General features: G+C 62.4%; 45 protein-coding genes and 4 tRNA genes (2 of these 49 cut by a window edge). 25 read left to right on the top strand and 24 right to left on the bottom strand.

Annotated features, from left to right (window positions below; all coding sequences use genetic code 11):
- A protein-coding gene (locus BM193_RS23145) for a hypothetical protein (RefSeq protein WP_092801340.1) crosses the window boundary here: on the bottom strand, positions 1 to 129 show its 5' portion. The gene continues 300 nt to the left of window position 1, outside the view; only the first 129 of its 429 coding nucleotides appear in the window; it begins with the start codon at positions 127 to 129; the stop codon falls past the left edge of the window.
- Between the two features lie 170 nt (positions 130 to 299).
- Here BM193_RS23145 and BM193_RS23150 point away from each other — a divergent pair, with 170 nt between their 5' ends.
- Entirely contained in the window at positions 300 to 1,142 is an 843-nt protein-coding gene (locus BM193_RS23150; RefSeq protein ID WP_254786385.1) for an AraC family transcriptional regulator, read from the top strand.
- A gap of 56 nt (positions 1,143 to 1,198) precedes the next feature.
- Here the strand turns inward: BM193_RS23150 and folE are convergent, their stop codons facing one another.
- Together folE and nudC are read right to left on the bottom strand one after the other, a co-directional pair.
- On the bottom strand, positions 1,199 to 1,765 hold the full coding sequence (folE, locus tag BM193_RS23155; RefSeq protein ID WP_034754386.1) for a GTP cyclohydrolase I FolE: 567 nt from the start codon (positions 1,763 to 1,765) through the stop codon (positions 1,199 to 1,201).
- Between the two features lie 75 nt (positions 1,766 to 1,840).
- Positions 1,841 to 2,680, bottom strand: a complete 840-nt coding sequence (gene nudC, locus BM193_RS23160; RefSeq protein WP_092801658.1) for an NAD(+) diphosphatase — start codon at positions 2,678 to 2,680, stop codon at positions 1,841 to 1,843.
- 294 nt (positions 2,681 to 2,974) lie between these two features.
- Between nudC and BM193_RS23165 the strand changes: the two genes are divergently transcribed.
- The 6 genes from BM193_RS23165 to BM193_RS23190 all read left to right on the top strand — a co-directional run bounded on the left by BM193_RS23165 (position 2,975) and on the right by BM193_RS23190 (position 11,755).
- Positions 2,975 to 5,305: a catecholate siderophore receptor Fiu gene (locus BM193_RS23165; protein ID WP_092801343.1), complete on the top strand. Its 2,331-nt coding sequence runs from the start codon at positions 2,975 to 2,977 to the stop codon at positions 5,303 to 5,305.
- Positions 5,306 to 5,690: 385 nt separating this feature from the next.
- Positions 5,691 to 7,004 (top strand): dicarboxylate/amino acid:cation symporter, encoded by a 1,314-nt coding sequence (locus BM193_RS23170; RefSeq protein ID WP_092801346.1) that lies wholly within the window; start codon positions 5,691 to 5,693, stop codon positions 7,002 to 7,004.
- A 108-nt stretch (positions 7,005 to 7,112) separates the two neighbouring features.
- Positions 7,113 to 8,105, top strand: coding sequence for a porin (locus BM193_RS23175; RefSeq protein WP_092801349.1), 993 nt, complete (start codon positions 7,113 to 7,115; stop codon positions 8,103 to 8,105).
- A 109-nt stretch (positions 8,106 to 8,214) separates the two neighbouring features.
- Positions 8,215 to 10,122: a sensor histidine kinase gene (locus tag BM193_RS23180; RefSeq protein WP_092801351.1), complete on the top strand. Its 1,908-nt coding sequence runs from the start codon at positions 8,215 to 8,217 to the stop codon at positions 10,120 to 10,122.
- Positions 10,115 to 11,458 (top strand): sigma-54-dependent transcriptional regulator, encoded by a 1,344-nt coding sequence (locus BM193_RS23185; RefSeq protein WP_092801354.1) that lies wholly within the window; start codon positions 10,115 to 10,117, stop codon positions 11,456 to 11,458. The genes BM193_RS23180 and BM193_RS23185 overlap by 8 nt, the downstream gene beginning before the upstream one ends.
- Positions 11,459 to 11,533: 75 nt before the next feature.
- Entirely contained in the window at positions 11,534 to 11,755 is a 222-nt protein-coding gene (locus tag BM193_RS23190) for a hypothetical protein (RefSeq protein WP_092801357.1), read from the top strand.
- Between the two features lie 45 nt (positions 11,756 to 11,800).
- Here BM193_RS23190 and BM193_RS23195 read toward each other — a convergent pair whose 3' ends face one another.
- Both BM193_RS23195 and BM193_RS23200 read right to left on the bottom strand, forming a co-directional pair.
- Entirely contained in the window at positions 11,801 to 12,544 is a 744-nt protein-coding gene (locus tag BM193_RS23195; protein ID WP_092801360.1) for a metallophosphoesterase family protein, read from the bottom strand.
- Positions 12,541 to 12,756, bottom strand: a complete 216-nt coding sequence (locus BM193_RS23200; RefSeq protein ID WP_092801363.1) for a hypothetical protein — start codon at positions 12,754 to 12,756, stop codon at positions 12,541 to 12,543. The genes BM193_RS23195 and BM193_RS23200 overlap by 4 nt, the downstream gene beginning before the upstream one ends.
- Positions 12,757 to 12,942: 186 nt before the next feature.
- On the opposite strand from BM193_RS23200, the gene BM193_RS23205 reads away from it, so the two are divergent.
- Positions 12,943 to 13,791 (top strand): hypothetical protein, encoded by an 849-nt coding sequence (locus tag BM193_RS23205; protein ID WP_092801366.1) that lies wholly within the window; start codon positions 12,943 to 12,945, stop codon positions 13,789 to 13,791.
- A 6-nt stretch (positions 13,792 to 13,797) separates the two neighbouring features.
- Here BM193_RS23205 and BM193_RS23210 read toward each other — a convergent pair whose 3' ends face one another.
- Positions 13,798 to 14,316: a hypothetical protein gene (locus BM193_RS23210; RefSeq protein WP_139176299.1), complete on the bottom strand. Its 519-nt coding sequence runs from the start codon at positions 14,314 to 14,316 to the stop codon at positions 13,798 to 13,800.
- Between the two features lie 260 nt (positions 14,317 to 14,576).
- On the opposite strand from BM193_RS23210, the gene BM193_RS23215 reads away from it, so the two are divergent.
- Positions 14,577 to 15,494 (top strand): ABC transporter ATP-binding protein, encoded by a 918-nt coding sequence (locus BM193_RS23215; protein WP_092801661.1) that lies wholly within the window; start codon positions 14,577 to 14,579, stop codon positions 15,492 to 15,494.
- A 9-nt stretch (positions 15,495 to 15,503) separates the two neighbouring features.
- Complete coding sequence (locus BM193_RS23220; protein WP_092801372.1) at positions 15,504 to 19,085, top strand: ABC transporter permease/M1 family aminopeptidase; 3,582 nt, start codon at positions 15,504 to 15,506, stop codon at positions 19,083 to 19,085.
- A gap of 70 nt (positions 19,086 to 19,155) precedes the next feature.
- Here BM193_RS23220 and BM193_RS23225 read toward each other — a convergent pair whose 3' ends face one another.
- Positions 19,156 to 19,935: an acetoin reductase gene (locus BM193_RS23225; RefSeq protein WP_092801375.1), complete on the bottom strand. Its 780-nt coding sequence runs from the start codon at positions 19,933 to 19,935 to the stop codon at positions 19,156 to 19,158.
- A 287-nt stretch (positions 19,936 to 20,222) separates the two neighbouring features.
- Between BM193_RS23225 and BM193_RS23230 the strand changes: the two genes are divergently transcribed.
- Positions 20,223 to 20,639 (top strand): hypothetical protein, encoded by a 417-nt coding sequence (locus tag BM193_RS23230; RefSeq protein WP_092801378.1) that lies wholly within the window; start codon positions 20,223 to 20,225, stop codon positions 20,637 to 20,639.
- A gap of 195 nt (positions 20,640 to 20,834) precedes the next feature.
- Here BM193_RS23230 and ssb read toward each other — a convergent pair whose 3' ends face one another.
- On the bottom strand, positions 20,835 to 21,344 hold the full coding sequence (ssb, locus tag BM193_RS23235; protein ID WP_034781209.1) for a single-stranded DNA-binding protein: 510 nt from the start codon (positions 21,342 to 21,344) through the stop codon (positions 20,835 to 20,837).
- Between the two features lie 381 nt (positions 21,345 to 21,725).
- Here ssb and uvrA point away from each other — a divergent pair, with 381 nt between their 5' ends.
- Together uvrA and BM193_RS23245 are read left to right on the top strand one after the other, a co-directional pair.
- On the top strand, positions 21,726 to 24,575 hold the full coding sequence (gene uvrA, locus BM193_RS23240) for an excinuclease ABC subunit UvrA (RefSeq protein ID WP_092801382.1): 2,850 nt from the start codon (positions 21,726 to 21,728) through the stop codon (positions 24,573 to 24,575).
- A gap of 105 nt (positions 24,576 to 24,680) precedes the next feature.
- Positions 24,681 to 25,859, top strand: a complete 1,179-nt coding sequence (locus BM193_RS23245) for a hypothetical protein (RefSeq protein ID WP_139176301.1) — start codon at positions 24,681 to 24,683, stop codon at positions 25,857 to 25,859.
- Between the two features lie 206 nt (positions 25,860 to 26,065).
- On the opposite strand, the gene BM193_RS23250 is transcribed toward BM193_RS23245, so the two are convergent.
- Positions 26,066 to 27,937 (bottom strand): phosphoenolpyruvate carboxykinase (GTP), encoded by a 1,872-nt coding sequence (locus BM193_RS23250; protein ID WP_092801388.1) that lies wholly within the window; start codon positions 27,935 to 27,937, stop codon positions 26,066 to 26,068.
- 366 nt (positions 27,938 to 28,303) lie between these two features.
- Between BM193_RS23250 and BM193_RS23255 the strand changes: the two genes are divergently transcribed.
- A complete protein-coding gene (locus BM193_RS23255) occupies positions 28,304 to 29,317 on the top strand; it encodes a D-2-hydroxyacid dehydrogenase family protein (RefSeq protein WP_092801390.1) in 1,014 nt (337 codons plus the stop codon).
- Here BM193_RS23255 and BM193_RS23260 read toward each other — a convergent pair.
- The gene (locus tag BM193_RS23260; protein ID WP_092801393.1) at positions 29,305 to 30,078 is read right to left on the bottom strand and encodes an L-asparaginase; all 774 of its coding nucleotides are present in this window, start codon (positions 30,076 to 30,078) and stop codon (positions 29,305 to 29,307) included. The genes BM193_RS23255 and BM193_RS23260 overlap by 13 nt on opposite strands.
- A gap of 172 nt (positions 30,079 to 30,250) precedes the next feature.
- Between BM193_RS23260 and BM193_RS23265 the strand changes: the two genes are divergently transcribed.
- The 3 genes from BM193_RS23265 (at position 30,251) to BM193_RS23275 (ending at position 34,829) form a co-directional block, all read left to right on the top strand.
- Positions 30,251 to 30,736: an asparaginase domain-containing protein gene (locus BM193_RS23265; RefSeq protein ID WP_034781194.1), complete on the top strand. Its 486-nt coding sequence runs from the start codon at positions 30,251 to 30,253 to the stop codon at positions 30,734 to 30,736.
- A gap of 201 nt (positions 30,737 to 30,937) precedes the next feature.
- Entirely contained in the window at positions 30,938 to 31,615 is a 678-nt protein-coding gene (locus tag BM193_RS29180) for a PEPxxWA-CTERM sorting domain-containing protein (RefSeq protein ID WP_254786386.1), read from the top strand.
- Between the two features lie 475 nt (positions 31,616 to 32,090).
- Positions 32,091 to 34,829, top strand: coding sequence for a TonB-dependent receptor (locus BM193_RS23275; protein ID WP_092801396.1), 2,739 nt, complete (start codon positions 32,091 to 32,093; stop codon positions 34,827 to 34,829).
- 141 nt (positions 34,830 to 34,970) lie between these two features.
- Here the strand turns inward: BM193_RS23275 and BM193_RS23280 are convergent, their stop codons facing one another.
- The gene (locus BM193_RS23280; protein WP_034754435.1) at positions 34,971 to 35,867 is read right to left on the bottom strand and encodes a recombination-associated protein RdgC; all 897 of its coding nucleotides are present in this window, start codon (positions 35,865 to 35,867) and stop codon (positions 34,971 to 34,973) included.
- Between the two features lie 116 nt (positions 35,868 to 35,983).
- Complete coding sequence (dinB, locus tag BM193_RS23285) at positions 35,984 to 37,156, bottom strand: DNA polymerase IV (RefSeq protein WP_092801664.1); 1,173 nt, start codon at positions 37,154 to 37,156, stop codon at positions 35,984 to 35,986.
- Positions 37,157 to 37,338: 182 nt separating this feature from the next.
- Here dinB and BM193_RS23290 point away from each other — a divergent pair, with 182 nt between their 5' ends.
- From BM193_RS23290 to BM193_RS29305, 8 genes are all read left to right on the top strand, one after another.
- On the top strand, positions 37,339 to 39,504 hold the full coding sequence (locus tag BM193_RS23290) for a S9 family peptidase (protein ID WP_092801399.1): 2,166 nt from the start codon (positions 37,339 to 37,341) through the stop codon (positions 39,502 to 39,504).
- A gap of 99 nt (positions 39,505 to 39,603) precedes the next feature.
- Positions 39,604 to 39,679 (top strand) — tRNA-Val (locus BM193_RS23295).
- Positions 39,680 to 39,733: 54 nt separating this feature from the next.
- Positions 39,734 to 39,810: transfer RNA gene (locus BM193_RS23300), tRNA-Asp, on the top strand.
- A gap of 216 nt (positions 39,811 to 40,026) precedes the next feature.
- Positions 40,027 to 40,102 (top strand) — tRNA-Val (locus BM193_RS23305).
- A 57-nt stretch (positions 40,103 to 40,159) separates the two neighbouring features.
- Positions 40,160 to 40,236, top strand: a tRNA-Asp gene (locus BM193_RS23310).
- 156 nt (positions 40,237 to 40,392) lie between these two features.
- Positions 40,393 to 41,496, top strand: coding sequence for a hypothetical protein (locus BM193_RS23315; protein WP_092801402.1), 1,104 nt, complete (start codon positions 40,393 to 40,395; stop codon positions 41,494 to 41,496).
- On the top strand, positions 41,487 to 42,113 hold the full coding sequence (locus BM193_RS23320; RefSeq protein WP_092801405.1) for an ABC transporter ATP-binding protein: 627 nt from the start codon (positions 41,487 to 41,489) through the stop codon (positions 42,111 to 42,113). Before BM193_RS23315 ends, BM193_RS23320 begins: the two co-directional genes overlap by 10 nt.
- A 134-nt stretch (positions 42,114 to 42,247) precedes the next feature.
- On the top strand, positions 42,248 to 42,586 hold the full coding sequence (locus BM193_RS29305) for a CzcE family metal-binding protein (RefSeq protein WP_092801408.1): 339 nt from the start codon (positions 42,248 to 42,250) through the stop codon (positions 42,584 to 42,586).
- Positions 42,587 to 42,654: 68 nt separating this feature from the next.
- Here the strand turns inward: BM193_RS29305 and ahpF are convergent, their stop codons facing one another.
- The 12 genes from ahpF to BM193_RS23385 all read right to left on the bottom strand — a co-directional run.
- Positions 42,655 to 44,250: an alkyl hydroperoxide reductase subunit F gene (gene ahpF / locus BM193_RS23330; RefSeq protein ID WP_092801411.1), complete on the bottom strand. Its 1,596-nt coding sequence runs from the start codon at positions 44,248 to 44,250 to the stop codon at positions 42,655 to 42,657.
- Between the two features lie 107 nt (positions 44,251 to 44,357).
- On the bottom strand, positions 44,358 to 44,921 hold the full coding sequence (ahpC, locus tag BM193_RS23335; protein ID WP_092717461.1) for an alkyl hydroperoxide reductase subunit C: 564 nt from the start codon (positions 44,919 to 44,921) through the stop codon (positions 44,358 to 44,360).
- 187 nt (positions 44,922 to 45,108) lie between these two features.
- On the bottom strand, positions 45,109 to 45,513 hold the full coding sequence (locus tag BM193_RS23340; RefSeq protein ID WP_092801414.1) for a DUF3597 domain-containing protein: 405 nt from the start codon (positions 45,511 to 45,513) through the stop codon (positions 45,109 to 45,111).
- 172 nt (positions 45,514 to 45,685) lie between these two features.
- Positions 45,686 to 48,535: an EAL domain-containing protein gene (locus BM193_RS23345; RefSeq protein ID WP_254786387.1), complete on the bottom strand. Its 2,850-nt coding sequence runs from the start codon at positions 48,533 to 48,535 to the stop codon at positions 45,686 to 45,688.
- Positions 48,536 to 48,670: 135 nt separating this feature from the next.
- Entirely contained in the window at positions 48,671 to 49,063 is a 393-nt protein-coding gene (gene rbsD, locus BM193_RS23350) for a D-ribose pyranase (protein ID WP_092801433.1), read from the bottom strand.
- Positions 49,064 to 49,072: 9 nt separating this feature from the next.
- Positions 49,073 to 49,984 carry a ribokinase gene (gene rbsK / locus BM193_RS23355; protein ID WP_092801436.1) on the bottom strand — a complete coding sequence of 304 codons (912 nt, stop codon included), beginning with the start codon at positions 49,982 to 49,984 and terminating at the stop codon, positions 49,073 to 49,075.
- Positions 49,981 to 51,039 (bottom strand): LacI family DNA-binding transcriptional regulator, encoded by a 1,059-nt coding sequence (locus BM193_RS23360; protein ID WP_092801441.1) that lies wholly within the window; start codon positions 51,037 to 51,039, stop codon positions 49,981 to 49,983. Before BM193_RS23360 ends, rbsK begins: the two co-directional genes overlap by 4 nt.
- Before the next feature lie 9 nt (positions 51,040 to 51,048).
- A complete protein-coding gene (locus BM193_RS23365; protein WP_092801444.1) occupies positions 51,049 to 52,020 on the bottom strand; it encodes an ABC transporter permease in 972 nt (323 codons plus the stop codon).
- An 18-nt stretch (positions 52,021 to 52,038) separates the two neighbouring features.
- Positions 52,039 to 53,592: a sugar ABC transporter ATP-binding protein gene (locus BM193_RS23370; protein WP_092801447.1), complete on the bottom strand. Its 1,554-nt coding sequence runs from the start codon at positions 53,590 to 53,592 to the stop codon at positions 52,039 to 52,041.
- An 86-nt stretch (positions 53,593 to 53,678) separates the two neighbouring features.
- Positions 53,679 to 54,614, bottom strand: a complete 936-nt coding sequence (locus BM193_RS23375; protein ID WP_254786394.1) for a sugar ABC transporter substrate-binding protein — start codon at positions 54,612 to 54,614, stop codon at positions 53,679 to 53,681.
- A gap of 232 nt (positions 54,615 to 54,846) precedes the next feature.
- On the bottom strand, positions 54,847 to 55,728 hold the full coding sequence (locus BM193_RS23380) for an EamA family transporter (protein WP_092801453.1): 882 nt from the start codon (positions 55,726 to 55,728) through the stop codon (positions 54,847 to 54,849).
- 137 nt (positions 55,729 to 55,865) lie between these two features.
- Positions 55,866 to 57,671, bottom strand: partial view of a YgiQ family radical SAM protein gene (locus BM193_RS23385; protein ID WP_217638518.1) — the 3' portion only. 450 nt of this gene lie beyond the right edge of the window; only the last 1,806 of its 2,256 coding nucleotides appear in the window; the start codon falls outside the window, past its right edge; it ends in the stop codon at positions 55,866 to 55,868.

Below are 57,671 nucleotides of genomic sequence, written 5' to 3' on the forward strand. Positions count from 1 at the left end.
GAGAATGACAAACGCCTGCTGGCGCGCCAGCAAGGCCTCGAACTGGGCGAACAAGGCGTCGTCGGGGCTGTTTGCGGCGGGATCGCGGCGCATCCAGACACGGGGGAAATCGGTGATATCGAGTTGCATGGGGACTCCTTCAAGGGGGTTGCCGTTCCTCCTGGCCTTCATCAGAACACTGGCGGTGGCGGTTGCCGTTGAAGCGGGGCTGCGGATAGCCATACGATACCGATGGCGGCACCGCGCGTCATTGCATAAAATAGCCACAATATTATTCAATCCAGCCAAGGCACCATCCCATGCCCCATCCATTGCTGCCCAGCATGCTCACCGCCCAACTGGGCCTGGATGCTCCCGCCACCCTCGTCGATTTCGACGTCGATGGCGTGCTGCGTCCGCTGCTGGCCGTGGGCCTGGCCAGCGTGCGCGAAGATGGCGAGCAGGCGCCGCACCAGCACCGCAAGGGGCAGCTGCTGTACGCCACGCGGGGCGTGATTCATTGCGAAGTAGAAAGCGGGGTATGGATCGTGCCGCCCCAGTGCGCCGTGTGGATACCGGGCGGCCTGCTGCATGCGGCGCAGGGCGTGGGCGAGGCCGAGTGTTATTGCCTGTTTGTCGAGCCCGCCATGGCGCCCGTCTTGCCCGCCGTCTGCTGCACCGTGGCCGTTTCGCCCTTGCTGCGCGAACTGATCACCAAGGCAGCCGGCTTTCCCACGCTGGCCGCGCCGCATGGCGCGCAGGAACGCCTGGTGGCCACCCTGCTCGATGAATTGGCCGCCGCGCCCGTCGAAGACCTGCATTTGCCGATGCCGCGCGATGCGCGCCTGCGCCGCCTGGCCGCCCTGCTGCTGGCGCAGCCGGCCGATAAACGTACCCTGGCCGAATGGGCCAGCCGCATCGGCATGAGCGAGCGCAGCATGACCCGCCAGTCGCTGCAGGAAATGGGCATGAGCGTGGGCCGCTGGCGCCGGCAACTGCACGTCATCCTGGCCTTGCAACGGCTGGCGCAAGGCCATAGCGTCAAGGCCGTGGCGCTGGAACTCGGTTATGAAAACACCAGCGGCTTTGTCACCATGTTCCGCAAGGCCGTGGGCAAGCCGCCAGCGCGCTACCTGGCCGAACGGGAATCAAGGCAGATATAAAGCGCATAAAAAAAGGCGGCATCGCGCCGCCTTCGTCCTGCATTGTCGCTGAAAAATCAGCTTTCGCGTGCCAGCGCGAGAAACTCCGTGCGCAGCGCCAGGTTCGGCTGCATCTCGCCCAGCATGGCCGAGGTGATGGTTTCCTCGCCCGGCGTGCGGATGCCGCGGCTTTCCATGCACAGGTGGCGGCAACGCACGACCACGCCCACCGATTTCGGTTCCAGCACTTCCATCAGCGCATTGGCGATCTGCATCGTCATGCGTTCCTGCACTTGCAGGCGCTTGGAGAAGCAATCGACCAGGCGCGTCAGTTTCGACAGGCCGACGATCTTGCCATTTGGCACGTAGCCGATGGTGGCCTTGCCGAAGAACGGGGCCAGGTGGTGCTCGCAATGGCTGTAGACGGGAATGCCGCGTACGACGATCAGCTCGTTGTACTGTTCCGCGCCATCCTCGAAGGCTTTCAACAGGTCGACCGGGTCCTGGCCATAGCCCGAGGTCCAGTGTTTCCAGGCTTTCGCCACGCGCGCCGGCGTTTCCAGCAAGCCAGGACGCTGCGGATCTTCGCCAAAGCTGCTGATCAGCCGGCGCCAGTCGTTTTCGGAGAATTCTTCTTGAGACATGCTACACCACCCTAAAATTTGCAATTGCCGCCAGTATATAGAAAATGTGACAGGCTGCCCCGGCGGCCGCCGCTTTTAGCCTGCCGCCGGCGCACGGTGGGCGCGCACCAGCAGCGCGGAAATCGACACGCTGGAAGTCGCTTCCGGCCACGCATCGCCGGGGCCGAACCAGCGCGCCTCGGCGATCTCGTTCTCGTCCAGGCGGATCTCGCCATCGAGATAATCGGCCGTAAACGCGATCATCAGCGAATGGGGAAACGGCCACGACTGGCTCATGAAGTACTGCAGATTGTGCACGCGCAAGCCCACCTCTTCCATCACTTCCCGGTGCACGGCTTCCTCGATCGATTCGCCCGCTTCCAGGAAACCGGCCAGCGGACTGAAACGCTGCGACGGCGAATTTTTATGCATGGCCAGCAGCACCTGGTCGCCCTTGCGGATGAGCACCATCATGGCGGGCGAAATGCGCGGGTAGGCGAGCATGCCGCAGGCCACGCACTTGAAGCAGCGCTCGCCACGCGCGCGCTGCATCGGCGTGGCGCAGACGCCGCAATAGCGGTGCGTGCGCGCCCATTCCGCCAGCTGCACGGCGCGGCTGGCCAGGCCCAGGAAGCCATCGTCGACGGCGTTGAACAGCGAGCGCAAGCCATGGTACGCCAGGCCCATGTCGGCCGGCAGATGTTCCTCGTCGCGCCAGACGGTCTGGCAATAACGCCCCTGCCACCGGCCCACGGGCTGGGCCCGGCTCAGGTCGATATCGAGCGCGGCCAGCTGCACCGGCGTCGGCAAGGCCAGGTCGGCCGCCTGCAGCAGCAAACGCCCGCGGTGAAAGACAAACGTGAGGGTGTCGGCGGCGGCCGGTGCCGGTTCGGGCACGTCGATCAAGGGAGTAAAAGCGGCAGGAGTGTGGAGCATGCTTGGCGGAAATTTGTAAAGGTTGCTCATCATACTCCCGCCGTGAAACGCCTGCGCGCATAGCAGCCGCTCGCCCGCAAAGCAAGCATGCATGCGGCATGACAGTGTTTTTTTTCCAGCACGGAGAAAGCGTTGCGTAAACGAGACTGATAACGATTCTCATTTACGGAATGACGCCCAATTATTACAATGTCACCCAACCCGCCCCACCGCCAGCCACTTGCCCGCGTGCGATTGCACCGCGCCGGCAGCGCCAGCCAGGAGCCATTTCCCTGAACTTACCGAAAGAGCAAGATGGCAATCAAGAGCCGCAAACACGCCCCCACCCGTTTCAACCAGCACATCGGCGCCGCCCTGGCCGTGATGCTGCTGCCCGTCGCCGCCCAGGCGGCCGACCCAGCCGGCCAAAGCGCCGCCGCGTCGCAGCAGACGCTGAACGAAGTCAAGGTCGTGGGTTCCAAGGAAAATGATTTCAAGGCCGAAAAAGCCTCGTCGCCCAAGTACACGGAAGAACTGGTCAATACGCCGCAAACCATCGTCGTGATCAAGAAGGAATTGATCGAACAGCAAGGCGCGCTGACCCTGACGGACGCGCTGCGCAACACGCCCGGCGTCGGCACCTTCTTCCTCGGTGAAAACGGCAACACGAACACGGGCGACGCCGTCTACATGCGCGGTTTCGACTCGTCCGGCAGCATCTATGTCGATGGCGTGCGCGACGTCGGCTCCATCTCGCGCGACGTCTTCAACATCGAACAGATCGACGTGCTGAAGGGCCCGGCGGGCACGGACAGCGGCCGCGGTTCGCCGACGGGTTCGATCAACCTGGTCAGCAAGACGGCGACCATGGAAAACAAATTCAATTCCCTGCTGACGGCCGGCAGCGGCAAGCAGAAGCGCGCCACGGCCGACTGGAACCGCGTCCTCGACAGCGATTCGGGCACGGCCATGCGCCTGAACCTGATGACGCAGGACAGCGGCAATCCGGCGCGCGATGAAGTCAAGAACAAGCGCTGGGCCTTCGCCCCCACCGTCACCTTCGGCATCGGCAAGCCGACACGCATCACGGCCAGCTACCTGCACGTGGACCAGGACAACGTGCCCGACGGCGGCGTGCCGACCATCGGCTTGCCCGGCTACACGACGCCGGACACCATCACGGCAACGAACAAGGTCATCCGCACCTTCCTGAACACGGCGGCCAAGGTCGATCCCAAGAACTTCTATGGTTCCACCTCCGATTACGACAAGGTCAAGGCCGACATGGGCACCTTGCGCATCGACCATGATTTCTCGCCCAACGTGCAACTGCAAAACACCACGCGCTATGGCAAGACCAAGCAGGACTATCTGCTGACGGCGTTCATGGGCACCACCGCCAACCTGAAGACGCCAGTCGCCACCGATCCGTCGACCTGGACCCTGGCGCGCTCGACGCGCACGGTGAAGGACCAGGAAAACACGATTCTGACCAACCAGACCGTGCTCAGCGCGCAGTTCGACACGGGCGTGCTGAAGCACTCCGTGGTGGCCGGCGCCGAGTTCACCAGCGAAAAGCAGACCAACTACAGCTACGTGGCCGCCAGCATGGGCACCTTGCCGGCAGCCAACCTGTACCACCCGAATCCGCGCGATCCCGTCACCGGTTTCAATCCCGTGCGCAACGGCGCCTACAGCGAAGGCGAAGTCAACACGCAAAGCGCGTATGTCTTCGATACCATCAAGTTCGGCGACAAGTGGATCTTCAATGGCGGCGTGCGCTTCGACCATTTCAATACCAGCTACGACGCCGTCACCCTGCAAGCGGCCGTGACGCCGCCCGCGGTACAGCCATTGCCAGTGGGCACGCCGATTCCCGCGCACATCACCCTCGGCGATACTTTGACCAATGGCAAGATCTCGGCCCTGTACAAGCCGACGCCGGACAGCAGCGTGTATGCGCTGTGGGCCACGTCGAAAGCGCCGCCGGGCACCAATTTCACCCTGAGCGCCGGCGCCAGCAGCGCGCAAAATCCGATCTATGATCCACAGGAAACCACCACCAAGGAAATCGGCACCAAATGGGACTTCCTGAAACAGAAATTGTCGTTCTCGGCCGCCCTGTACCAGACGGAAGTGAAGAATGAAGTGGAGCAAGACCCCGTCGACCTGCAGTACTACCAGAATGGCAAGAAGCGCGTGCAGGGCGTGGAAATCGGCGTCGTCGGCGAAGTCATGCACAACTGGCTGGTCAGCGCCGGCTACACGCGCATGAACACCAGCGTGGAAGCGGGCAAGGTCGTCACGGCGGCCGGCATCAATAACCTCAGCTACACGCCGAAACAGGCGTTTACCAGCTGGACCTCGTACACGCTGCCGTTCGGCCTGAAGATCGGCGGCGGCGCGCGTTACGTCGGTGACATGCTGCGCGGCACCGATGGCGCCGTGGGCACGCCGGCCCGCATCGATTCCTACTGGGTCTTCGATGCCATGGCGACGTATCCGGTCAACAAGAACCTCGACCTGCAGCTGAACGCCTACAACCTGGGCGACAAGACCTACGTGGCGGCCATCAACAAATCCGGCTACCGCTACACGCCAGGCCAGCCCCGTTCGTTCAGCCTGACGGCGAATATCAAGTTCTAAGGTCAATAGAACACGTCTTGCGCACGATAGCAGCCCCTCTTCTGAGGGGCTTTTTTATTCTCCTGATAATCTTGCCTTTTTAACGCACCGCCGCCGCGCCACGCTTGCGTATGAAAAGTCATACAGCGATCCCCTCCCCCGTCCAATATTTCGCGCAGCGCGGCTATTTAGCAACTTTCTTGTCCATAAAAAGGTTCTTTAAATCAATTACTTAAGAAAGGTTCTGCCGAAAAGCCATTTCAGGCATATCCTTTGCTATGTACAGGTTTTGCTGCAAATAATCGCCAGCACGCAAGGGCTTGTTTTTGAGAAATATTGACTCCAAGCTTGAGTTGCTCGCAATCAATAATCCGCTCACAGCGGCGCTTCATTTGGAGGAGTCAAAATGAAAAAGAAACGGCCATTAACCCTGTACATCCTGATTGCCATGATTCTCGGCATCATCGTGGGGTATGGATGCAACACCGCCTTCCCTGATGCCGCAGTCAGCGCTCAGATTGCTGGCAATATTTCCATCGTTACCGACGTCTTCCTGCGCCTGATCAAGATGATCATCGCGCTGCTGGTCTTCTCGACCTTGACCGTCGGCATCGCCCACATGGGCGACGGCAAGACGGCGGGCCGCATCGGCCTGAAAGCCATGTGCTGGTTCGTCGTCGCCTCGCTGGTCTCGCTGGCGCTGGGCATGGTGCTGTCGAACCTGATGCAGCTGGGTACCAACCTGGGCTTGCCACTGCCGGACGTGCACGCCTCGACCAACCTGAAGACGGCCGCCTTCACGCTGAAAGACTTCTTCACGCACCTGGTGCCGAAATCGCCGATCGAGGCGATGGCCAATAATGAAATCCTGCAAGTGCTCGTGTTCTCGATCTTCTTTGGCGGCGCACTGGCCGGCCTGGGCGAATCGGGCAAGACCCTGACGGCCGTCGTCGATCAGCTGGCGCAAGTCATGCTGCGCATCACCGGCACCATCATGAACATGGCGCCGCTGGCCGTGTTCGCCGCCATGGCCTCCGTCATCACCACCCATGGCCTGGGCGTGCTGGTCACGTTTGCCAAGTTCATGGGCGGCTTCTACCTGGGCCTGCTGTGCCTGTGGGCACTCTTGATCGCCGCCGGCTTCGTCGTCATCGGTCCGCGCGTCTTCAAACTGGTTTCCCTGATCCGCGAACCGTTCCTGCTGGCCTTCTCGACGGCCAGTTCGGAAGCGGCCTATCCCAAATTGCTGGTGGCGCTGGACCAGTTCGGCGTGGACCGCAAGATTTCCAGCTTCGTCCTGCCGATGGGCTACTCCTTCAACCTCGATGGCTCGATGATGTATTGCACCTTTGCCGTGCTGTTCATCGCGCAAGCCTATGGCATCGACCTGTCGATCGGCACGCAGATCACCATGCTGCTGCTGCTGATGCTAACCTCGAAGGGCATGGCCGGCGTGCCGCGCGCCTCGCTGGTGGTGATCGCCGCCACCTTGAACCAGTTCAACATTCCGGAAGCGGGCTTGCTGCTGCTGATGGGCGTCGACCAGTTCCTCGACATGGGCCGCTCGGCCACCAACGCGGTCGGCAATGCCGTCGCCACGGCCGTCGTTGCCAAGTGGGAAGGTGGCCTGGCCACCGAAGAAGAAGCGGCCGCAGCCAATGCGGCCAACCAGAACACGGAAAGCCACTGGGGCGAAGCGGACCACGCTAGCAAAGCCTAAGAGCGCCATGGCCCGCCACAAGCGGGCCATTTATTTGTTTTCATTGTTGAGTAACAAGCAGTCAGGTAGTGCGATCAGTAGTTATCCCCCCTCACTAGAGAGATTCTCATGAAAAAAGTCCTGTTTACCCTGCTGGCCCTTGGCGCAGCTTCCGGCGGCGCGCTGGCCCAGTCCAGCGTCACCATCTATGGCGTGGCCGATGCCGGCCTGGTGCTCGACAAGGATGCGGCCGGCGACCGCCTCAACCGTGTCGCTTCCGGCGTCGCTTCCGGTTCGCGCATCGGCTTCAAGGGCAAGGAAGACCTGGGCGGCGGCCTGGCCGCTACCTTCGTGCTGGAAAGCGGTTTCAATATCGATACGGGCACCTCGGGCCAGGGCGGCTTGCTGTTCGGCCGCCAGGCGTATGTGGGCCTGACCGGCAGCGCCGGCGCCGTCACCCTGGGCCGCCAGTACTCGCCGTACTACCTGGCCCTGCGCGACGTGGCCGACCCGTTTGTCATCGGCCTGGCCGGCACGGCATCGAACCTGATGGTGACGAATATCCGCGTCGATAACATGGTGCAATACACGACGCCAACATACAGCCACCTGTCGGCCGACCTGGCGTATGGCTTCGGCGAAGTGGCCGGCGACAACGCGAAAAACCGCAGCATGGGCGGCGCCGTCCATTACATCGATGGTCCGCTGAACGTGACCCTGACGCACCACCGCAAGGAAAATGCGCTGGCGACCCAGCAAACGCGCAACACCCTGCTGGCCACGCGCTACGACTTTGGCGTCGTGCAAGGCAACTTCGGCTACGCCGACAACCGCGCCCTGGACGACAGCAAGAGCAACGACATCCTCGTCGGCTTCAGCGCCCCGTTCGGCGCCACCAAGCTGGTCGCGTCCTATATCCGCCACAACGACAAGAGCAACCTGAACCGTGATGCCCAGCAATGGGCCATCGGCGCGTTCTACGCCCTGTCCAAGCGCAGCGACCTGTACACCGGCTACGGCCACATCAGCAACAAGAACGGCGCCACCTTTGTCGTCGGCAATGCCACCGACAATGGCACCGGCAACAGCGGTTTCAACCTCGGTATGCGTCATACCTTCTAATCGCGGCTCACGCTAGCGCAGGCCGCCGGATGCATATCCGGCGGCTTTTTCTTTTTACGCAATATTTAAATGCGATACTGTGGGTTCTTGCAAGCTGGCAGCTGATTTTATGAATAGCAGTAACAAATCCACTCTTTCCTGGCGCCAGCGCCTGTCGCAACGGTCGGGCCGCGAGGCGCTGGCTTGGGGCGTGGTGCTGGCCGCCTGCCTGGCCACCGTCTGGCTGGTGTATTTCTGGACCGAACGCATCGCCATCGGCAAGCTGCAGGCGAGCGGCGCGCAGCGCCTGGAAGTGTATGTCAGCAGCCTGGAAAACGCGCTGGAGAAATACGATTTCCTGCCCAAGACCCTGGAGCTGAACCGCGACGTCATCCGCCTGCTGCAGCACCCGGAAGACCCCGTGCTGGTCGATACGGTCAACCATTACCTGGAACAGATGAATGCCCAGGCGAAATCGTCGACCATTTTCATCAGCAACCTCGATGGCAACACGCGCGCCGCCAGCAACTGGCAGCAACCGGACAGCTTTATTGGCGACAATATCTCGTTTCGTCCGTATGCCCAGGATGCGCTGCGCGGCACGCCGGGGCGCTTCTATGGCGTCGGCACGACGCGGCTGGAACCCGGTTACTTCTTTGCCCACGGCATCTACCAGAATGGCCGCATGCTGGGCCTGGCAACAGTCAAGGTCAACCTGGAAAACCTGGAAAAACGCTGGGTGCAGGGCGCGGACAAGGTCATGCTGGCCGACGAGCATGGCGTGATCTTTCTCAGTTCCATGCCCGACTGGAAATACCGCACCCTGGCGCCCCTGTCGCCGACCGTCGTCGAAGAACTCAACCGCACGCGCCAGTACTACTCGAAGCAGCTGGAGGCCATCCCCTTTGTTTCCGATCGCCAGCTGGGCAATGGCGCGCGCGTGATCAGCGTGCGCGAGCAGGAGAGAATGGACGCGCCGCCGAAGACCAGCTCGAGCGTCATGACGCAGATCAAGCTCAAGTCGCCGCAAGGCTGGACCTTCATTTATCTGTCCGACCTGGCGCAGGCGAAAGCCAGCGCGCGCGCGGCGGCCGCCTTCTCCTGCGTGCTGCTGGGCTTTTTCATGCTGCTGTTCTTTTACCTGCGCCAGCGGCGCGCGGCCGTGGCGCAAAAACTGCGCGCCCGCGAAGACTTGCAGCATGCGTATGACAACCTGGAAACCATGGTCGAGGAACGCACGTCGGAACTCAACGCCATGACGCAAAGCCTGAGCCAGGAAATCGAGGTGCGCAGCAAGGCCGAGCAAAAGCTGCACATCACGCAAAACGAACTCTTTCAAGCCGGCAAGATGGCCGTGCTGGGACAGATGTCGGCCAGCATCACGCATGAACTGAACCAGCCGCTGACGGCGCTGCGCACCATGTCCGACAATGCCGTCATCCTGCTCGAGCGGGGCCGGCTCGACGACGCGCGGCGCAATCTGGCGAAGATCTCGCAAATTGCGGCCAGGATGGGAACCATTACGGGACAATTGAAGATTTTTGCGCGCAAATCGACGACCAGCCTGACGTCCGTCTCGATTCCCACGGCGATCAGCAATGCCCTGTTCCTGGTCGAACGCCGCCTGCAGGTTGAAAATGTGCGTTTCAGCCTGCATCTGCCCCCCGAAGACATCTTCGCCATGTGCGAAAGCAACCGCCTGGAGCAGGTGCTGGTCAACCTGTACGCGAATGCGCTCGACGCCATGAATGGCAGCGACGTGCGCAGCTTGCGCGTTTCCGTCGAGTGCACGCCGGAACACGTGCTGATCCACGTGGCCGACACGGGGCCGGGCCTGTCGACGGAAGTCTATGAACACCTGTTCGAGCCGTTCTTCACGACCAAGCCGCAAGGGCTGGGACTGGGCCTGGGACTGGCCATTTCCGAACAGATCACGCGCCAGTTCGGCGGCGTGCTGCGCGCCGACAACGCCCCTGGCGGCGGCGCCATCTTCACCATCGAACTACAGATTGCAACGCAGGAGGAAAAACATGTTTGAGGGCTTGAAGGTCTTGCTGGTCGAAGACGACCCCACCGTACGCGAAGGCAGCGAGCAGGCACTGCAGCTGGCCGGCCTGGACGTGCTGGCCTTCCACTCGGCCGAGCTGGCCTATAAACTGCTGACGCCGGATTTTCCCGGCATCGTCGTGAGCGACGTGCGCCTGCCCGGCATGAGCGGCCTGGAACTGCTGCAAGCCGTGAAAACGCTGGATCCGCACCTGCCCGTCATCCTCGTCACGGGCCACGGCGACATCACGATGGCCGTGCACGCCATGCGCACGGGCGCCTATGATTTCATCGAAAAACCGTATTCATCCGACCAGCTGGTCGACGTCATCCTGCGCGCGCTGGAAACGCGGCGCCTCATGCTGGAAGTGCACAGCCTGCGCCGCCAGCTCGAGGACGGCGGCGGCATCGAAGCGCGCTTATTGGGCAATTCCGTGGCGATGCGCGACATACGGCGCCTGATACTCGACGTTGCCGACGAACCGGCCGACGTGCTGATCTATGGCGACACGGGCACGGGCAAGGAAATGGTGGCCCGCTGCCTGCATGACTTCAGCCACCGCCGCAAGCACAACTTCGTCGCCGTCAACTGCGGCGCGATTCCTGAAAGCATCTTCGAAAGCGAAGTCTTCGGCCACGAGCCGGGCGCGTTCACGGGCGCGGCCAAGCGGCAGGTGGGCAAGATCGAACATGCCGACCACGGCACTTTTTTCCTCGATGAAATCGAATCGCTGCCCCTGTCGCTGCAGGTGAAATTGCTGCGCGTGCTGCAGGAGCGCTATATCGAACGCCTGGGCTCGAACGTGGCCACGCCCGTCGATGTGCGCGTCATCGCGGCGGCCAAGCTGGACCTGGAAGACCTGTCGCAGCAGCAGAAATTCCGCAGCGACCTGTATTACCGCCTGAATCTGATCGTGCTGCATTTGCCGCCCCTGCGCGAACGGCGCGAGGATATTCCCATCCTGTTCGAACACTTCGTGCTGGCCGCCGCCGCCCGCTACAATCGCGCCGCGCCTGTGGTGTCCACGGCGCAGATGCGCAACCTGATGGCGCATTCCTGGCCGGGCAACGTGCGCGAGCTGCGCAATATCGCGGACCGCTTCGTGCTGGGCATCGCCGGTGGCGCGTCGAGCCTGCTGGCGGCCGGCCTGGCCAGTCCCCTGTCGCTGGCGGAACAGGTGAACGGCTTTGAACGCGCCTTGATCGAGCAGGAACTGCGCGCATATTCCGGCAACGTCAGCGAAGTCAGCGCCGTGCTGGGCCTGCCGAAACAGACCTTGTATCACAAGATGCAGAAGTACAACCTGGTGGCCGAAGAGTTCCGCTAAGGAGCACGCCGCTGGCAGCCTTATCAAAAGCGCAAGGATGGGATTTTCTCGACAGCGTCTTTCCGCGAATATGAAGTGCCCGCCGACAAGCCCAGCAGCCTGCGCATGGGCTTCCGCGACGTGTCGCCATTTTATGTGGTCAATGGCATCAGCCATGACACCGTCTCGCCCAGCTGCAGTGGCGACATCACCTTCACGCCGCGCGCCGGCGAGGATTACGAAGCGGCGTTCTGGTGGGAAGGCAAGTACCGCACCATCAGCATCAACCAGGTCGTCGTCAAGGAGGGCAAGACCTAACGGGTGCCCGTGCCCGTCAGCCGCGCCCCCAGCTGCTAGGCGAGGTCAGGCGGCGCCCACCCTGCCCGTGCGCAGCGGCGTCACCCAGTCGGGCCGGCCGTTGACCAGCGCCAGCCGGGCCGCCTGTTCCCAGTCATAGTCCACCGCGTAGAACTGCGCTGTCCAGGCGCCATCGGCGCCCTGTGCGGCGATGGCGTAGCGCGCGTGCGGCGTGCCGTTTTCCATCACGTGCGGATAACCGTGGTCATCGTCATACGCCTGCAAGCCCACGCTGCCCGGATTGACGATCAAACGCCCATCGGGCAGCGGCATGCTGCGCGGCATGTGCGTGTGGCCGCACAGGATCAGGGCCGCCTCCGCGTCGCCGGCACGCGTCGCCACCTCGTCCGGCGTGGCGGCGCGGCTGCCTTGCGGCGTGACGCTGTCGAGAAAATACACGAGGTCGCTGGTGGGCGTCCCATGCACGAGCAGTACATCCTGACGCAGGCGCAAGCTGGCCGGCAGCCCGTCTATCCACGCCAGTTGCTGCGGCAGCAGCTGGGCACGCGCATACGCATCCGACACGCCCATGCGGGCCGGGTCGCCCAGCAACTGGCGCTCATGGTTGCCGCGGATGGTGGGCAAGTCCAGCGCCATCAGGCGCGCCGCCGTGGCGCGTGGCTGCAAATGGCCCGAGACGATATCGCCCAGGTTGACGATCACGTCCACGCCACGCCGGGCGATGTCAGCCAGCACGGCATCGAGCGCGCCGAGGTTGCCGTGGATATCGGAAATGGCGGCAATTTTCATGGTGTGATTCCCTCCCTTTCCAGCCATTCTGCGCGCGTCACGCGATCCAGGCAATGTGTGCGCAAGCGGTGGCCGGGCGGCAGGGCCGGCTGCGCGAAGGCGGCGGCTTCGCGCTCGGCGTTCAGGGCCGCGAACGGCGCCAGGTCGCTGTCGTGCGCGTGCCGCAGCAGCAAACGCGGCGCTTCCAGTGGCAGCAGGACTTGCATCGTCATCTCCCTGCTAACCACTACTTACATGCAGTAGGACAAATCCGACGGCGATTTGCGCCGTGCGGCTACGTCACTCAAAAGTAACAATTGCTACCATTTCCTCATTGCACTGCCGCGTTACATCAGCCGCGCCAACGCAGCCGCCCCAACGTCGCGGCAGTTTTCACTTTATCCTGAGGAGTTTGCCCCATGTTTGCCACGTCCGTCCCCGCCCGCCTGTCGCCACCCCGCCTGCACCGTCTCGCCATGCGCGGCGCCATGATGCTGGGCGTGCTGGGCGTTGCCACGGCCACCGCCACCGCGCGGGCGGAACCGTCGCCCACCCTGGACCGCGTCAGCATTTCCGTGGGCGCCTTCGCCGCCGATCCGCGCATCAATGTCGGCGCCGACACGCAGTTTGGCCGCATCGACGCGCCCGAATCGAATCCCAGCCGCACGACCATTCCCCGCATCAAGGCCGAATTGCTGATCGGCGACCACCATGGCCTGGCATTCGACTACTACCGCTACGACAAATCCTACACGCCGACGCTGACCGGCCAGACCACCATCAATGGCCAGCCCGTGACGGGCACGGCCACGGCGGACGCCGACCTGAAACTGGACCTGGCCAAGATGTCCTACCGCTGGTGGCTGGGCAGCGGCAACGACACCTTCGGCATCGGCCTGGGCGCCGCCTACTACAATGCCAACCTGAATGGCACAGCCACGGGCGAAGTCAATGGCGAGACGGCCACGGCGCGCGACTCCATCGGCGAACACGCGTTTGCGCCGCTGCTGGAAGTGGGCTGGCGCCACGCCTTCACGCCGGACCTGCGCATGTACGCGGAAGCGTCCGGCATCAAGAAAAATGGCGGCCGCATCAATGGCCATATCTACGGCGGCAATATCGGCGTCGAATGGTTTCCATTCAAGAACGTGGGCTTTGTTGCCGACTATGGCATCTCGAAAATCAAGCTGCACCGCGACAGCGAGCGCGATGCCGACCTGAACGTCCGCCTGACGGGTCCCTCGGCCTACGTCAAGGTGCGCTTCTAAGCAGCGTCACGCCGCCGGTTTCGGCGATGCTGTCAACACATACAGCTGAAACTGCGGCAAGCTGGCGTCGTCCCACGGCGTGATCCGGGCAAACGGCAGGCGCGCAAACGCCTGCCGCCAGAAGGCGTTGGCGCGTGTGTCGGTGCGGAACATGGCGACCAGCCACGGCGTATCGCTGTCCAGCAGCACGCGCCGCACCACTTCCAGCGCCAGCCCCCGGCGCCGGTATTTCTGCAGAATAAAAAAGTCGCTGAACTCCCGCACCGGCAGCGTTCCCGCCATGCCGGGCTCCGTGAGAAAAAACCCCGCCAGCGCGCCATCAACCTCGATCCAGACGGCCGTATGTCCGGGCGCATGCACATACTCGGCCAGCCCGGCATCGCACACATCGTAGCGGCCATCGGCCAGCACGTCTTCGCCGCTCCAGGCGGTATTGTCATAGCAGTACAGCTGGAACAGCTGCGCCAGCGCCGCTTCTTCGCCGGGCGCGATGGCGCGCAATGTCAGGTTCGGTGCTGCCGGCATGTTCGCGCCCTTTCTGCCCGCGGGCATGTCTGAAGCTGGCCAGTGTAGCACCGCGTCATTCATGCCGCCGCCCCGGCATTTCATCCCTGCCTTTTCGCCCCTTGTCGCAAAAAATAAAAATTTTCATCTTATTAACGATATGATTGTTTTTAAGTAACATCCGCCGTCGCGACTGGCAAGCAATAAGGGCAATCCCCTTTCACAGACCGGCAGACAGGTATCTGCCGGCTTTCATACCCAAGCTCTGGAGAATGCTGCACATGCTATCGATCAAACAGCTGAACAAAACGTATGCCAATGGCGTCAAGGCCATCAACAATGTCAGCCTGGACATTCCCAATGGAATGTTCGGTTTGCTGGGGCCGAATGGCGCGGGCAAGTCGTCGCTGATGCGCACCATTGCGACATTGCAAGATCCCGATAGCGGCAGCATCCATTTCGAGGGCGTCGATGTGCTCAAGGACAAGGCAGGCTTGCGCCGCCAGCTGGGCTATCTGCCGCAGGATTTCGGCGTGTACCCGAAAGTGAGCGCGGAAACCCTGCTCAACCACTTTGCCGTCTTGAAGGGCCTGACGGAAAAAGGGCCGCGCAAGGAAGCCGTGGACGCCCTGCTGCAGCAAACCAATCTGTGGGAAGCGCGCAAGCGCAACCTGGGCACCTACTCGGGCGGCATGCGCCAGCGCTTCGGCATCGCCCAGGCGCTGCTGGGCGCGCCGCGCCTGGTGATCGTCGACGAGCCGACCGCCGGCCTGGACCCGGACGAACGCAACCGCTTCCTCAACCTGCTGGCGAAGATCGGCGAGCAGGTGGTGGTGATCCTGTCGACGCACATCGTCGACGACGTGACGGACCTGTGCCCGCGCATGGCCATGATCGTCAAGGGCGAAGTCCTGGTGCAGGGCGAGCCGCAGGCCGCCATCGACACCTTGCTGGGCAAAGTGTGGCGCCGCAGCGTCACTACGGACGAGCTGGCGCAATACCAGCAGACCTTGAACGTGCTGTCGACGCGCCTGGTGGGTGGCAAGCCGCAAATCAATGTGTATGCCGACAGCCAGCCCGACAGCGGCTTCGCGCAGATCGCCCCGGACCTGGAAGACGTCTACTTCCTGCACGTGCGCAACGCTGCCCGCCATGGCGCCGCCGCTCCCGCCGTGGCACCGGCGACAGTCGCAGCGTAAGGGGCCGCCATGTGGAAGGAATTTTTCAAGTTTGACCTCGGCTATCAGCTGAAACAGCCGCTGCTGTGGGTATTTGCCGTCGTCATGGCCCTGATGGCCTTTGGCGCCACCACCAGCGACTCGGTGCAAATCGGCGGCGCCATCGGCAACATCAACCGCAACGCCCCCACCGTGGTGGCGCAGATGCTGGGGATCTTCAGCCTGCTGGCGATGTTGCTCGTTACCGTCTTCATCGCCGGCGCCGTGCTGCGCGACAGCGAAGTGGGCATGGCCGACATGCTGTTCGCCACGCCCATGCGGAAATGGGACTACCTGTTCGGCCGCTTCGCCGCCGGCTTCGTCGCCTGCCTGGTGATCTTTGTCGCCATCGCCCTGGCCACCATGCTCGGTCCCGTCATGCCCTGGGTCGATGCCCAGCGCGTGGGCGCGTTTTCGCTGCACACCTACGTGTGGAGCTTTGCCGTCATCGTCATCCCGAACCTGCTCTTCATCGGCGCCCTGCTGATGCTGCTGGCGGCCACCACGCGCTCGATGATGCTCGTGTACGTGGGCGTGCTGGGCTTTTTCGTGCTGTGGGCCATGGCCGGCGTGTTTACGCGCGACATCAACAATGAATGGTTCGCCGTCCTGCTCGACCCGTTCGGCGTGCGCGCCTTTGGCCGCATGACGCGCTATTTCACGTCAGCCGAATCGAATGCCAGCCTGCCGCCGCTGTCCGGCTTCCTGCTGGCCAACCGCCTGCTGTGGCTGGGCGTCACGGCGCTGCTGTTCCTCGCCACCGTGCTCCTGTTCAAGCCGCAGCGCACGGGAACGGGCAAGCGCCTGTTCGGCAAGCACAAGGCACAGGCGGCCGCGCCCGCCGTCACGGCGCCACTGCGCCTGCCCCGCACGCCACCCCGTTTTACCCCGGCGACAGCCTGGCGCCAGTGGTGGCAGATCCTGCGCTTCGACGCCGCCGGCGTCTTCACGAGCTTGCCCTTCCTCGTCATGCTGCTGTTCGGCGTCATCAACCTGATCGCCGGCGCCAGCGTGGCCAAGAGCCTGTATGGCACGGCCGTCTATCCGATGACGCACCTGATGCTGCAAAATATCAGCAACAGCTTCAGCTTCCTCCTGATCATCATCGTCACGTTTTATGCGGGCGAACTGATCTTCAAGGAACGGCAAGTCAAAATCGCCGACGTCAGCGACGCCATGCCCGTGCCCAGCTGGGTGCCGCTGCTGGCCAAGTGCACGGCCCTGATCGGCGTCATCGCCGGCTACCTGCTGGTGGGCGTCATCACCGCCATCGGCTTCCAGCTCTACAAGGGCGGCGCGCCCGTGGAACTGGGGCTGTACCTGAAAGGCACCTTGCTGGGCGCCCTCTTCTTCGTGCTGATGGGCTTGTGCGCCCTCACCCTGCAAGTGCTGTCCAACAACAAATTCATCGGCTATCTGCTGGTGATCCTGCTGATGGTGGCGCAAGCTGTGCTGGGCATGCTGCACTTCGAACACAATCTGTACAACTTCGCCGCCACGCCCTCCATCAAGTACTCGGACATGAATGGCTATGGCCACTTCCTGACCGGCTGGGCCTGGTTCGCGCTGTACTGGAGCCTGTTTACCGTGGCGCTGGTGATGCTGGCGCGGGCCTTCTGGGTGCGCGGCTTGTCGGCCGGCTGGCGTGCGCGCGTGCGCCTGGCAAGACAGCGCCTGCATGGCCGTGCCGGTGCCGCCCTGGCCGCGGTCCTGCTGTGCTGGGCGGGCACGGGGGGCTGGATCTTCTACAACACGAATGTGCTGAACAAGTACGAGACGTCGAACATCAGCATGGACAAGCAGGCGCGCTACGAAAAATTGTACAAGCAATACAAGGGCTTGCCACAGCCGAAGATCACGGACATCCAGGCCAGCGTGGATATCTATCCGGCACAGCGCAAGGTCCTCATCACAGGCCACTATGTCCTGCAAAACAAGACGGCGCAGCCGCTCGATACCCTGCGCATCCAGCTCGACCCGGAGCTCAAGACAAGCTGGCTGAACTTGCCGGCCCACCACGTCGAACTGGACGACAAGGAACTGGGCTTCAGCATCCTCAAGCTGGCGCAGCCGCTGGCGCCGGGTGCCACGCTGCCGCTCGATTTCACGGTCGCCGTCACGCACCAGGGCTTTACCAACAGCGGCACGCCGGACCAGGTCAACCTGAACGGCAGCTTCTTCAACAACCAGGCGTATTTCCCGCACTTCGGCTATGCGAAGGAAATGGAACTGACGGACCGCAACGAGCGCCGCAAGCGGGGCCTGGGCGAGCCGCAGCGCATGGCCAAGCTGGAAGACCAATTCGCGTATGGCGACACGATCTTTGGCAGCGAGGCGGACTGGGTCCATTTCGACACGACGGTATCCACCAGCGGCGAACAGATCGCCCTGGCCCCCGGCTACCTGCAAGGCAGCTGGGAAAAGGATGGCCGCCGCTATTACCGCTACAAGATGGACCAGCCGATGATGCCGTTCTTCGCCTACCTGTCGGCCCGCTGGGACGTCAAGAAGGGCGACTGGCACGGCGTGCCGATCGAAATTTATTTCGACAGCAAGCATGGCTACAACACGGACCGCATGATCGCCTCCGTGCAAAAGTCGCTCGACTATTTCAGCACCCGGTTCACGCCCTACCAGCACAAGCAGGTGCGCATCCTGGAGTTCCCCGGCTACCAGAGCTTCGCGCAGTCGTTCGCGAATACGATCCCGTATTCGGAAGGCATCGGCTTCATCGCCGACCTGCGCGACAAGGAGGACATCGACTACGTGTTTTACGTCACCGCGCATGAAATGGCGCACCAGTGGTGGGGCCACCAGGTGATCGGCGCCAACGTGCAGGGCGCCACCATGCTGATGGAATCGCTGGCGCAATATTCGGCCTTGATGGTGATGGAGAAGGAATATGGCCGTGAAAAAATGCGCCGCTTCCTGCGCTACGAACTGGACCGCTACCTGAGCGGCCGTGGCAGCGAAGCGATCGAGGAGTTGCCGCTGGCGCGTGTGGAAGGACAGCAATACATCCACTACAACAAAGGCAGCCTGGTGTTTTACCGCCTGCGCGACGAGATCGGCGAAGACGCCCTGAACCGTGCCCTGCGACGCTACCTGCAGGACAAGGGCTACCAGCAGGCGCCATTCACCACCACCCTGGAACTGCTGGACTATATCCGCGCCGAGACACCGCAGGACAAGCAGGCGCTGATCACGGACCTGTTCGAGAAGATCGTCTTCTACGACAACCGCGTCACGCAGGCGAGCGCCGTGCGGCGCAAGGATGGCCAGTGGGATGTCACCATGCAGCTGCACCTGGCCAAGCTGGAGTCCGATGGCAAGGGCAAGGAAAGCCCGCGCGCCTACGACGAGCCGGTGGAGATCGCCATCTTCGCGCGTCCCGCGGGCGGCAAGGAAAAGGATGAAACAGTCCTGTTCCAGGACAAGCGCCGGCTGTCGGGCAGCGACCCGGTCATCACCATCACGGTGAAGGACAAGCCGTTCGAGGTGGGCGTCGATCCCTACAACAAGATGATCGACAGGGTTGCGCGCGACAACCGCAAGGAAGTGAATGTCAATTAAACCTTGATGCAACGCAAACAGGCCACGCTGTCACCGACGGCGTGGCCTGTTTTGTATGGTGCCAGCGTTGTTAACGGTACACCAGACCGCCATCGATCAGCGGCGCCTGGCCCGTCATGTAGTCAGCATCCGGTCCCGCCAGGAACGACACCAGGCCCGCCACGTCTTCCGGCGTCTCGGCGCGTCCCAGCGCGATGCCATCCACGTATTTCTTGTACGTCGCGCCCGGTTCGGCCCCCGTCACCTCGGCCATGCGCTTGTCGATCTCGACCCACATGTCCGTGCCGACGACGCCGGGACAATACGCATTGACGGTGATGCCATCGGCCGCCAGTTCCTTGGCCGCCGCCTGCGTCAGCGCGCGCACGGCAAACTTGGTGGCCGAGTACACGCCCAGCAAGGCAAAGCCGTCATGCCCGGCGATGGAACAGGCATTGATGATCTTGCCCTTGTGCTGGCGCCTCTTGAAAGTCTTGGCGGCCGCCTGGATGCCCCACAAGGTGCCCTGCACATTGATGCGCATGATGCGGTCGACTTCTTCCGGCGTCACGTCGAGCAGCGGCTGCACCTGCGCGATGCCGGCGTTGTTGACGATGATGTCGAAGCCGCCCAGTTCCTTCTCGGCAAACGCCACCGCTGCGGTGACTTGCTGCAATTGCGACACGTCGGCAATAAACGTGACGGCACGGCGTCCCAGCGCGCGCACATCGGCGGCCACCGCGTCCAGTTTCTCCTGGTTCAGATCGACCAGCGCGATATCGGCGCCATCCCTGGCCAGGCGCAAGGCGATGGCCTTGCCGATACCCTGCGCGGCCCCCGTGACCAGCGCGACTTTTCCGGAAATACCCATGCTGCGTTCCTTTCAATGGAGGGTGAAGCGCTGCGCAACCGGCCCGGCACGGCAGCGCCTGCGGCCCGTTCCGCATCGAAGAGAGGCTTCAGCCTACCTGAAATGGGCATGTCGCCGCGTCTTGAAACGTGCGCGGCGCCAAAAAAGCGCACAGGTCAAGAAAGGCAGAAAAAATCGGCTTCCTGCCTGCCATGCGCACGCTGCCGTAGATGAAAACGCGGCAACTGGCGTACCATGGAGAATATCGCCGGCGCGCGCGCTGGCACCACCGTCAAGGGGAAATCCATATGCTGCGTCCATCACTGCCCTTCCGCGCCAGCCTGCTGCTGGCCGCATTCTGTCTGACCACGCCCGCCTGGAGCGCCGATCCTGTCCACAAGGAAACAGTGGAATTGACGGCCGGCAAAACCGCACACAGCGTGAAAGGCAAGATCAAGGGCTACGCCACGGCCGAATACACGCTGACAGGCAAGGCCGGCCAGACCCTCAGCATCAAGCTGAAAACCAATCAGCCGTCGAATTACTTCAATATCCGCCAGGCCGGCCAGGACGACGCCCTGTTCATCGGCTCGACCAGCGGCAACACGTATCAGGCAAAACTGCCGGCCGATGGCGCGTACACGGTGCAGGTATATCTGATGCGCAATGCGGCGCGCCGGAATGCGGTGGCGAATTACACCCTGGAGATGGGCTTGCGCGATTGAGCAAGGCCTCACAAAACCGTAGCGAATGGCAGTCAGTTATGGCCGAGAAGCGCAGTTGCGCGCATGCGCAGTGAGCATCGCAGCCCGCAAATCGCCGCGCACAGTGGATTTTGCTCGGTGTTGTAAAACAAAAATCCCCTGCATATCAACGATATGCAGGGGATTTTTGATGCAGTCAGAACGCCTGGACAGGACTTAGAACGGAATATCGTCATCCATATCCGAGAAGTTCGGCGCTGGCTTTGGTGCCGGGCGTGGCGCCGGGGCCGGGGCTGGACGCGGGGCTGGCGCCTGGCGTGGGGCCGGGGCTTCGTAGCCGCCGCCACCGCCGTAGCTGTCATCGCCTCCGCCGGCGTCGCCGCCCATGCCGGAACGGCCGCCCAGCATTTGCATCTGTTCCGCGATGATATCGGTCGCATACTTCTCGACGCCGTCCTTGTCCGTGTATTTACGCGTTTGCAGGCGGCCTTCGACGTAGACGGAGGAACCTTTTTTCAGGTATTGGCCGACGATTTCCGCCAGGCGGCCGAAGAACGAGATACGGTGCCACTCTGTCAATTCTTTTTGTTCGCCCGTGTTGCGGTCCTTCGATTTGTACGAAGTGGCCACGGCGATGTTGGCGATCGCGTCGCCGCTAGGCATGTAGCGGATTTCCGGGTCACGGCCCAGATTGCCGACGATGATGACTTTGTTGACTGATGCCATGAATAACTCCTGATGAACTGCGGCGGGAGCCAAAACTCGCGCGCGTTAGATTTTTTGCTAAACGAGGATTATAAGCGACCAGGCGGCGCAAAGCATGCGCTTTCTGGCATCGCCGTCTACCGTGCTGCAGCACGTTTTTTTCACGGCAGGTGAAAACAAGAAACTTGAATACTGGTATTATATACAGTGTTTAAACGTCTGCACGCATCTGTATCAAACTTTCCCGGGGCACGCTCGCCTGGCGGCGCAAACCGCCCCGCGGCCACCTCGGGCATGCAGATCAAAACCCGGCTATAGTAACAGGTTGACCCGTTGTGGCTCCTCATCCGCACCCAGGCACAATGCGCCGGCCGCACCACTCACTGAAAGCAAGGCAATCACATGGAACAGATCCGCATTCGCGGCGCTCGCACGCATAACCTCAAGAATATCAATCTCGATTTGCCGCGCAATAAGCTGATCGTGATTACCGGCTTGTCCGGCTCCGGCAAGTCCTCGCTGGCTTTCGATACCCTGTACGCGGAGGGCCAGCGCCGCTACGTCGAGTCGCTGTCGGCCTACGCACGCCAGTTCCTGCAACTGATGGAAAAGCCCGACGTCGACCTGATCGAGGGCCTGTCGCCCGCCATCTCCATCGAACAGAAGGCCACCTCGCACAACCCCCGCTCGACGGTGGGCACCGTGACGGAAATCCACGATTACCTGCGCCTGCTGTATGCGCGCGTGGGCACGCCGTACTGCCCCGACCATCCGGAAAATGCGCTGGCCGCGCAATCCGTGTCGCAAATGGTCGATGCCGTGCTGGCCATGCCGGAAGACACCAAGCTGATGATCCTGGCACCCGTCGTCGCCAACCGCAAGGGCGAGCACGTGGACCTGTTCGAGCAGATGCAGGCGCAGGGCTTCGTGCGCTTTCGCGTGCAAAGCGGCACGCACGCGGCGAAAATCTATGAAGTCGATGACCTCCCGAAATTAAAGAAGACGGAAAAGCACACGATCGATGTCGTCATCGACCGGGTCAAGGTGAACCAGGACATCAAGCAGCGCCTGGCGGAAAGTTTCGAAACGGCCCTGCGCCTGGCCGACGGCCGCGCCATCGCCTACGAAATGGATACTGCCCAGGAGCACGTGTACTCCAACAAGTTCGCCTGCAATGTGTGTGGCTATTCCCTGCAGGAACTGGAACCGCGTCTGTTCTCGTTCAACAACCCCATGGGTGCGTGTCCGGAATGCGACGGCCTGGGGCACATTGAATTCTTTGACCCGAAACGCATCGTCGCGTTCCCCAACCTGTCGCTGGCCTCCGGTGCCGTCAAGGGCTGGGACCGCCGCAACCAGTTTTACTTCCAGATGCTGACGAACCTGGCCGCCTACTACGAGTTCGACCTGGATATGCCGTTCGAGCAGCTGGACCTGAATGCGCAGCAAGCCGTGCTGTACGGTTCCAGCAAGCAAGTGATTCCCTTCAGCTATGTCAACGAACGGGGCCGCACCGTCATCAAGGAACACACGTTCGAAGGCGTGGTCAACAATCTGCAGCGCCGCTACCGCGAAACGGATTCGATGGCCGTCAAGGAAGAGCTGGCCAAATTCATCAATGAGAAATGCTGCCCGTCATGCGATGGCGCGCGCCTGCGCGTGGAAGCGCGCTTCGTCAAGGTCGGCACCGGCAAGCAGCAGCGCGCCATTTATGAAGTGGCGGAAAAACCGCTGCGCGAGACGCTGGAATTCTTTGAAAAACTGAAGTTGACGGGCGCCAAGAAAGAGATCGCCGACCGCGTGGTGAAAGAGATCATTTCGCGCCTGAAATTCCTCAACAACGTGGGCCTCGACTACCTGTCGCTGGACCGCAGCGCCGATACCCTCTCCGGCGGCGAAGCGCAGCGTATCCGGCTGGCATCGCAAATCGGCTCCGGTTTGACGGGCGTCATGTATGTGCTCGATGAACCGTCGATCGGCTTGCACCAGCGCGATAATGACCGCCTGATCGAAACGCTGAAGCACTTGCGCGACATCGGCAACAGCGTGCTGGTGGTCGAGCATGACGAAGACGCCATCCGCACGGCCGACTACATCGTCGACATGGGCATCGGCGCGGGCGTGCATGGCGGCGAAATCATCGCCGAAGGCACGCTACCCGAGATTCTGAAAAATAAGAAATCGCTGACGGCGCAGTACCTGAACGGCAAGCTGAAAATCGCCGTGCCGGCCAAGCGCCACCCCAGCAATCCGGAAAAGCAGCTGGTCATTACTGGCGCGACGGGCAACAACCTGAAGAAGGTGTCACTGAGCTTGCCGGTGGGCTTGATGACGTGCGTGACGGGCGTGTCCGGCTCGGGCAAATCGTCGCTGGTCAACGATACTTTGTATCCTGCCCTGTCGCGCCATTTGTACGGTTCGCAGACGGAACCGGCGCCGCACGACTCGATCAGCGGCCTGGAGCATTTCGACAAGGTCATTTCCGTCGACCAGGCGCCGATCGGCCGCACGCCGCGTTCGAACCCGGCCACGTACACGGGTTTGTTTACGCCGATCCGCGACCTGTTCTCCACCGTGCCGACGGCCAAGGAACGGGGCTACAGCGCGGGCCGCTTCTCGTTCAACGTGAAGGGCGGACGCTGCGAGGCGTGCCAGGGCGATGGCGTGATCAAGGTCGAGATGCACTTCCTGCCCGACGTGTACGTGCCGTGCGACGTGTGCCACGGCAAGCGCTACAACCGCGAAACGCTGGAAGTGCAATACAAGGGCAAGAACATCACGGAAGTGCTGGGCATGACGGTGGAAGAGGCGCATGCCTTCTTCAAGCCCGTGCCCTTGATCGCGCGCAAGCTGCAAACCCTGCTCGACGTGGGCCTCGGCTACATCAAGCTGGGCCAGAGCGCCACCACCCTGTCGGGCGGCGAGGCGCAGCGCGTGAAACTGTCGCTGGAACTGTCCAAGCGCGACACGGGCCGCACCCTGTACATCCTCGATGAACCGACGACGGGCTTGCACTTCCACGACATCGATTTGTTGCTGAAGGTTATCCACCGCCTGCGCGACCAGGGCAACACGCTCGTCATCATCGAGCACAACCTGGACGTCATCAAGACGGCCGACTGGATCGTCGACCTGGGCCCCGAAGGCGGCGCCGGCGGCGGGCAGATCATCGCCAGCGGCACGCCCGAAGACGTGGCCGTCAACGCGGCCAGCGTGACGGGCAAGTACCTGGGGCCGCTGCTGAAGCAGTAAGTTCCAAACTCCTCCGCGATCCCCCGGCCAGCCGTCTTGCCCGGGGGATTTTTCTATGGGAAACTGTTCTCCCGGCCCCGTGGCCACTTTCATACCGAGGGCCGTTTGTCGCTTGCATCATCACTTGCAACATTGGCGCGCCGCAGCATCGCCGTGGCATTGGCTGGCGCCGCGCTGCCCGCATGGGCCTGTTTTTGCCCGCCAGACGAATCCGGGGAATTCCTGCACCTTGCGCAGGCCGAGGGCAAGCGTCCGCCGTCCGTCACCTTGCCCGCCAATGCACGCGGCATCCTGTTTCGCCCCGGGCAGTATCCCGACACCCTGGTCAGCGATGAGGACGGCTATTCGATCATCGCTCCGCCTGTCCCCCTCTCCGCAAAGCGCTTCCATATCCAGGAGCGCGGCACGGGCCGCAAGCTGACACCGGTAGTGGTACGGCTGCATGTGGAAAAGCAGATGGGCTTGCAAGATAAAGGCCGCTTTCTGGCTAATACCGAAATGCAACAATGCGAAAAGCAAGAACAGCCGCTCACGCCATTGTGCCGCACCCTGATATCGTTGAAATGGGACTGGTCAAAATGGGAACAGGACGGCCCCAGCGACAAGGTGAAGCGATTTGCCTTACAGAATGGCTTGCGCGATGTCAGCGAAGAAGTCGATGCAGCCTACGGCCTGTACCGGATCGAGGCACGTGAAGGATTCAAGCCTGGCAAGGTGTACGATATTGTCTATCGCGACGGCGGGCGGCGCGTGAAGGCCGAATTGCGCAAGGCAAAAACACCGCTGAATTTGGACAGCCAAGCGCCGTTCGCGGTACGCGTGGACGGTGCAGCCAGGCGAGAGAAGCTCCGCATGGCGCGCGGGGATACTTGCGACATACTGGTCACGCTGGCCAGCCAGCCATTGCGTCTGGCGCTGCCACCGGCGTACGACGCCTATCAAGCACTGCTGATGTACTTCATGCAGGAAAAACTGGAGCAGCGGGACCAGCAGCCATTCTCTGCGACACAAGGTTTTACGGCATTCCGCTATTGGCCGACAGTCTGCACCAAGATCCCCTATGGCAGCAGTTTCCATGGCCAGGGACGCGAACTGGCGATCGGCGATTGCCAGGCGCCGGCACCACGCCAGGTCAAGGCCTACGCAGGCGTACTGGAAGTGGAAGACAGCCTGCATGAGACGGCGCCGCTGGCCATTACCTTTCCCGCAGAAAAGCCTGGGCAATGTCCCAAAATGATGGACAGGGTCTACCCTATTTATGTCGTGCCGGCCAAGGCCGGCTAGACACATCGTACTCGCCATAAAAAACGGCGCGGATTGCTCATGCAATCCGCGCCGTTTCTCTTTTTGCTAGCACCCCAGTCATTGCCGGTGTGTCATTTATCGCACGCCAGTCTTTGCCGGCGTGTTTCTCCCCCCACTACAACTGTCCACACCTGACAAGCTCCTGCGCGGTGCGCTACGGCAGTCAGGTGTTGCTTTACATCAACTTACGCAGCCAGCCGCTTTTCCAGCGCAGCCTTGTGATCTACCAATTCCTGCGGCAGATGATACGCGAGTTTTTCAAACAATTCCGTATGCAATTTCAATTCTTCCAACCACGCGGCCTTGTCGATCGAGGTGATGGTGTCGAACTGTGCTTGCGTGAATGGCAGACCATCCCAGTTCAGGTCGCCATACTGCGGCGTCGTGCCGAACAGGTTTTCCACGCCACCCGCCTTGCCTTCGATGCGCTCCAGCATCCATTTCAGCACGCGCATGTTGTCGCCGAAGCCAGGCCAGACGAACTTGCCAGCCTCGTCCGTACGGAACCAGTTGACGCAGTAGATCTTCGGCAGCGCGGCCGGGTTGACCTTGCCCACCTTGACGCCCATGTCCAGCCAGTGCTGGAAGTAATCGCTCATGTTATAGCCGATAAACGGCAACATGGCAAATGGATCGCGGCGCACGACGCCCATCTGGCCCACGGCGGCGGCCGTCGTTTCGGACCCCATGGTGGCAGCCATGTAAACGCCTTCCACCCAGTTGCGCGCTTCCGTCACCAATGGCACGGTGGTCGAGCGGCGGCCACCGAAGATGAAAGCCGAGATCGGCACGCCGGCCGGATCGTCCCAGGCCGCGTCGATGACGGGGTTTTGCGTAGCAGCAACGGTGAAGCGCGCGTTCGGATGCGCCGCCTTGGTGCCGGACGCCGGCGTCCAGTCCTTGCCCTGCCAGTCGATCAGGTGCGCTGGCGCTTCCTTGGTCAAGCCTTCCCACCAGACATCGCCATCGTCCGTCAAGGCCACGTTGGTGAAGATGGTGTTGTCGCGCATGGACGCCATGCAATTGAAATTGGTTTTTTCATTCGTGCCCGGCGCCACGCCGAAATAACCCGCTTCCGGGTTGATGGCGTACAAACGGCCATCCGCACCGGGCTTGATCCAGGCGATATCGTCGCCGATGGTGGTCACTTTCCAGCCGTTAAAGCTTGCCGGCGGGATCAGCATGGCGAAGTTGGTCTTGCCGCAAGCCGACGGGAACGCTGCCGCGACGTAATGCTTCTTGCCTTCCGGCGATTCCACGCCGAGGATCAGCATGTGCTCGGCCAGCCAGCCCGGGTTGTTGTCGGCCGCTTGCGCTTCCTGGTAGCCCATGTTCGAGGCGATGCGCAGGGCGAAGCATTTCTTGCCCAGCAAGGCGTTGCCGCCGTAGCCCGAACCGAATGACCAGATTTCACGCGTTTCCGGGAAATGCACGATGTACTTGGTGCTGTTGCACGGCCATTTCACGTCAGCCTGGCCAACGGCCAGCGGCGCGCCCACGCTGTGCACGCACGGCACGAATTCGCCATCGGTGCCCAGCACGTCATACACGGCACGGCCCATGCGGGTCATGATCTTCATGTTGACAGCCACGTAAGGCGAGTCGGACAGTTCCACGCCGATGTGCGCGATCGGCGAACCCAGCGGGCCCATCGAGAAGGGCACGACATACATGGTACGGCCGCGCATGCAACCGTCGAACAGGCCGTTCAGGGTGTGGCGCATTTCACCGGGATCGGTCCAGTTATTCGTCGGGCCGGCCGCTTCTTTCGTTGCCGAGCAAATATACGTGCGGTCTTCGACGCGGGCCACGTCGCTCGGATCGGAGCAGGCCAGGTAGGAATTCGGGCGCTTTTCCGCATTCAGTTTTTTCATGGTGCCGCTGGCCACCATTTCGGCACACAGGCGCTCGTATTCTTCCTGCGAACCGTCGCACCAGTAGATGCGGTCCGGTTTGGTCAGTGCGGCAATGTCGGCCACCCAGTTGATCAGTTTCTGTTGTTTAATATAAGCTGGGACGTTGAGTGCGGCGACGCCACCCATGACGGGCTGATTCATATTACCTCCAATACCAATAAAAGAAATTCTGGTCGTTCCGGCAAGACAGGCAGCATCGTTGAAAGGTGGCTGCGGCTCATGGCCAGCGGCAATCTCACGCTGGCAGGGCTCTGGTGTCGTGTCAACCGCGGCGTTCGCGCCGGCGGCGTTTCATCTGGATCATGCTCCCGGATTGCAGGAACAGTGTGCGCTTTCTTTGCGCTTCGCTCATCAGGAAGCAGCAAAAGTGCCGGCGATTGTACACCCGCAAAACAGCTATTCTCGCAAAAATGTAGGAGAATAGCTTGAGTAATGTAGTAGGCTATTCAGCATTTGCCGTATCCTGTTATTTCCCTACCAAATCCTTACTAAAATCGGCCATCCACCATGAAAATTGCCATACTCGATGATTACCAGGATGCCGTGCGCGGCCTCGATTGTTTCCAATTGCTCGACGGACATGAGGTGAAAGTGTTCAGCAATACGGCGCGGGGCCTGGGCCAGCTGGCGATCCGCCTGGCGCCGTTCGACGCGCTGGTGCTGATCCGCGAGCGCAGCAGCTTCAACCGGGCCTTGCTGTCGAAACTGCCGAACCTGAAACTGATTTCACAGACGGGCAAGGTCAGCGGCCACATCGACGTGGCGGCGGCCACGGAACTCGGGATCGCCATCGCCGAGGGCATCGGTTCCCCCACGGCGCCAGCCGAGCTGACATGGGCCCTGATCATGGCGGCGCAACGCAAGATCGTGCCGTACGCGCAGCATTTGCAGGAGGGCTTGTGGCAAACCTCGTCGCTGGAGCCGGCGCGCAATACGCTGGGCACGGTACTGAAAGGGCGGACGCTGGCCATCTGGGGTTACGGCAAGATCGGTCAATTGATCGCCGGCTATGGCCGGGCATTCGGCATGACCATCCTCGTCTGGGGCAGCGAGGCGAGCCGCGCGGCGGCCGTGGCGGCCGGCGATACGGCCGCCGCATCGCGCGAGGCCTTCTTTGAGCAGGCCGATGTGTTGAGCCTGCACCTGCGCCTGTCCGACACGACGCGCGGCCTGGTCACGGCTGAAGATCTGGCGCGCATGAAGCCGACGTCCCTGTTCGTCAACACCAGCCGCGCCGAGCTGGTCGCCGACGGCGCGCTGGAAGCGGCCTTGCCGCAAGGCCATCCGGGCGCCGCCGCACTGGACGTGTTTACGGAGGAACCCTTGCCGCCCGGCGCGCCGCTCCTGCTGCTGCCGAATGTGCTGGCCACGCCGCACCTGGGCTACGTCGAGCGTGACAGCTATGAGCTGTATTTCCGCTACGCCTTGCAGAACATCGTCGATTTTGAACGGGGCCAATGCACGCGCCTGCTCAATCCCGAGGCGCTGGCGCATGCGCGGCAAGCAGCTCAGGAGCGCTGATAGCCCTTCAGCAGGTCCGGCTCGCCCGTGAGGCGGATGGCGGGCGCGGGCAGCACGTGGCGGCCGCGCCACAAGCCGGCCCAGCCCGGTGGCCAGGCGATGTCCGGCCCCGCATACGGCGCCACGCCGGCGCGCACGGCCACCACCGGCACCGGGGGCATGTCCTGCAAGGGTTGGCCTGCGGCGCGCTGCATGTCCAGGCTGTACATATAATCGGGCAGCAAGGCATCGCAGACGCGGCCGAACCATGCCGTATGGTCGTCGTCGCGCCCCAGCGCCTGCGCCAGCCCCTGCGGGTCGAAACGCGCCAGCGCATCGATCAGCTCGCCGGTGGACGCGCCGGGCGAATCGCCCCAGCCCATCACGGGATTGACGTTGTAGTCGGCGCCCGAGCCATACCAGCCTTCGCGCCAGGGCCGCTGCATCCAGTCGCGCGGCCCCGTAAACAAATGCCAGCGCCAGTGCAGGCCGGATGGTTTCGGCCAGGAATACAGATACAGTTTTTGATAGCCGGCCTGGTGCAGCTCGCGCACCATGGCCATCAGGCGCGCGTGCGGCATACGGTCCGGCGGCGCGCGGCGGAACAGGATCGCTTCGCCATCGGCGAACTGCACGTCATCGGTCGACAGGTTCAGGTCCAGGGTGCGCGCCTCGCTGCCGAAACGGGCGGCGATCCAGCCCGTCAGCAGATTGACGGACGTGATCACGCCATAACCGCGGTGGCGGTGAAAAATGACGGTGCCGGGAGCGAGCGCTTTCATACGGGAGTCGGGCCGGTGGGCAGGCAAAGAAACAAGTGTACTCACAGATGGCTGAATTTTCCAGACGCGATATGCACGCGCCCGCTTCGGGCCCGCCGGTCACGCCAGGTACGCAATCCACCCAATCCACGATATCATGCCCGTCATTCTCCACTGACATCGTGACCACATCATGACTTTGCGCATACTCGCCACCGGCGGCACCTTCGACAAACACTACAACGAATTGAACGGCACCCTGGGCTTTTCCGACAGTCATTTGCCCGCTGCCATCGCCCGCGCACGCATGACGGCGCCCGTGGCGCTGGAACAATTACCGCTGCTGGACTCGCTTGACATGCAGGATGCGGACCGCCAGCGCGTGCTGGCCTCGTGCCGCGCGGCGCAGGAAAAAGCCATCGTCATCATCCATGGCACCGATACCATGCGCGAAACGGCGCAAGTGCTGGGCGCGGCGAACTTGCAGCAAACGGTGATCCTGACGGGCGCCATGATTCCCTACGAAATCGACAACTCCGACGCCCTGTTCAACCTGGGCTTTGCCTGCGGCGTGGCGCAAACCTTGCCGGCCGGCGTCTATGTGGCCATGAATGGCCAGATCTTCGCCTGGGACAACGTGCAGAAAAACCGCGCCGCCGGCGTGTTTCAGCCCCTGTAAGACGATTGCGCTGCGGCAACGTCGCAGCGCAACAACAAAAAGTAGCTGCAACATTTGCAGAACAATCAAGAATATTGGCATTAATTCCCACAGGGAAACAAAGAAGGTAAAAAAACAATATATTTGTTCATTATTGCAATTTTTTCCCCGGCATCAATGCTATATTCGCGTCATCGACTAACCCCTTTTTGGGAATCCATCATGACCACGCGCAAATCGGCTACACAACTGTTCCAACTGGGCGCCCTGGTCGCCGCGTTTGCGCTGGGCGGCGCCGCGCAGGCGACGACCAATCTCACCAATGAATACACGGTAACGGCCTCGACCACCGCAGCGGGCGCGAATACCTGGACCTTCGATTACAGCGTCCTGAACAATAACCAGGGTGTCGGCGGCCAGACCGGTCTGGACGGCTTCACGATTTTCGTCCCTGTCTCTGCCACCCTGGTGGGCTCCACCGCGCCGGCACCGTTCAACGGCGCTCCCGGCTTCTGGTCGCAAGGCGTCGGCAGTTCGCTGGACCTGGGCGGTGACGGCTCGCAAAACCTGGTGGCCCCGTCGGGTTACGCCGCTTACACGTGGTGGGGCCAAAACACGCAATCGGTGTATACGCCAGGTTCGACCGCCAACTTCAGCATCACCTTGAGTAATGTTGCCGTCGGCACCAACACCGTCGGCGTCAGCACCTACTTCGGCTACAGCGCCGCTACCGCACAATCTGCCAGCAACCAGTATGGCAATTACTCTACCTTTACCGGTACTTTCGCTTCACCGGTGGCCGCAGTGCCTGAACCGGAAACATACGCCATGATGCTGGCCGGCCTCGGCCTCGTCGGTGTCATGGCACGCCGCAGAAAATCGGGCAAGCAAGCCGCCTGATGTCCCCTCTGCAGCACCTCGACAAGCCCGCCTTCAGCGGGCTTTTTTTACATTTATTTACTTTGTACAAATTCTGCAAAGCAACACTTTTCGACGAATTATTGCTGGTAAAACACGATATTGCCAACATAATAATTTTATGTTGTAAAAAAACGCCATTCAACATTTTTTAAAACGCTGATTTTTAAAAATTAAAAATCGCAATTTAACAATTAAATTAAATATTCTTCAGTATCTTCAATTTATTGCCAAATCCGACACGGTTGCTGTCCTTTTTTTCTTGCTGAGAAGACATAATGTTTGCCTCGACAAGTTAAAAGTGCATTTATAACAATATTGCGCTAAGTAGTCTTCCACTTCCCTTTGACGTGGTCCGGCCTACCGTACACAGCTCAGCAAGCCATTTATCCGATGGCCAGGTTGATGCTCGTGTACCGCTTGTCGTTATTAAAACTACTACGGAGTAATTGTTACAATGGCATTTAAAGAAAAAATCGGCGTGCGCAGCGTACGCCTGGCCCTGACCGTACTGGCAGGCAGCGTCTTGTTCTCTGGCCAATCCATGGCGGAAGAAGCAATTCAAAAAGTAGAAATCACCGGTTCGAGTATCAAACGTATCGCCGTGGAAGGTGCATTGCCTGTGCAACGCCTGACGCAAGAAGCGATCGCCCGTACCGGCGCGAACACCGTGGCTGACCTGGTACAAAGCCTGCCAGCCATGCAAGGTTTCACCATCGGCGCTGTCGCTGCCGGCTCCAACTCGGGTGGCCGCACCAGCGCGTCGATCCATGACATCGGCGAAAGCTACACCCTGGTTCTGCTGAATGGCCGCCGCATCGCGCCACAAGGCTCGGGCACCTCCGTCAACCTGAACGCCATTCCGATGAGCGCGGTTGAGCGTGTCGAGATCCTGACCGACGGCGCTTCGGCCCTGTACGGCTCGGACGCCATTGCCGGCGTGATCAACTTCATCCTGAAGAAAAACGTCCAAGGCGGCACCCTGGAAGCCACCTATGGCGGCCCGGAAGATAAAGGCGGCAACGCCTGGAACACCAACGTCACCTACGGCTTCGGCGATCTGGACGAAGACCGCTTCAACGTGCTGGTATCGTACCGCCACGATGAGCAATCGAAACTGAAGGCAACGGACCGCTCGTTCGCCCGTTCGTCGTACATTCCTGTCAGCTACGGCGGCAAGAACTACATCTACGACCGCACCAGCCCGTCGACAGCACCAGGCAACGCCACCGTCGCCTTCAAGGACAGCAACACCAACCCACAACTGCAGTTCAGCCCCTACCTGGCGGCCAACGGCAATTGCGGCCCGACCAACTACGTGACGGCAACCAACGCCGCAGTATGCGGCTTCGATGGCGGTTCGACCGTTGAAATCGTTCCAGAATCGAAACGCGACAGCCTGTTCGCACGCGGCACCTACAAACTGACGGACAACCTGAATGCGTTTGCCGAAGTCGCCCTGTCGCGCTTTGACCTGACCGCGCGTATCGCCGCCAACCCGGTGCCTATCAGCATTGCCAAGGGCAGCGCGCTGTACAACCAATACGTCCAGCCATACCTGACACCAGCGCAGCAAGCTGACGTCAAGACCGTCACCGCCAACTACCGCATGGTGGACTGGGGCACCCGCGCCAGCAACACCATCACCGACACCAAGCATTTCGTCGTCGGCGTGGAAGGCGAAGTAGGCGAATGGAACGTGGAATCGGCCCTGACCTGGTCGCAAAACGCGATCGATGAGCGCTATGTGGGCGGCTATGCCAAGAACGCCGAGTTCAAGGCCATGCAAAGCAATCCGCTGTTCAACCCGTTCGTACCGGCTGGCAACGCCTCGCCAGCACTGCAGCAACTGATCAACGATTCGCAATTCAACGGCTCGATCCGTACGGCATCGACCACCATGCGCGGTATCGATGCGCACGGTTCGCGCGAACTGTTCACCCTGCCAGGCGGCAAGGCCAATATCGGTATCGGCGGCGACTACCGCGAATACAAATATGAGCAAACGCCATCGAACGGCGCGAGCAGCGACACGATCTACAACTTCAACACCTCGGCACGCTACGACCTGAGCCGCGAAACGTATGGCGTGTTCGCCGAGTTGCTGGCACCTGTCACCAAAACCGTGGAAGTGAGCCTGGCAGGCCGTTACGACACCATCACCAAGATCGATAACGGTGTGGTGAACAAGACCATCGGCAAAGACCAAAGCGCCAGCACCTACAAAGTGACGGCACGCTGGCAGCCAGTGCAGCAAGTACTGCTGCGCGGTTCGTATGGCACGGGCTTCAAGGCACCGAGCATGCTGGACATCGGTCAACCACTGGTCAACAACGGCTTCACGGCCAAACCATGGGATTGCCCGTTCCCAGGTAACGACCTGTGCCGCGGCAAAGCTCAGCAATACAACCAGCTGGCTGGCGGTAACGAAAACCTGAAACCGGAAAAATCGAAACAGTACACCGTTGGTTTCCGTATCGAACCTAGCTCGGCATTCTCGTTTGGCGCCGACCTGTGGGACGTGAAAATCACCGACGCGGTATCGGCAGTGAGCGAAACCCAGGCCTTCGGCAATCCATCGCTGTACAAAGACCTGTTCGGTACCTACACCGAGCCATCGACCGGCAATACCTACTATGCGTTCAAGTCGCTGTCGATGAACATCGGCCAAACGCATAACCGCGGTATCGACTGGGACATGACGGCACGTCATCGCTTTGATTTCGGTAACCTGACGGCCAACCTGAGCGGCACCCATATGCTCAAGGCGGACTACACCGTACCGGGCACCAAGAATACGTGGACGACCAACATGAACTACTTCGGTATCACCGATGCAGTCACGTTCCGTAACTTGATCAAGCTGAACATGAGCCTGGAAACGGGCAAGCTGACCAGCACCATGGTTGTCAGCTATCGCAACGGCTACACCGATGCAGCCGCTTCGGTGCTGAACGTCGATACCAAGAAACTGGAAACGATCCGTCTGGAAGTTCCTTCGTACACCACCGTCGATCTGCAAGGCCGCTATGCCTTCAACTCGGCTGTGACCCTGCGCGCTGGTATCAAGAACCTGTTTGACCGTGAGCCGCCGCTGTCGCTGCGCGCTTCGTCGGGCCACCAGGTTGGCTTCGACCCACGCTACGCTGATCCAATGATGCGTTCGTTCTACTTCACCGGTAGCTACAAGTTCTAATGTAACGTTGTCAATTAGCTTGTCCTGAAAGCGCCTTGCACTTCACCGTGCAAGGCGCTTTTTTTTACGGCTCTGTCACTGAAGGCGCACAGGCGAAAAAAAAGGAGCCGCAGCTCCTTTTCCGTACCGATATATCTGCTTTTATGCAGTCGCTTCGCCACCCAAGGCTTCGACCACGTCGGCCATCAGCTTGGAGAGCTCGCCCGTCATCAGCATCACGTCGCCGTCGAAACGCTCTTCGTCGTTCTTCGTGCTCGATTCCGTTTCCTTGATCACGTCCAGCGGCTTGACGCTCTTGATGGCCAAGGATTCCGTCAGCACGAACGAGATCTTGTCGTTCCACGTCATGGCCAGGCGGGTGCACTGCTTGCCGGCCGCGATATGGCGGCGCACGTCGTCCGCTTCCAGCGTGTGGCGCACGTAGCGCACGGTGGCCTTGCTTTCGCCCGTGGCGCGCAATTCCGTGTCCATGTCGACCGTGAAGCCGGCAGGCGCGTCGTCGGCCTGCAGCCATTCCGTCATCACCGCCACGGGCGAGCGCTGCACGCGCAGGCTTTCCAGCGGCAATTTGTCCACGGCTTTGAGCAGCAGCTTGATGACTTCATCGGCTTTCGCCGGGCTGGCGGCATCGACCACCAGCCAGCCATTGACGGGGTCGATCCACGTCCAGACGTTGCTGCGGATGCTGAAGGCGCGCGGCAGCAGCTCGTCGGCCACGCGTTCCTTCAATTCCTTCATGGCCTTCTTGCCGGGCGCAAAACCTTGCGCTTCTTCCATCTCGGCGGCGCGGGCCTTGGCCACCTGGTTGATGACGGTCGCTGGCAACAGTTTCTTTTCCGTGCCCAGCAAGATCAGCATCTGCTTGTTGACCACGTGGACCAGGCCGCCGTTCGGGCGTGGCGTATCCCAGCCCTGGCGCATCAGATCCATGCTGGTCGCCGGCGTAAATTTGTTCGAGGACAGCGCCTCTTCCAGTTGTTCTGGCGTATAAGCCCATGGTGCGGGCAGGCGGTAAATCTGAAGATTCTTGAACCACATAGTTTTTGTCTTCCGTTTGTTTCAGTAGTGCCAGGGGAACGCCATTCTACACTTTCGACGTGAAAATGCCGTCAAAAGCACCGTCTGGCGCGGTATGTATCTTGCAGGAAACGCCGCTACAGGGCGGGGAACAGCTCGGCCTGGGCCGGTATCTGCCGCGTGACGACGGCCGGATCGCACAAGGTCGAGATGCGCACGCCCAGCAGGCGGATTTTCTTTTCGAACGGCACGCGCCGCAGGCAATCGCGGCTGGCGCGCAGGATGGCGGCGGCGTCCGCCGTGGCGCTGGGCAAGGTGATGTCGCGCGTCACCGTGCTGAAATCCTCGAAGCGCAGCTTGATGCCCACCGTGCGGCCCGCCAGCGACTGTTTATCGAGGTCGCCGGCCACGCGCGTGCACAGGCTTTCCAGCTTTTCCGACAGGGTGGCGCGGTCGCGCACCACCTGCAAGTCGCGCTCGAAGGTGGTTTCGCGGCTGACGGACTTGGTTTCCCGGCTCGTCTGCACGGGCCGCTCATCGATGCCCAGCGCCGCCTGGCGCAGCCAGCCCGTGTACAGGTCGCCGAACTGCGTGCGCAACATGGCCAGGTCGGCCCGCGCCAGCTCGCCGATGGTCACGATGCCCAAGGCTTCCAGCTTGGCCGTGGCCTTCGGGCCGATGCCATTGATCTTTTTCGCCGGCAAGGGCCACACGCGCGTTTCCACATCCTCGGGCGACAAAATGGTCAGGCCGTCGGGTTTTTCCAGATCGGAACAGATTTTTGCCAGCAATTTGTTGGGCGCCAGGCCGATCGAGCATGACAGGCCCGTCGCCTCGAACACGGCCGCCTTCAGGCGCGCGGCCATGGCCGGTGCCTGCTCGCCGTATGCCGTCAGGTCGACATAGATTTCATCGATGCCCACGTTCTGGATGATGGGACACAGCTGCGCCACGGCTTGCTTGAAGCGCGCCGAATACTCGCGGTAAGCCTCGAAATCGGCGGGCAGCAGGATGCTGTCGGGCGCCAGTTTCGCCGCCTTCATGATGCCCATGGCGGAAAACACGCCGAACGCGCGCGCCGCATACGTCGAGGTGGTGACGACGCCGCGCCCCACGTAGTCGCGCATGCGCGCGAATTGCCGCGTGCCATCTTCCTGCAGCACGGGTTGCTGCAGGCGCCCGCCGCCGATGACGACGGCTTCGCCGCGCAACTCGGGATATTTCAACAGTTCCACGGAGGCGAAGAAGGCATCCATATCCAGGTGAGCGATCCAGCGGCGGGCTTCAGTATGGGGTTGGGCAGATGACATCAAAAACACCTCGCGGCGGGTCGGCTTGCCTGAGTTTGGCAAGATACTGTGCATGCATACAGTATTACCGGAAATGCGCGCGGATGCAAGTTGAAACGCACTCGACACACAGGCGGCGCCTGGCGGTTGCTTTTCCCAATAGCAAGATTACAATCCTGACACAACTATTCAAAGGAGTTGCCTTGTCTATTGCCCATCACGCCTTGCGCCGCCTTGCCGTCTGCTCATCCATGCTGCCGGCCCTGTTGCTGTCCACGCTGGCGCCACCCGCGCTGGCCGCCGACACTACCCCGACCAATATCGCCGCACCAGTCGCCACCAGGACGGCCTGGCAGGAAATGCGCCACGGCACGCTCGTCACGGACGATTACCGCTGGCTGCAAAAAAAGACCGATCCTGCCGTGATCGACTACCTGAATGCGGAGAATGCCTACACGGCCGCCGTGACAAAGCCGATCCAGCCGCTGGCCGACACAATTTACGCGGAGGTAAAGGGGCGCATGCAGGACGTGGACCTGTCCGTGCCTGTGCGCATGGGCAATTTCTACTATTACACGCGCACGGAAGCGGGCAAGCAATACCCGCTCAACTGCCGCCGCCCCGTGGGCGCGAACGGCGCCTATGACGCCGCCGCTGCCGAAGAAATCCTGCTGGACCAGAACCAATTGGCCGATGGCCACACCTTCTTTTCCGTGCGCGCGTTTGCCATCAGCCCGAACGAACAGTTGCTGGCCTATACCACGGACACGACGGGCTTCCGCCAGTACGACCTGCATGTCAAGGATTTGAAGACGGGCAAGCTGCTCGGCGACGCCATGCCGCGCGTGACGTCGCTGGCCTGGGCGGCGGACAACGCCACCCTGATGCTGGCGCAGGAAGACGCCACCACCAAGCGCTCGGACCGCCTGTTCCGCCTGCCGCTGGGCGGCACGCCGCAGCAGGTGTATCACGAACCGGTGGAACAGTTCGCCATCGGCGTGGGACGCACGCGCGACCAGCGCTTCTTCGTGCTGACCTCGGGCAGCACGGATACCAGCGATGTGCTGCTGCTGCCAACCAACAAGCCGGAAGGCAGCTTCCAGAGCGTGCTGCCACGCGAAAAGGGCCACCGCTACAGCGTCGAGCACCGCGACGGCCAGCTGTACATTCTCACCAATAAAGACGCGAAGAATTTCCGCGTCGTCAGCGCGCCCCTGTCCGCGCCGCAGCCGCCACACTGGAAGCCCGTCGTGCCGCACAACAAGGACGCCGTGATCCAGTCCCTCGACGTCTTCCAGGGCTACCTGGTGGTGATGGAAAAGGCGCGCGCCCTGAACCGCGCGCGCATCCATGATTTCGCGCACAAGACCTGGAAGACGGTGCAGTTCGACGACCCCGTCTACCTGGCCACGGCGGCCGGCACGCCGGAGTTTTCCGCAACGCAATTTCGCATGTCGTACCAGTCGCCCGTCACGCCACCCACCGTCATCGACGTCAGCATGAAGGATGGCAAGCGCACGGTGCTGAAGCAGCAGGAAATCGTCGGCGGCTTTGACGGCAGCCGCTACACCACGCAACGCTTGTGGGTAACAGCGCGCGATGGCGTGCAAGTGCCGCTATGGGTCGTCTACAAGAAAGGCGTCAAGCTCGACGGCTCCGCACCGCTGCTGCTGTACTCGTATGGCTCGTACGGTATTTCCACGGAAGCCAGTTTCGCCATCAGCCGCATCAGCCTGCTGGACCGCGGCGTGATCTATGCGCAGGCGCACATCCGCGGCGGCACGGACATGGGCGAAGCCTGGCATGAAGACGGCATGCTGATGAAGAAGAAAAACACCTTCCATGACTTCATCGACAGCGCCGACTACCTGGTGCGCGAAAAATGGACCAGCCCGAACCGCCTCATCATCCAGGGCGGCAGCGCGGGCGGCTTGCTGATGGGCGCCGTCGTCAACATGCGTCCCGAGCTGTTCCACGCCGTGCACGCGGCCGTGCCCTTCGTCGACGTGATGAACACCATGATGGACGCCAGCCTGCCGCTGACGACGGGCGAATACCTGGAGTGGGGCGACCCGAACCAGAAGGCGGCCTACGACTACATGCTCAGCTACTCGCCGTACGACAACATCGCCCGCAAGAATTATCCCGCCATGCTGGTGACGACGGGCTTGAACGACAGCCAGGTCATGTATTGGGAACCGGCGAAATATGTGGCCAAGCTGCGCGCGTACAAGACGGACGGCAATCCCCTGCTGCTGAAAACGAATATGGGCGCCGGCCACGGCGGCGCATCGGGCCGCTACAATGCCATTCAAGAGAGCGCATTCAATATGGCCTGGATGCTGTCGCAATGGAATATCACGCAATAATGTGAAAAAAGCGCTTGCACAAGGATTTTAGCCATCCTATAATAGCGCCTCTTCCAGACGTGGTGACAAACGTCGGGATGGTTTTCTGAGACAAGCAACGGGTGCTTAGCTCAGTTGGTAGAGCGGCGCCCTTACAAGGCGTAGGTCGGGAGTTCGAGCCTCTCAGCACCCACCAAATCAGAAAACTGTCCAGTGCTTCATGGATCAGCAACACAGATCATACGAGCTTGGAGTGGTAGTTCAGTTGGTTAGAATACCGGCCTGTCACGTCGGGGGTCGCGGGTTCGAGTCCCGTCCGCTCCGCCAATAAAAGAAAAGCCCTTTGGTTCCCAGAACCGAAGGGCTTTTCCCATTTCCGCAGCAGAAATTGCGCCGGCATTCCTTCCCGTAAAAATTTTTGCGCTTTTCAGCAAAAAAAACACTTTTATTCCCAAGAATAGTTGCACAAGCAGCATAGCGCCCCCTATAATAGTGCCTCTTCCAGACGTGGTGACAAACGTCGGGATAGTTTTCTGGGTATGCGGGTGCTTAGCTCAGTTGGTAGAGCGGCGCCCTTACAAGGCGTAGGTCGGGAGTTCGAGCCTCTCAGCACCCACCACCAATACAGAAAATTATCCAGTGCTTCATGGATCAGCAACACAGATCATACGAGCTTGGAGTGGTAGTTCAGTTGGTTAGAATACCGGCCTGTCACGTCGGGGGTCGCGGGTTCGAGTCCCGTCCGCTCCGCCAATAAAAGAAAAGCCCTTTGGTTCCCAGAACCGAAGGGCTTTTCCCATTCCGGAGCCAGATCCACAACACCACCGACGTCACCCCAAAAGCTAACTTGTCCGGGGGTCTGACCCCGGCTGTTAGAATCAGCGCTACCCCGACTCCGCCCCTGCCCGCATGCGCCTGCCCCGCCCTGTCCACCCCTACATCGTCCTGCGGCTGCGCCTGGCCCATCATGCTTTGCTGCAATTTGCCGCCAGCCTGACGAGTTCCATGGAGATTGCCTTTTTCCTCGCCGGCCCCGTCTTGCTGGGCTTGCTCAGCGTCATCGCTCTGCCCGGCTTTCTCGCCATGACCCTGCCCTGGCCCGCCGCGCTGGCCATCATCGGCACGCAGACCCTGCTCACTTGCCTGCCCGCCTGGCTGCTGCGCAAGCGGCTGCTGCCGGCGCATACCGCCGCCTGGCTGCGCCAGCTGCCCTTGCCGCCCCGCCTGCGCTGGCAAGCGGACGTGGCCGTAGCTAGCCTGCTGATGCTGCCGCTGGGTATCGCCTACGGCGTCTCGGCCAGCATCTGGCTGCTGCAGTCGCCGCCCTGGCTGCGCCCCATTGCCATACCAGGCATGGCCGCCACCATCGCCGCCTGGCTGCTGGCCTGGATAGTGACGAGTTGCATCATCGCGCGGCGCCTGCGCGCACCGCGTCCCGCACAGAAAGCGCGCGCGCCGACGATGACGGCGTACGTGCCGCGCCTGCCACGCTGGCGCAGCGTGTTCCTGTGGCGCCAGCTGTTCTGGCTGCCGTTCTGGCGCAATGACAACGTGATTGGCATCCAGCAAAGCCTGCTGCTGGCCAGCGCCGGCGCCGGCATGCTGGCCTGGCTGCTGCGCGTGCCGCACGTGCCGGCTCCGCTGCTCGGCTTGTTGACCAGCGCCAGCCTGATCATCGTGACGGACCGGGGCGACAAGGCCGTGCGCGAGCAGATCGCCGTGCTGCGTCCCTCGCTGAACGCCTGGCCACTGGCCAGCGGCAACCTCATCCGCCTGGCTTGCGGCGCCAGCCTGCTGCCCGCCTTGCTGGTGCTGCTGGGCGCCGGCATCGTGCTGTACGCCATCGATCCGGCCGCCTTGCAGCAGCGCGTGACCAAGGTGTACGCCATCACCGCCAGCCTCGCCCTGCTGGCCATCGTCGGCCTGCGCCGCCTCACGGCGCGGGGCAGGGTCGCCCTCGTCGTCCTGTCCATCCTTGCCTTGAGCGCCATCGGAAGCGAATTATGGAATTGAATGCCTGTTCTCCCACCCTGCACATCGAGCACCTCGATTTTCACTTCCCCACGCACAGCGTCTTCCAGGGATTCAACCAGCAATTCGGCCCCGGGATCACCTGGCTGCGCGGCGCCAACGGGGCGGGCAAGACCACCTTGCTGAAGCTGGCGGGCGGCGCCCTGCTGCCCGCGCGCGGCGCCATCCGCCTGAACGATATCGACAGCGGCTGCATGCCGCTGGCCTACCGCGCGCAAGCTTTCTACTGTGGCGGCGATGCGCCCACCCTGCCCTGGCTGCAAGTACACGAGTTTCTCGACCTGCACCTGGCCCTGTATCCGGGCAGCGACCAGTCCCTGCTGAACGACGAGCTGAGCGCGTTTTCCCTGCTACCGACCTTGCAGCAAAGCATCACCGCCCTGTCCCTGGGCCAGCATAAAAAACTGCAACTGGCGCTGGCCCTGGCCTTGCCCGTGCGCCTGCTGCTGATCGACGAGCCGTTCAATGGCCTCGACGCGGCCGCCATGGCTTACTTGCGCGCGCGCCTGGCCGAGCCGGCCCGCCTGGCGCGCCAGTGCATCGTGCTGACCAGCCACCTGGCGCCGGACGTGCCGCTGGCGGCGACGGTGGAAATATAGACAGGAAATACCGCTTTGCAGATCGGCCAAGGAGCGCTTACGATGCCGTGTTGCAAAAACCGGCGATCCCGGTGCAGCCACGACAACAACACGGCTCGGTTATTCACCGCGCCTGGCTTATTCTTGGAGAAATCATGTTGAACACCCACCGCAGCGCCCTGGCCATCCTGTGCGCCGCCCTGGCCACCTCGGCCCTCGCCGCCGGCCCCACGGGCACGGCCGCCGACTATGGCACGCCCGCCCACCACGGCGCGGCCCAGCGCACCATCGACCTGCAACCGACCACGCGGCATATCAACGTCACGCGCGGCGAAACCGTCACTATCGCGCGCGCAGGCCAGCGATTTACGTGGCACGTGCAAACTTTTAACAACAAGACCGTCTTCGCCCTCGCCGACATCGCGCCGCAGGACATGCGCGTCGAGGGCGTGCTGGTGTATGTCGCCGCCAATCCCCTGTACGCGGGCAGTTAAATTTCCTGTACGCATAAAAAAACCGGAAGGGCCTCGCGGCCGCTCCGGTTTTTTTTCAGCGTAACGCGTTACGCCGTCAATGCTTCTTTCGTTGCGGACTCTTCAACCACTTCCTCGTCATCCGAGCGGATCAGGTGGTCAAAGGCGGACAGGGCTGCCTTGGCGCCTTCGCCGGTGGCGATGATGATCTGCTTGTACGGCACCGTGGTGACGTCGCCGGCCGCGAACACGCCGGGGATCGAGGTCTGGCCGCGGGCGTCCACTTCGATCTCGCCGTGGCGCGACAAGGCGACCGTGCCTTTGAGCCACTCCGTGTTCGGCACCAGGCCGATTTGCACGAAGACGCCTTCCAGTTCGACCTTGTTCGACGCGCCGCTGACCCGGTCCGTGTAGGAGAGGCCATTGACGATCTTGCCATCGCCGTGGATCTCGGTGGTTTGCGCCGAGGTGATCACGGTGACATTCGGCAGGCTGTGCAGCTTGCGTTGCAGCACCGCATCGGCGCGCAGTTCCGCGCCAAACTCGATCAGGGTCACGTGTTTCACCAGGCCGGCCAGGTCGATCGCCGCTTCCACGCCCGAGTTGCCGCCGCCGATCACGGCCACGCGCTTGCCCTTGAACAAGGGACCATCGCAGTGCGGGCAGTAGGCGACACCGTGGTTGCGGTATTCCTTCTCGCCCGGCACGTTGATTTCGCGCCAGCGGGCGCCGGTGGCCAGGATGACGGTCTTGGCTTTGAGCACGGCGCCATTCGCCGTTTCAATCTGCACCAGCTTGCCCGGCGTCAATTTCGCGGCGCGCTGCGTGTTCATGATGTCGACGTCGTATTCCTTGACGTGCTGTTCCAGCGCCATGGCGAACTTCGGACCATCCGTTTCCTTGACGGAAATAAAGTTTTCGATGGCCAGGGTATCGAGCACCTGGCCGCCGAAACGCTCGGCCAGCACGCCCGTCTTGATGCCCTTGCGGGCCGCGTAGATGGCCGCTGCCGCACCGGCGGGGCCGCCGCCGACGATCAGCACGTCAAACACATCCTTCTTGTTCAGCGCTTCCGCCTGGCGGGCGCCGGCATTGGTGTCGAGCTTGGCGAGGATTTCCTCGACATTCGTGCGGCCCTGGCCAAAGTGTTGGCCATTCAGGAACATCATCGGCACGGCCATGATCTGGCGCGCTTCCACTTCTTGCGGGAACACGCCGCCATCGATGGTGGTGACCTTGATGCGCGGGTTGATCACCGCCATGGCATTCAAGGCCTGCACCACTTCCGGGCAGTTATGGCAGGAGAGCGAAATAAACGTTTCAAATTCGTAATCGCCGTCGAGGTTGCGGATCTGCTCGATCACGGCATCGTCGAACTTGATGGTGTGGCCGCCCACTTGCAGCAGCGCCAGCACCAGCGAGGTAAATTCGTGGCCCAGCGGCACACCGGCGAAACGCACGCCGATGTCGGAGCCGGTACGGTTGATGCTGAACGACGGAACCCGTACGCCAGCGTCAAGGCGCTCGACCAGCGTGATCTTGTCGCTCAACAGGACTATCTCCTGGAGCAATTCTTTCATCTCGCGGGCTTTTGCGCTGTCATCGAGAGAAGCGACCAACTCAAGCGGATACACCACTTTTTCCAGGTAGGATTTCAGTTGGGTTTTGAGGGTGGCGTCTAACATGATTTTTTTCCTTTTCTACAAATATTTAGGCGAATGCCGGGCCGGACACCCGGTCCGGCATCGCGGTAACTACTTGTTTGCTGCTGTGTACTTCAAGGCGTCAAGACTTAGATCTTGCCAACCAGGTCCAGCGATGGGGTCAGGGTTGCTGCGCCTTCCGTCCATTTGGCTGGGCATACTTCGCCTGGGTGGGCGGCAACGTACTGGGCTGCCTTGACTTTGCGCAGCAGTTCCGATGCGTCGCGGCCGATGCCGTTGTCATGCACTTCCAGCACTTTGATGAAGCCGTCCGGATTGATGACGAAGGTACCGCGCAGTGCCATGCCTTCTTCTTCGATCATGACTTCGAAGTTGCGCGACAGGGCGCCGGTCGGGTCGCCGATCAGTGCGTATTGCACTTTCTTGATCGCGTCCGAGGTGTCGTGCCAGGCTTTGTGCGCGAAGTGCGAATCGGTCGAGATGCCGTAGACATCGACGCCCAGTTTCTGGAATTCAGCGTGGTGATCGGCCAGATCTTCCAGTTCGGTTGGGCAAACGAAGGTGAAGTCGGCTGGGTAGAAGACGAATACCGACCACTTGCCTTTCAGCGACGCTTCCGTCAGGTCGACGAATTTGCCATTGTGGTATGCGGTTGCCTTGAATGGTTTAACTTGGGTATTAATCAGCGACATGTCATTTCCTCTCGTGTGGTGAATCAGTAAGACTCTAGTGTAAGGGGTTTTAACCCATATGCAAAATTGATTGTCACAATAGTTTCAATTAGTTTTAGCTATCATGACGCCATGGGAACTCCATGATAGGCAGTTCCCACGGGATTGGATAGCGGTGACAGTGGATACCCCTGCCGCCGCCAGGTGTTTAGTTCTTCAGCTCTTCCGGTACCTTGCCGCCGTTTTCCGCCAGCTTGATCATCACCTGGCGGTGCAGCCAGATATTCATGCTGGCCGAATCGTTGGTGTCACCCGTGAAATGCAGTTCTTGCGCCAGTTCCTTGCGCGCGGCCAGGCTGCTGTCGAGTTGCAGCAGTTTCATCAGGTCGACGATGGACGTGCGCCAATTGAGTTTTTCCGCGCTCTTGCTGGCCAGGTCGACCAGCACCACTTCCACGTCCACCACGGGCGCGGCGGCGGCAGGGGCCGCCGCTGGAGCAGGCGCGGCAGGAGTCGCCGCCGGCGCCGTCGTGGCGGCGGCCGGCGTGGCGGCCGCTGCGGCGTCGGAGGAATGGTGGAAGATTTTGTTGTAGATATTGCTGAAAATGCCCATGAGGTCACCTCGAGTTGGAGTGAATGGAAGAAGGTTTGCCTGCGCGCCCGGTCAATGACCGGTGACAGCTGGAGCCGGGCGCAGGCGCCAGCCCGTCGAGTATAAGCCCGTTCAGGCCGGGAGCCCCGTCCCGCAGGGTTGGCTGAACATCTGGTGGCGCCGCGCGCCTGTTTCAAGGGCGCAAGGGCCGCTGCGCGTGCAGCAGCGCGTCGAACGCTTCGATCGCCAGCGGTGGCGCGAACAGGTAGCCTTGCGCAAAATCGCAGCCGGCCTCCAGCAGCAGCGCGTACTGCGCCGCCGTTTCCACTCCTTCCGCAATCACCTGCAAGCCCAGCTTGTGCGCCACGCTGATGATGGCTTCGCACAAGGCCAGCTCGCTGGCGCCGTGCGCCAGCTTGCCGATCATGGCACCGTCGATCTTCAGGTAATCGATGCCGCACTGCTGCAATTGTGTCAGCGAGGCATGGCCGCTGCCAAAATCGTCGAGGGCGATCTGCAAGCCCGCCGCGCGCAGGTGCTGCAGGCGCTGCGCCATGCCGCCGCCGGCGCCCAGCAGCGCGTCTTCGCGCATGTCGAGCACGATGGCCGAGGCGGGCACGTCCAGCGCCGCCAGCTGGCGCAGCCAGGCACCGGGCGCATCGGCCTCGCGCTGCCACTCCAGTGGCGACTGGTTGATGCACAGCTGCAAATCCGGCCCGATGGGATAGCCGGCCGCGCGCCAGCGCTGCAACTGTTCCGCCGCCGCGCGCAGCACCCAGTCGCCGATCTCCACGATCAAACCGCTGCTTTCGGCCAGCGCCAGGAAATCCGGCGGGCTGACCACGCCCCGCTGCGGATGATTCCAGCGCAGCAAGGCTTCCACCTTGGCGATGCGTCCGCTCCGCAGCGCGACGATGGGCTGGTAGACCAGCTGCATCTGCCGCTCGCGCAGGGCCGTGCGCAAGTCCGCGCCCAGGCGCATGCGGTTGACGGCCGCCACCTGCAGCGCGGGCGTGAAGTAACTGTAGCGGTTGCGCCCCGCCCCTTTCGAGACATACATGGCCTGGTCCGCATGCTTGAGCAAGTCTTCGATATTGCCCGCGTCGTCGGGATACAGGGTGATGCCGATCGAGGCCGAGACGAAGGCCTGTTCCTGCCCCAGCAGGAACGGCGCCAGCAAGCCGTCGAGGATTTGCCGGGCGATGCGGTCGATCTGCTGCAAGTCGTCGAGGTCCGACAGGATCACCGTGAATTCATCGCCGCCCAGGCGCGCCACCGTGTCCGTCTCGCGCACGCCCACACGGATGCGCCGCGCCGCCTCGATCAGCAGGATATCGCCCTGGTGGTGCCCAAGCGTATCGTTGACTTCCTTGAAGTGGTCGAGGTCGATGAACAGGATGGCCACGCGGCTGGCATCGCGGCGGCCCTGCGCCAGCGCCTGGCGCAGGCGTTCGTGGAACATGCGCCGGTTCGGCAGTTGCGTCAGGGTATCGAAATTAGCTTGCTGCCAGATCAGCGCTTCGGACTGGCGCTTGTCCGTCACGTCTTCCAGCATGCACAGATGGTGCGGGCCGCCATGGCGCGCCGTGTCGATGGCCGTCACGGACGCGTCGACCCACACCACGCCGCCGTCGGGGCGCACGATGCGTTTCGAGTGGCGAAAGCCGGGCAAACTGTGCGCCAGCAGCTGCGCCAGCTGCTCCTGCTCGCCCGCCACGTCGTCGGGATGGCTGATCTCCATCCAGCTCGATTGCTTCATGTGTTCCAGGCTGCGTCCGCTGATGGCCAGGTAACGGGGATTGATGTCGAGAAAGCGCCCGCTCAGGGTGTCGATCAGGGCGATGCCCATGGGCGCCTCCTCGAACATGGTGCGAAAACGCAATTCTCCCTGGCGAATAGTTTCTTCCGTGCGGCGGCGCTCGCGCGCCAGATTGCTGAAGTGAAACGCAGCGGCCACGGCCAGCAGGCTGCTCGCCAGGCCCAGCGACAGATACAGCCAGCCCAGGTCGGCCCCCGGCACGGGACGGTACAAGAAGCCCTTGTAGGCGCTGCTGTCCGTGGCATTGCGCGGCAGCACGCCCATGGCCGCGTAGGTATCGGCGATATGCTGCCAGCGCTGCGGATTCATGTAGCCCGGTTCCACCAGGGTGGGCTGCAGCAGCAGTTCCATTTGCTGCGCCTCGTACAGCAGGTGCGCGCGGTCGTGGCGCTGGCTGTATTTGGCGTGGATCAGCCGCGCCATTTCCTCGCTGTGCGCCATCGCGTACTGCCAGCCGCGCAGGCTGGCCGCGCGGAACGCTTTTGCGCGCTCGGGATGGCGGCGCAGTTCATGCTCGCTGGTAAACAGGTTGTCGCCATAGAAGTCGATGCCGGCCGTGCGCGGCGTAAACTGGTAATACGGAAAGCCTGCCCGGTCCAGATAGTCCGGCTCGTTGGTGGAATACGCGGCGATGGCGTCGACCTTGCCGCTGATCAAATCCTCGACCCGGTAGCTGGGCCGCACATGATGCAGCTGCCGCGGATCGACACCCATCTTTTTCAGGAATAGCGACACTTCATCGGCGGCCACCGCCGTATCGCCGGCCGCGCCGATCATCACGGGCGCGCCCGCCAGCTTGCGCAGGTCCGGCGCGCCCCCCTGCTGGCGCATCAGCAGTACGCTGGGCGAATGCTGGAACACCACGGCCAGCACCACCACGGGCTTGCCGGCCAGGCGGCTGAGCAGCAAGGTGCTGTTGCCCACGCCATAGTCGGCCTCGCCTGCCAGCACGGCCGCCTCGGCGAGCCGGCCATCGCCGCCCTCGATCAGGGTCACGTCCAGGCCCGCCTCGCGGTAATAGCCCTGCTCGATGGCCGCGTAATAGCCGGCGAACTGGAACTGGTGGGTAAAGTTCAGTTGCAGGGCGACGCGCTCGAGGGCCAGCGCCGGCGCGACCGGGAATAGCAGACACAGCAGGATGGAGGCAAGGCACAGCCAGCCGTGGGCGCGCCTGCCGGCGGGCGGCAAGGCAGGGCGGAAAGCGTCAGGTGCTTCCATCGGCATGGCGGAAAACCATCGTGATAGCTGCCGAGCTGGCAGGACAAGCCTATTGTAGCCGTCCCTTTTGCCGATGGATAATTATTTCACCAGGGGCAATACCGATGATGTTTTTGGCAAACAGTTTGACGCTTGTTTGCGTTAAAACACGACGCCGGCCACCAGAATGACGTTGGCATACGGGCTGCATTCGCCCGTGCGCACGATGGCGCGCGCGCCCTTCGAGAGCTGCTTGAACTCCTCATGCGTCACCTGGCGCGCATCGGGCAGGGCCAGGGCCGCCACCTGCGCCGCCATGGCCGGGTTATGCAGCGGCAATTCACCGGCCAGCAGGTGATACTCGACCTGCATCTCGCTCAGCACCGTGTGCACGGTGTCGATGAAGCCGGGGATGCCGCGCGTCAAGGCCAGGTCGATCAGGGGCACGCCCGGCTGCGACGGCAAGCCCGCGTCGCCGATGACGAGCATGTCGCCATGACCGAGCGAGGCGATCATTTGCGACAGCGCAATATTGAGCAGCGGAGTCTTTTTCATGGCCGTGGCTCAGAACAATTCGTGCAGGAAAGGAATCGACGTTTGCGCGCCGGGCTTGGTGACGCTCCAGGCGGCCGCGCGCTGGCCTTGGCCGATCGCTTCGGCCTCGTCCATGCCGGAGGCCAGGCCCGCCACAAAGCCGCCGATGAAGGTGTCGCCGGCGGCCGTCGTGTCGACGGCTTGCACGGCTTCGGCCGGGAAGGTGGTGTCGCCGCCATACAGGGCCGCGTGCACGCCCTTGGAACCCAAGGTGATGATGACATTGTCGCTGCCCTGCTTTTGCAGCGCGGCGGCCAGGGCCGCGATATCCGTGCTGTCGGGCGCCACGCCGGCCAGCATGGCCGCCTCGATTTCATTCGGGATCAAATAGTCGACCTGTTCCAGCACGCCGTCCGGCAAGCTGGCGGCCGGGGCCGGGTTCAGCACCACCGTCTTGCCCAGCGAGCGGGCCAGCTTGATGGCGTGCACGACGGTGTCCATCGGCGTTTCCAGCTGCAGCACGACGATGTCGGCCTGCTCGATCAAACCTTGCGCCGCGTCGATGTGCGCGGGGCTGAGCAGATCATTGGCGCCGCCGGCGATGACGATGCTGTTCTGGCCCTTGTCGTCGACGAGGATGGAGGCGATGCCGGACGCCACGCCCGGCAAGGTGGTGATGTGGCTGTCGATGATGCCGTCGCCCACCAGCGCCGCGCGCAACGTCGCGCCGAAGGCGTCGTCGCCCACGCAGCCGATCATGGCCACTTGCTGGCCGCCGGCCTCGACCTTGCCGCTCATGCGCGCGCAAGCGACGGCCTGGTTGGCACCCTTGCCGCCAGGAATCGTTCTAAAGGCGCCGCCCGTCAGGGTTTCGCCGGGAAGGGGCATGCGCGGCACGCGCAAGACCAGGTCCATATTGATGCTGCCGATAACCACGATCATGATGTCATTCCCATCAGTTCAGTTGCAGGTGAAGAAGAAGGTGCGGAAAAAGGTAGTGCTGCCGCCGCGCTGGAACCGCGCACGTGCAGCTCGGGGGCGATGCTGCGCTGCTGGCGCGGCAAGCCAGGGTCGGCGATGCGGGCCAGCAGGCAGGCGGCCGTGATATGGCCCAGCTCGCGCGTATTTTGCGCCACGCTGGTCAGGGCCGGATGCACGAAGCTGGCCAGGTCGATATCGTCGAAACCGACGACGGCCAGCTCCGCCGGCACGGCGATGCCCCGCTCGGCGGCGGCGCGCAGGGCGCCAAACGCCATCAGGTCATTGCAGCAGAACAAGGCATCGGGGCGCTGGCCTGTCGGCAGCGCCAGCAAATCGAGCGCGGCCGCATAGCCGCCCGCGCTGCTGAAGTCGCTGTGCACGCACAGGGCATCGGCCAGGGCCACGCCCGCGGCCGTCATGGCGCCGCGCGCGCCATCGATGCGCTCGTTGGAAATGCTCACTTCGCGGGGGCCGGCGATGCAGGCGAGACGCCGGCGGCCCAGCCCCAGCAGATGGCGCGCGGCCAGCGCGCCGCCGGCGCGGTTGTCGACGGCCACCGCATCGATGGCCAGGTCGCTGGGCGCGCGGTCGAGCAGCACGGCCGGCACTTTCATCTTGCGCAGCAGCTCGCCGTCGCTGTCGGCCAGCGCGGAGAGGATCAAGCCGTCGCAGCGCTTGGTCAGCAGCACGTTCAAATACTCGCGCTGCTTGACGGGGTCGTCATCGGAATTGCACAGGATCACGCTGTAGCCGGCCGCGTAGCAGCTGTCCTCGATGCCGCGCGCCACTTCCGAGAAATACGGATTCGTATTGTTGGGAATGATCAGGCCGATGGTGCGCGTGCTGCGGCTGCGCAGCGAGCGCGCCAGCGCGCTGGGCACGTAATGCAATGCCTCCGCCGCCGCCAGCACGGCGCGGCGCGCCTCGTCGCTGACGGGACGGGTATTGTTGAGCACGTGCGACACGGTGGTAAACGACACCCCCGCCGCCTGCGCCACTTGTTTGATGGTTGCCATGGGCCAGTATTATGAACGCTCGCCGCGGCGGCGGTAGGTATCGAGCACCACGGCGGCGACGATCACCAGGCCCGTGACGATGCGCTTCACGGGTTCCGACACGCCCACTTGCGCCAGGCCCGCTTCCAGCACGGAAATGATCAGCACGCCGATAAACGTGCTGATGACGGAACCGCGTCCGCCCATCAGGCTCGTGCCGCCGATGACCACGGCGGCGATCACCTGCAGCTCCATGCCCACGCCGCCGTTCGGGTCGGCCGCCTCCAGGCGCGACACCTGGAACAGCGCGCCCACGCCGGCCAGAAAGCCCATCAGCGCAAACACGAGCACCTTCGACGGCTTGGTGTTGATGCCGGACAGCCGCACGGCTTCTTCATTCGTGCCGATGCCGATCCAGTGGCGTCCCAGCACCGTGCGCGTGAGCACCAGGTGGCCGATGACGACGATGGCGATCGAGGCGATGAAGGCGGGCGACAGGCCGAACACGATCGGCGAGCTGATGCCTTCGACGGCGCCGCCGATGTATTCCGTGCGCGAGTTCGTCACCTGGTAGGCCATGCCGCGCGCCATTTCCAGCACGCCCAGGGACACGATGAACGAAGGGATGCGCCAGCCGACGGAAATGAGGCCCGTCGTCGCGCCGCAGGCGGCGGCGACCGCCATGCCCAGCATGGCCGCGCTCCACACGGGCCAGCCCCAGTGCACGACGGCCAGCGACAGCACGGAGGCGGCCAGCGCCATCACGGAGCCGACCGACAAATCGATGCCGCCGATGATCAGCACAAACGTCATGCCGACGGCCATCACGACCAGGGTCGGGATGTTATTCGACAGGGTACTCAAGGTCGCCAAGGTAAAGAAGTTTTCGCTGGCAAACGAGAACAGCACGCACATGGCCAGCAGGGCGCCGATCAGGCCCGCATAGTTTTTCAGGTCGGCCAGGCTGCGCTGCAGATACGAAGGAGAGGAAGGGGTGGTCATGGGATTCTTTCCGGCGGATCAGGCCGCTGCTGGAGTGGAAGTGGGGGTCAAATAGCCGGAGAAGGCGGCCGACAACAGCGCGTCCTGGCTCCAGGCGCCGCGCTCGAAGGTCTCGACGATGCTGCCCGCGCTCATGACGGCGATGCGGTCGCAGATCAGCATCAGTTCGCGCAAGTCGCTGGACACGATGACGAGGCCCTTGCCCTGGCGCGCCTGTTCGGCCAGCACCTGATAAATATCAAACTTGGCGCCGATATCGATGCCGCGCGTGGGTTCGTCGAACAGCATCACGGGGCAGTCGCGGTACAGCCAGCGGGCGATCACCACTTTTTGCTGGTTGCCGCCGGACAGTTCCGCCACCGTTTGCGCGCTGTTACGCGAGCGGATGCCCAGGCGTTGAATATAGTCGTCGGCCACGGTCGCTTCGGCCGCGTCGTTGAGCCAGCCCGCGCCGCTGACGGTATCGAGCGAGGCCAGGGTCGTGTTGACGGCGATGGACTGGCGCAATAACAAACCTTGGCCCTTGCGGTCTTCCGTGATCATGGCGATGCCGGCTTGCACGGCCGCCTGCGGCGAGTGCAAGGCGGCGGGGACTTCGCTGTCGCCGAGGAACACGTCACCGGCGTCGGCGCGGTCGGCGCCAAAGATCAGGCGCAGCAGTTCCGTGCGGCCCGAGCCGATGAGGCCGGCGATGCCGAGGATTTCACCGGCGCGCAAGTCGAACGAGGTCGGGTTGACCACCTTGCCGCGCGCCAGGCCCCGCACGCGCAGCAGCGGCGCCCCCAAGGTGCGCCCGCTCAGGTCCACGGCGTCGTCGGCCGAGCGGCCCACCATCAGGCTGACCAGGTCGGCGGCGGAGTGGCCGGCGATATCGTCGTCGCACACCAGCTGCCCGTCGCGCAGCACGGCGATGCGGTCGGCCACGCGCTTGAGTTCTTCCAGGCGGTGGGAAATATAGATGATGCACACGCCTTCGGCTTTCAGGCGTTCGATCTGCAGGAACAGCAATTCCACTTCGCGGTGCGTCAGCATGGCCGTCGGCTCATCCAACACCAGCAAGCGGCAGGCACCGATCAGGTTGCGCGCGATCTCGATCATTTGCTGGTGGCCGATGCCCAACTCGCCGACCAAGGTCCACGGATCGAGGCCGCCCAGGCCGACTTTCTCCATCTGTTCGCGCGCGTCGCGCTCCAGACGGCCGCGGTCGATGAAGCCGAAACGCTGCGGCAGATTTTTCAAATACAGGTTTTCCGCGATCGACAGGGTGGGAATCAGATTCAATTCCTGCATCACCATGCGGATGCCCAGCGCCTCGGCGGCGCCACGCGAGGCGGGCTGGTACGGCTTGCCGTCGAGCAGCATGGTGCCCGTCGTGGCTTGCTCCAGGCCGCAGATGATCTTCGACAGGGTGCTTTTACCGGCACCGTTCTCTCCCGTCAGCGCCAGCACCTGGCCGGGGGCGAAGCGCAAGCCCACGCCGCCCAGCACGGGGCCGACATAGGATTTGCCGATGTTATCCAGGGTCAATAAGGGAAGGGCGGCCGAGGGCGCCGGGGGTAGGTCGGTAGGCATGATAAAACTCCGCGGAAAAAGACGGCGGGGCCGGCGCCGCGCCCTCCAGTGGCTATGCGGACGCTGGCCCCGGCGGGATCAGACGATCAGGACTTGGCGTCCTTGGTGACCAGTTCGACCTTGGTTTCGATGACGCCGCCGAGATCGGCCTGTTTTTTCTTCTGTGCCAGGGCTTTCAGGACGGTGTCGATGCCGAACACGGCTTGCTGCGAACCGAACTGGTCGGCGGTGGCCAGCACGCGGCCATCGGCCAGCATCGGCTTGATGGCGTTGATGTTGTCATAGCCGACGACCAGCACCTTGCCCGTCTTGCCGGCCGCCTTGATGGCGGAAATGGCGCCGATGGCCATGTTGTCGTTACCGCACAGCAAAGCCTTGATATTCGGGTTGGCATTCAGCATGGCGGCGGCCACCGTGTTGGCCGGGGCGATTTCCCACTGGCCCGACTGCACGCTGACGACCTTGGCACCGGCCGCCGTCATGGCGTCCTGGAAACCCAGGGTGCGCTGCTGCGCGTTGTAGGTGGTGGACACGCCTTCGATGATGCCGACGGGGTCGCCCTTCTTGATCTGCTTGGCCAGGTAGTCGCCCACCACCTTGGCGCCCTTGCGGTTGTCCGGGCCGACGAACGGCACGCTGATGCCCTTCTCTTTCAGGGCGCCCGCGTCGAGCTTGTTGTCGATGTTGACGACGATGATGCCCGCATCGATGGCTTTCTTCAGCACCGGCACCAGCGCCTTCGAGTCGGCCGGCGCGATCACCAGCGCGTTGACACGCGAAACGATCATCTGCTCGACCAGCTTGATCTGGCTCGACGTATCCGTCTCGTCCTTGATGCCGTTCGACAGCAAGTCGTACTTGGCGGCATTCGCCTTCTGATGCGCCTTGGCGCCATTTTCCATGGTCAGGAAAAATTCATTGGCGAGCGACTTCATCACCAGCGCCACCTTTGGTTTGGCTGGCGTCTGCGCCATCGCCGGCACGGCGGGCAAGGCACACACCAGGACAGCGGCAGCAATCATTTTCAGGCGAATACGGGATGTCATGAGCGTCTCCAGAGTTGTTGGTCAAGCACGTATACGGCATGCTTTTTAGGAAATTCTTTGTGCGCAAACGTTTGCGCGAAGCGAATAGTGCCTCAATGCCCCATATCAGTGCAAGCAAAACTGTAGCTGCGGTGCAGCAAAAAGGGGACGCCCAGAGGGAAACGGGCAGGCCGATATGATCAGCCTGCCGAGGGGAAATGCGCAGAAGTCAGGCGTTTGTTGCGGGGCGGGCGCTGGCCCACTGCACGGCCAGCACGCTGGCCAGCACCAGCAGCAAGCCCAGCATTGACCAGCCCGTCATGGCCTGCCCCAGCAAGGCCCAGCCCAGCACGACGGCCATCAGGGGACTGAGCAGCCCCAGCGAGGAAACGGCCACGGGCGACAGGCGGGCGATGCCGCGGAACCACAGGGCGTACGCCAGCAAGGCACCGGCCAGGCACAGGTAGGCGTAGGCCAGCACTTGCTGCAGGGATAGCGCCGGCAAGGGCGCGTCGGCCAGCCAGGCGACGGGCGCCAGCATCAGGCCGCCCAGCAGCAATTGCCAGCCCGTCAGCGCCAGCACGGGCAAGTCCGGCTTCCAGCGCCGCGTCAGATACGTGCCGGCCGCCATGCACGCCGTGCCGCCCAGCGCGGCGGCGATGCCGACGGGTTCCCACACCGTGCGCGGCGACAACAATAAGACACCCATGCCCAGCACGCCCAGCACGCTGGCCAGCAAGGCCAGGCGGGCCGGGCGGCGCCCTTCCACGCCCCAGGCCAGGCCCATCACCAGCAGCGGCTGGATGGCGCCCACCACGGCCGCCAGGCCGCCCGGCAGGCGGTAGGCGGCGACGAACAGCAGCGCCTGGAACACGCCGATATTCAGCGCCGACAGGATCAGCACCCTGCCCCAGTCGCGCCGCGCGGGCAGGCGCCGCATGATGAGCAGCAACAGCAGCCCGGCGGGCAGGACGCGGATCAGCGCGGCCGTGAAGGGACGGTCCGGCGGCAGCAGCTCGGACGTGACGATATACGTGGAACCCCAGATCAGGGGCGCCAGCGCGGTGAGCACGATATCGCCCCAGGCGGGGCGGAGAACAGAGGTGGACATAAACTATCTCGACATTAAGATAATTCCAGTGTGAGCGCGAACTATCTTGATGTCAAGATAAATACGCCGGCGTGGCGATGCGGCCGGGCAGAAAAAAACCCGGCGCGCAGGCCGGGTTCTGGATGCAGCAGTAAAACTTAGCGGCGCCCGCTGCGGGCCGGCGTGCCGCCCTTGGCTGGCGGCTTGGCGCCACGGCCCACGGGCGCGGCGGCCGGCTTGGCCTTGGTCTTGATGGTCGACAGGATCGATGGACGCACTTTCGACTCGACGGCCGTGGCCTTCGGCGCGGCGGCCGTGCCACCGAGGGCGATGCGGTTCTTGCCCGGCGTGACCTTGAACTTGTCCGGCGTGCCGGCGCCATGCGTCTGGCGGCTGCGTTCGCCAGCGGCCAGGCCGCCCGACTCGGACGAGGTCCAGGCAGGGATCAAGTGCTTGTCGCCATTGCCGATCAAGTCGCCACGCCCCATGTTGACCAGCGCTTCGCGCAAAATCGGCCAGTTGGCCGGGTCCTGGTAGCGCAGGAAGGCCTTATGCGTGCGGCGGATCTTGCCGCTGCGCGCCGTTTCCACCACTTCCGAATCGGCTGTTACCTTGCGCAAGGGATTCTTGCGCGTGTGGTACATGGTCGTGGCCATGGCCATCGGCGTGGGCATGAAGGTCTGCACCTGGTCCAATTTAAAATTGTTTTTCTTCAGCCACAGGGCCAGGTTTAGCATGTCCAGGTCCGTCGTGCCCGGATGGGCGGCGATGAAATACGGGATCAGATACTGCTTCTTGCCCGCTTCCAGCGAGAAACGGTCGAACATTTCCTTGAATTCGTCGTACGCGCCGATGCCGGGCTTCATCATCTTCGACAAGGTGCCCTCTTCCGTATGCTCAGGGGCAATCTTCAACAGGCCGCCCACGTGGTGCGTGACCAGCTCCTTGACGTACTCGGGCGAACGCACGGCCAGGTCGTAGCGCAAGCCCGAGCTGATCAAGACTTTCTTGATGCCGGGAATGGCGCGCGCCTTGCGGTACAGCGAGATGAGCTTGCTGTGGTCCGTGCCCAGGTTGACGCAGATGGACGGGTACACGCAGGACAGCCGGCGGCACGACACTTCGATCTCTTTTTCCTTGCAGGCCAGGCGGTACATATTCGCCGTCGGGCCGCCCATATCGGAAATGGTGCCCGTAAAGCCTTTGGTTTTATCGCGGATATGCTCGATTTCACGCAGGATCGACGGTTCCGAACGGCTCTGGATGATGCGGCCCTCGTGCTCCGTGATCGAACAGAAGGTGCAGCCGCCGAAGCAGCCGCGCATGATGTTGACGGAAAAGCGGATCATTTCCCAGGCCGGGATGTGCGCCTTGCCATAGCTCGGGTGCGGGGCGCGCGCGTAATTCATGTCGTACACGCCATCCATCTCGTCCATGGCCAGCGGCAACGGCGGCGGGTTGAGCCACACGTCGCGTTCGCCGTGCGCCTGCACCATGGCGCGCGCATTGCCGGGATTCGATTCCAGGTGGAACACGCGCGAGGCGTGCGCATACATGACGGGGTCATCCTTGACGACGTCATACGCGGGCAGGCGCACCACCGTCTTGTCGTGCTTTTCCTTGGCCATGGCCAGGCGCTCTTCGCGGCTCATGATGCGGATGGGCTTGATGACTTCGGCCGATTTCGACGCATTCTCGGTCGCGCAGGCGGTCTTGTCTTCCTGCACCATCTCATACGGGCTGTAGTGCGGATCGATCTTGCCGGGCACGTCGACGCGGGTGGAATTGTGCACGCCCCAGTCGTCGCCGGGCAGCCAGCCGGCCGGCACCATGAAGGCCGTGCCGCGCAGGTCGCGGATATCCTTGATGTGTTCGCCGGCGGCCAGGCGGTGGGTCAGGTCGACCAGCGCCCGCTCGGCATTGCCGAAGATCAGCAAATCAGCCTTGGAATCGGGCAAGACGGA

The organism is Janthinobacterium sp. 344, assembly GCF_900112025.1.
In the GTDB taxonomy this organism is placed as follows: Bacteria; Pseudomonadota; Gammaproteobacteria; order Burkholderiales; family Burkholderiaceae_D; genus Janthinobacterium.

Bases quoted from the DNA above. Each gene is read 5' to 3' on its own strand.
- BM193_RS23345 (WP_254786387.1), bottom strand. From the start codon at position 48,535: ATGCCGATGGAAGCACCTGACGCTTTCCGCCCTGCCTTGCCGCCCGCC.
- BM193_RS23380 (WP_092801453.1), bottom strand. From the start codon at position 55,728: ATGTCCACCTCTGTTCTCCGCCCCGCCTGGGGCGATATCGTGCTCACC.
- BM193_RS23150 (WP_254786385.1), top strand. From the start codon at position 300: ATGCCCCATCCATTGCTGCCCAGCATGCTCACCGCCCAACTGGGCCTG.
- folE (WP_034754386.1), bottom strand. From the start codon at position 1,765: ATGTCTCAAGAAGAATTCTCCGAAAACGACTGGCGCCGGCTGATCAGC.
- BM193_RS23210 (WP_139176299.1), bottom strand. From the start codon at position 14,316: ATGCCGGCAGCACCGAACCTGACATTGCGCGCCATCGCGCCCGGCGAA.
- BM193_RS29305 (WP_092801408.1), top strand. From the start codon at position 42,248: ATGTTGAACACCCACCGCAGCGCCCTGGCCATCCTGTGCGCCGCCCTG.
- ssb (WP_034781209.1), bottom strand. From the start codon at position 21,344: ATGGCATCAGTCAACAAAGTCATCATCGTCGGCAATCTGGGCCGTGAC.
- BM193_RS23220 (WP_092801372.1), top strand. From the start codon at position 15,504: ATGTGGAAGGAATTTTTCAAGTTTGACCTCGGCTATCAGCTGAAACAG.
- uvrA (WP_092801382.1), top strand. From the start codon at position 21,726: ATGGAACAGATCCGCATTCGCGGCGCTCGCACGCATAACCTCAAGAAT.
- BM193_RS23195 (WP_092801360.1), bottom strand. From the start codon at position 12,544: ATGAAAATTGCCGCCATTTCCGATATCCACGGCAACCTCGGCGCGCTC.
- BM193_RS23180 (WP_092801351.1), top strand. From the start codon at position 8,215: ATGAATAGCAGTAACAAATCCACTCTTTCCTGGCGCCAGCGCCTGTCG.
- BM193_RS23275 (WP_092801396.1), top strand. From the start codon at position 32,091: ATGGCATTTAAAGAAAAAATCGGCGTGCGCAGCGTACGCCTGGCCCTG.
- BM193_RS23230 (WP_092801378.1), top strand. From the start codon at position 20,223: ATGCTGCGTCCATCACTGCCCTTCCGCGCCAGCCTGCTGCTGGCCGCA.
- BM193_RS29180 (WP_254786386.1), top strand. From the start codon at position 30,938: ATGACCACGCGCAAATCGGCTACACAACTGTTCCAACTGGGCGCCCTG.
- BM193_RS23315 (WP_092801402.1), top strand. From the start codon at position 40,393: ATGCGCCTGCCCCGCCCTGTCCACCCCTACATCGTCCTGCGGCTGCGC.
- BM193_RS23170 (WP_092801346.1), top strand. From the start codon at position 5,691: ATGAAAAAGAAACGGCCATTAACCCTGTACATCCTGATTGCCATGATT.
- BM193_RS23205 (WP_092801366.1), top strand. From the start codon at position 12,943: ATGTTTGCCACGTCCGTCCCCGCCCGCCTGTCGCCACCCCGCCTGCAC.
- BM193_RS23200 (WP_092801363.1), bottom strand. From the start codon at position 12,756: ATGACGATGCAAGTCCTGCTGCCACTGGAAGCGCCGCGTTTGCTGCTG.
- BM193_RS23365 (WP_092801444.1), bottom strand. From the start codon at position 52,020: ATGACCACCCCTTCCTCTCCTTCGTATCTGCAGCGCAGCCTGGCCGAC.
- ahpF (WP_092801411.1), bottom strand. From the start codon at position 44,250: ATGTTAGACGCCACCCTCAAAACCCAACTGAAATCCTACCTGGAAAAA.
- BM193_RS23260 (WP_092801393.1), bottom strand. From the start codon at position 30,078: ATGAAAGCGCTCGCTCCCGGCACCGTCATTTTTCACCGCCACCGCGGT.
- nudC (WP_092801658.1), bottom strand. From the start codon at position 2,680: ATGCTCCACACTCCTGCCGCTTTTACTCCCTTGATCGACGTGCCCGAA.
- BM193_RS23265 (WP_034781194.1), top strand. From the start codon at position 30,251: ATGACTTTGCGCATACTCGCCACCGGCGGCACCTTCGACAAACACTAC.
- BM193_RS23280 (WP_034754435.1), bottom strand. From the start codon at position 35,867: ATGTGGTTCAAGAATCTTCAGATTTACCGCCTGCCCGCACCATGGGCT.
- BM193_RS23165 (WP_092801343.1), top strand. From the start codon at position 2,975: ATGGCAATCAAGAGCCGCAAACACGCCCCCACCCGTTTCAACCAGCAC.
- BM193_RS23225 (WP_092801375.1), bottom strand. From the start codon at position 19,935: ATGGGTATTTCCGGAAAAGTCGCGCTGGTCACGGGGGCCGCGCAGGGT.
- rbsK (WP_092801436.1), bottom strand. From the start codon at position 49,984: ATGATCGTGGTTATCGGCAGCATCAATATGGACCTGGTCTTGCGCGTG.
- BM193_RS23250 (WP_092801388.1), bottom strand. From the start codon at position 27,937: ATGAATCAGCCCGTCATGGGTGGCGTCGCCGCACTCAACGTCCCAGCT.
- dinB (WP_092801664.1), bottom strand. From the start codon at position 37,156: ATGTCATCTGCCCAACCCCATACTGAAGCCCGCCGCTGGATCGCTCAC.
- BM193_RS23185 (WP_092801354.1), top strand. From the start codon at position 10,115: ATGTTTGAGGGCTTGAAGGTCTTGCTGGTCGAAGACGACCCCACCGTA.
- BM193_RS23175 (WP_092801349.1), top strand. From the start codon at position 7,113: ATGAAAAAAGTCCTGTTTACCCTGCTGGCCCTTGGCGCAGCTTCCGGC.
- BM193_RS23370 (WP_092801447.1), bottom strand. From the start codon at position 53,592: ATGCCTACCGACCTACCCCCGGCGCCCTCGGCCGCCCTTCCCTTATTG.
- rbsD (WP_092801433.1), bottom strand. From the start codon at position 49,063: ATGAAAAAGACTCCGCTGCTCAATATTGCGCTGTCGCAAATGATCGCC.
- BM193_RS23360 (WP_092801441.1), bottom strand. From the start codon at position 51,039: ATGGCAACCATCAAACAAGTGGCGCAGGCGGCGGGGGTGTCGTTTACC.
- BM193_RS23215 (WP_092801661.1), top strand. From the start codon at position 14,577: ATGCTATCGATCAAACAGCTGAACAAAACGTATGCCAATGGCGTCAAG.
- ahpC (WP_092717461.1), bottom strand. From the start codon at position 44,921: ATGTCGCTGATTAATACCCAAGTTAAACCATTCAAGGCAACCGCATAC.
- BM193_RS23375 (WP_254786394.1), bottom strand. From the start codon at position 54,614: ATGATTGCTGCCGCTGTCCTGGTGTGTGCCTTGCCCGCCGTGCCGGCG.
- BM193_RS23340 (WP_092801414.1), bottom strand. From the start codon at position 45,513: ATGGGCATTTTCAGCAATATCTACAACAAAATCTTCCACCATTCCTCC.
- BM193_RS23255 (WP_092801390.1), top strand. From the start codon at position 28,304: ATGAAAATTGCCATACTCGATGATTACCAGGATGCCGTGCGCGGCCTC.
- BM193_RS23320 (WP_092801405.1), top strand. From the start codon at position 41,487: ATGGAATTGAATGCCTGTTCTCCCACCCTGCACATCGAGCACCTCGAT.